This window comes from Rhizobium sp. BG4 (genome assembly GCF_016864575.1).
Taxonomy (GTDB): Bacteria; Pseudomonadota; Alphaproteobacteria; order Rhizobiales; family Rhizobiaceae; genus Rhizobium.
The window spans coordinates 226,659-281,687 of sequence record NZ_CP044127.1 but is presented as its reverse complement, the minus strand read 5'-3'; the positions used below and the strand labels follow the sequence as shown (position 1 = coordinate 281,687).

Annotated in this window: 58 protein-coding genes and 7 pseudogenes (1 of these 65 cut by a window edge); 31 read left to right on the top strand and 34 right to left on the bottom strand. The window is 57.8% G+C overall.

The annotated features are described in order from the left end of the window. The first annotated feature begins 83 nt into the window (after positions 1-83). A complete protein-coding gene (locus F2982_RS29055) occupies positions 84-605 on the top strand; it encodes a GNAT family N-acetyltransferase (RefSeq protein WP_203431555.1) in 522 nt (173 codons plus the stop codon). 120 nt (positions 606-725) lie between these two features. Here F2982_RS29055 and F2982_RS31820 read toward each other — a convergent pair whose 3' ends face one another. The 4 genes from F2982_RS31820 to F2982_RS32130 form a co-directional block, all read right to left on the bottom strand. After that, positions 726-1,172 carry a hypothetical protein gene (locus tag F2982_RS31820; protein ID WP_246777742.1) on the bottom strand — a complete coding sequence of 149 codons (447 nt, stop codon included), beginning with the start codon at positions 1,170-1,172 and terminating at the stop codon, positions 726-728. A 237-nt stretch (positions 1,173-1,409) separates the two neighbouring features. Continuing rightward, the gene (locus F2982_RS29045; protein ID WP_203431554.1) at positions 1,410-1,904 is read right to left on the bottom strand and encodes a GNAT family N-acetyltransferase; all 495 of its coding nucleotides are present in this window, start codon (positions 1,902-1,904) and stop codon (positions 1,410-1,412) included. A gap of 18 nt (positions 1,905-1,922) precedes the next feature. Next, the gene (locus F2982_RS31815; RefSeq protein WP_246777741.1) at positions 1,923-2,372 is read right to left on the bottom strand and encodes a hypothetical protein; all 450 of its coding nucleotides are present in this window, start codon (positions 2,370-2,372) and stop codon (positions 1,923-1,925) included. Positions 2,373-2,432: 60 nt separating this feature from the next. Continuing rightward, positions 2,433-2,555 (bottom strand): hypothetical protein, encoded by a 123-nt coding sequence (locus F2982_RS32130; protein ID WP_281438232.1) that lies wholly within the window; start codon positions 2,553-2,555, stop codon positions 2,433-2,435. Between the two features lie 307 nt (positions 2,556-2,862). On the opposite strand from F2982_RS32130, the pseudogene F2982_RS31810 reads away from it, so the two are divergent. After that, positions 2,863-3,083 (top strand): annotated as a pseudogene (locus F2982_RS31810) (GFA family protein); the annotation flags it as partial. Between the two features lie 66 nt (positions 3,084-3,149). Here the strand turns inward: F2982_RS31810 and F2982_RS29035 are convergent. After that, positions 3,150-3,293 (bottom strand): annotated as a pseudogene (locus F2982_RS29035) (ATP-binding protein); the annotation flags it as partial. A gap of 976 nt (positions 3,294-4,269) precedes the next feature. Between F2982_RS29035 and F2982_RS29030 the strand changes: the two are divergent. Then, the gene (locus F2982_RS29030; RefSeq protein ID WP_203431553.1) at positions 4,270-5,814 is read left to right on the top strand and encodes a Fic family protein; all 1,545 of its coding nucleotides are present in this window, start codon (positions 4,270-4,272) and stop codon (positions 5,812-5,814) included. A 459-nt stretch (positions 5,815-6,273) separates the two neighbouring features. On the opposite strand, the gene F2982_RS29025 is transcribed toward F2982_RS29030, so the two are convergent. After that, positions 6,274-6,672, bottom strand: coding sequence for a type II toxin-antitoxin system VapC family toxin (locus F2982_RS29025; RefSeq protein WP_148194846.1), 399 nt, complete (start codon positions 6,670-6,672; stop codon positions 6,274-6,276). Then, complete coding sequence (locus F2982_RS29020) at positions 6,669-6,920, bottom strand: AbrB/MazE/SpoVT family DNA-binding domain-containing protein (protein WP_130279492.1); 252 nt, start codon at positions 6,918-6,920, stop codon at positions 6,669-6,671. The genes F2982_RS29025 and F2982_RS29020 overlap by 4 nt, the downstream gene beginning before the upstream one ends. A gap of 988 nt (positions 6,921-7,908) precedes the next feature. Here F2982_RS29020 and F2982_RS31805 point away from each other — a divergent pair. Together F2982_RS31805 and F2982_RS31800 are read left to right on the top strand one after the other, a co-directional pair. Then, entirely contained in the window at positions 7,909-8,058 is a 150-nt protein-coding gene (locus tag F2982_RS31805) for a HipA N-terminal domain-containing protein (protein WP_348652545.1), read from the top strand. A 378-nt stretch (positions 8,059-8,436) separates the two neighbouring features. Beyond that, positions 8,437-8,949 (top strand): HipA domain-containing protein, encoded by a 513-nt coding sequence (locus F2982_RS31800; protein WP_246777740.1) that lies wholly within the window; start codon positions 8,437-8,439, stop codon positions 8,947-8,949. Between the two features lie 162 nt (positions 8,950-9,111). Here the strand turns inward: F2982_RS31800 and F2982_RS29005 are convergent. From F2982_RS29005 to F2982_RS28995, 3 genes and pseudogenes are all read right to left on the bottom strand, one after another. Continuing rightward, a pseudogene (locus F2982_RS29005) lies at positions 9,112-9,459 on the bottom strand (VapC toxin family PIN domain ribonuclease); the annotation flags it as partial. A gap of 377 nt (positions 9,460-9,836) precedes the next feature. Continuing rightward, a pseudogene (locus F2982_RS29000) lies at positions 9,837-10,428 on the bottom strand (AAA family ATPase). Between the two features lie 151 nt (positions 10,429-10,579). Then, positions 10,580-10,810, bottom strand: coding sequence for a DUF2934 domain-containing protein (locus tag F2982_RS28995; RefSeq protein WP_130279849.1), 231 nt, complete (start codon positions 10,808-10,810; stop codon positions 10,580-10,582). Positions 10,811-11,109: 299 nt separating this feature from the next. On the opposite strand from F2982_RS28995, the gene F2982_RS28990 reads away from it, so the two are divergent. Further along, positions 11,110-11,355, top strand: coding sequence for a hypothetical protein (locus F2982_RS28990; RefSeq protein WP_203431551.1), 246 nt, complete (start codon positions 11,110-11,112; stop codon positions 11,353-11,355). Positions 11,356-11,502: 147 nt separating this feature from the next. Next, the gene (locus tag F2982_RS28985) at positions 11,503-11,880 is read left to right on the top strand and encodes a DNA mismatch repair protein MutT (RefSeq protein ID WP_246777739.1); all 378 of its coding nucleotides are present in this window, start codon (positions 11,503-11,505) and stop codon (positions 11,878-11,880) included. Positions 11,881-12,422: 542 nt separating this feature from the next. Here F2982_RS28985 and F2982_RS28980 read toward each other — a convergent pair. Then, positions 12,423-12,635 carry an acetyltransferase gene (locus tag F2982_RS28980; protein ID WP_203431550.1) on the bottom strand — a complete coding sequence of 71 codons (213 nt, stop codon included), beginning with the start codon at positions 12,633-12,635 and terminating at the stop codon, positions 12,423-12,425. 110 nt (positions 12,636-12,745) lie between these two features. Between F2982_RS28980 and F2982_RS28975 the strand changes: the two genes are divergently transcribed. After that, positions 12,746-13,090: a low affinity iron permease family protein gene (locus F2982_RS28975; protein ID WP_203431549.1), complete on the top strand. Its 345-nt coding sequence runs from the start codon at positions 12,746-12,748 to the stop codon at positions 13,088-13,090. Between the two features lie 712 nt (positions 13,091-13,802). Then, a complete protein-coding gene (locus F2982_RS28970) occupies positions 13,803-14,141 on the top strand; it encodes a metalloregulator ArsR/SmtB family transcription factor (protein ID WP_203431548.1) in 339 nt (112 codons plus the stop codon). Between the two features lie 1,097 nt (positions 14,142-15,238). Here F2982_RS28970 and F2982_RS28965 read toward each other — a convergent pair. From F2982_RS28965 to F2982_RS28955, 3 genes are all read right to left on the bottom strand, one after another. Next, entirely contained in the window at positions 15,239-16,069 is an 831-nt protein-coding gene (locus F2982_RS28965; RefSeq protein WP_130279486.1) for an inositol monophosphatase, read from the bottom strand. A gap of 859 nt (positions 16,070-16,928) precedes the next feature. After that, complete coding sequence (locus F2982_RS28960) at positions 16,929-17,186, bottom strand: hypothetical protein (RefSeq protein ID WP_246777738.1); 258 nt, start codon at positions 17,184-17,186, stop codon at positions 16,929-16,931. A gap of 334 nt (positions 17,187-17,520) precedes the next feature. Next, positions 17,521-17,823 (bottom strand): hypothetical protein, encoded by a 303-nt coding sequence (locus F2982_RS28955; protein WP_203431547.1) that lies wholly within the window; start codon positions 17,821-17,823, stop codon positions 17,521-17,523. 182 nt (positions 17,824-18,005) lie between these two features. Between F2982_RS28955 and F2982_RS28950 the strand changes: the two genes are divergently transcribed. After that, positions 18,006-19,520, top strand: coding sequence for a cyclic nucleotide-binding domain-containing protein (locus F2982_RS28950; RefSeq protein WP_203431546.1), 1,515 nt, complete (start codon positions 18,006-18,008; stop codon positions 19,518-19,520). A gap of 297 nt (positions 19,521-19,817) precedes the next feature. Here the strand turns inward: F2982_RS28950 and F2982_RS28945 are convergent, their stop codons facing one another. Then, complete coding sequence (locus F2982_RS28945; protein WP_203431545.1) at positions 19,818-20,183, bottom strand: helix-turn-helix transcriptional regulator; 366 nt, start codon at positions 20,181-20,183, stop codon at positions 19,818-19,820. Positions 20,184-20,260: 77 nt separating this feature from the next. Between F2982_RS28945 and F2982_RS28940 the strand changes: the two genes are divergently transcribed. The 4 genes from F2982_RS28940 (at position 20,261) to F2982_RS28925 (ending at position 24,243) form a co-directional block, all read left to right on the top strand. After that, the gene (locus F2982_RS28940) at positions 20,261-21,274 is read left to right on the top strand and encodes an IS110 family transposase (protein ID WP_203431544.1); all 1,014 of its coding nucleotides are present in this window, start codon (positions 20,261-20,263) and stop codon (positions 21,272-21,274) included. Positions 21,275-21,617: 343 nt separating this feature from the next. Next, complete coding sequence (locus F2982_RS28935; protein ID WP_112712723.1) at positions 21,618-22,217, top strand: HupE/UreJ family protein; 600 nt, start codon at positions 21,618-21,620, stop codon at positions 22,215-22,217. A 372-nt stretch (positions 22,218-22,589) separates the two neighbouring features. Beyond that, entirely contained in the window at positions 22,590-22,844 is a 255-nt protein-coding gene (locus F2982_RS28930) for a hypothetical protein (protein WP_203431543.1), read from the top strand. 745 nt (positions 22,845-23,589) lie between these two features. Then, a complete protein-coding gene (locus F2982_RS28925; RefSeq protein WP_203431623.1) occupies positions 23,590-24,243 on the top strand; it encodes a 3'-5' exonuclease in 654 nt (217 codons plus the stop codon). Between the two features lie 231 nt (positions 24,244-24,474). Here the strand turns inward: F2982_RS28925 and F2982_RS28920 are convergent, their stop codons facing one another. The 3 genes and pseudogenes from F2982_RS28920 to F2982_RS28910 form a co-directional block, all read right to left on the bottom strand. Continuing rightward, entirely contained in the window at positions 24,475-27,738 is a 3,264-nt protein-coding gene (locus tag F2982_RS28920; RefSeq protein ID WP_203431542.1) for an error-prone DNA polymerase, read from the bottom strand. Beyond that, complete coding sequence (locus tag F2982_RS28915; protein ID WP_148194865.1) at positions 27,735-29,246, bottom strand: DNA polymerase Y family protein; 1,512 nt, start codon at positions 29,244-29,246, stop codon at positions 27,735-27,737. Before F2982_RS28915 ends, F2982_RS28920 begins: the two co-directional genes overlap by 4 nt. Next, a pseudogene (locus F2982_RS28910) lies at positions 29,167-29,918 on the bottom strand (ImuA family protein). Before F2982_RS28910 ends, F2982_RS28915 begins: the two are co-directional and overlap by 80 nt. A 604-nt stretch (positions 29,919-30,522) precedes the next feature. Here F2982_RS28910 and F2982_RS28905 point away from each other — a divergent pair. From F2982_RS28905 to F2982_RS28885, 5 genes and pseudogenes are all read left to right on the top strand, one after another. Continuing rightward, entirely contained in the window at positions 30,523-31,215 is a 693-nt protein-coding gene (locus F2982_RS28905) for a hypothetical protein (RefSeq protein ID WP_203431541.1), read from the top strand. 86 nt (positions 31,216-31,301) lie between these two features. Beyond that, positions 31,302-31,861, top strand: a pseudogene (locus F2982_RS28900) (GXWXG domain-containing protein). A 149-nt stretch (positions 31,862-32,010) separates the two neighbouring features. Next, complete coding sequence (locus F2982_RS28895; RefSeq protein WP_162708794.1) at positions 32,011-32,181, top strand: hypothetical protein; 171 nt, start codon at positions 32,011-32,013, stop codon at positions 32,179-32,181. Between the two features lie 379 nt (positions 32,182-32,560). Beyond that, on the top strand, positions 32,561-32,755 hold the full coding sequence (locus F2982_RS28890) for a hypothetical protein (RefSeq protein ID WP_148194868.1): 195 nt from the start codon (positions 32,561-32,563) through the stop codon (positions 32,753-32,755). A gap of 414 nt (positions 32,756-33,169) precedes the next feature. Beyond that, positions 33,170-33,709: an acyloxyacyl hydrolase gene (locus F2982_RS28885; protein ID WP_246777760.1), complete on the top strand. Its 540-nt coding sequence runs from the start codon at positions 33,170-33,172 to the stop codon at positions 33,707-33,709. A gap of 213 nt (positions 33,710-33,922) precedes the next feature. On the opposite strand, the gene F2982_RS28880 is transcribed toward F2982_RS28885, so the two are convergent. From F2982_RS28880 to F2982_RS28865, 4 genes are all read right to left on the bottom strand, one after another. Next, the gene (locus tag F2982_RS28880) at positions 33,923-34,219 is read right to left on the bottom strand and encodes a DUF2934 domain-containing protein (RefSeq protein ID WP_203431539.1); all 297 of its coding nucleotides are present in this window, start codon (positions 34,217-34,219) and stop codon (positions 33,923-33,925) included. Between the two features lie 113 nt (positions 34,220-34,332). Further along, positions 34,333-35,523: a low temperature requirement protein A gene (locus tag F2982_RS28875; protein ID WP_246777736.1), complete on the bottom strand. Its 1,191-nt coding sequence runs from the start codon at positions 35,521-35,523 to the stop codon at positions 34,333-34,335. Between the two features lie 14 nt (positions 35,524-35,537). Next, positions 35,538-35,936, bottom strand: a complete 399-nt coding sequence (locus F2982_RS28870) for a TIGR02588 family protein (protein ID WP_203431538.1) — start codon at positions 35,934-35,936, stop codon at positions 35,538-35,540. An 11-nt stretch (positions 35,937-35,947) separates the two neighbouring features. Further along, a complete protein-coding gene (locus F2982_RS28865) occupies positions 35,948-36,814 on the bottom strand; it encodes a TIGR02587 family membrane protein (protein ID WP_148194871.1) in 867 nt (288 codons plus the stop codon). Positions 36,815-37,532: 718 nt separating this feature from the next. Between F2982_RS28865 and F2982_RS28860 the strand changes: the two genes are divergently transcribed. Then, positions 37,533-37,736, top strand: a complete 204-nt coding sequence (locus F2982_RS28860; protein ID WP_130284340.1) for a cold-shock protein — start codon at positions 37,533-37,535, stop codon at positions 37,734-37,736. A 182-nt stretch (positions 37,737-37,918) separates the two neighbouring features. After that, complete coding sequence (locus tag F2982_RS28855) at positions 37,919-38,371, top strand: hypothetical protein (protein ID WP_130284342.1); 453 nt, start codon at positions 37,919-37,921, stop codon at positions 38,369-38,371. A gap of 100 nt (positions 38,372-38,471) precedes the next feature. On the opposite strand, the gene F2982_RS31780 is transcribed toward F2982_RS28855, so the two are convergent. The 9 genes and pseudogenes from F2982_RS31780 to F2982_RS28810 form a co-directional block, all read right to left on the bottom strand. Next, positions 38,472-38,873 carry a hypothetical protein gene (locus F2982_RS31780; protein ID WP_246777735.1) on the bottom strand — a complete coding sequence of 134 codons (402 nt, stop codon included), beginning with the start codon at positions 38,871-38,873 and terminating at the stop codon, positions 38,472-38,474. Between the two features lie 5 nt (positions 38,874-38,878). Beyond that, on the bottom strand, positions 38,879-39,961 hold the full coding sequence (locus tag F2982_RS28845; protein WP_199630015.1) for a YihY/virulence factor BrkB family protein: 1,083 nt from the start codon (positions 39,959-39,961) through the stop codon (positions 38,879-38,881). A gap of 59 nt (positions 39,962-40,020) precedes the next feature. Next, positions 40,021-40,248: a hypothetical protein gene (locus F2982_RS28840; RefSeq protein WP_199629987.1), complete on the bottom strand. Its 228-nt coding sequence runs from the start codon at positions 40,246-40,248 to the stop codon at positions 40,021-40,023. A gap of 177 nt (positions 40,249-40,425) precedes the next feature. Further along, the gene (locus F2982_RS28835; RefSeq protein WP_203431537.1) at positions 40,426-40,746 is read right to left on the bottom strand and encodes a hypothetical protein; all 321 of its coding nucleotides are present in this window, start codon (positions 40,744-40,746) and stop codon (positions 40,426-40,428) included. A gap of 551 nt (positions 40,747-41,297) precedes the next feature. Beyond that, a pseudogene (locus tag F2982_RS31775) lies at positions 41,298-41,471 on the bottom strand (DUF2934 domain-containing protein); the annotation flags it as partial. A gap of 12 nt (positions 41,472-41,483) precedes the next feature. Further along, positions 41,484-41,963, bottom strand: coding sequence for a pyridoxamine 5'-phosphate oxidase family protein (locus F2982_RS28825; protein WP_112720379.1), 480 nt, complete (start codon positions 41,961-41,963; stop codon positions 41,484-41,486). Between the two features lie 73 nt (positions 41,964-42,036). Then, positions 42,037-42,393, bottom strand: a complete 357-nt coding sequence (locus F2982_RS28820) for a hypothetical protein (protein WP_148194873.1) — start codon at positions 42,391-42,393, stop codon at positions 42,037-42,039. A 104-nt stretch (positions 42,394-42,497) separates the two neighbouring features. Continuing rightward, a complete protein-coding gene (locus F2982_RS28815) occupies positions 42,498-43,367 on the bottom strand; it encodes an alpha/beta hydrolase (protein ID WP_203431621.1) in 870 nt (289 codons plus the stop codon). A 4-nt stretch (positions 43,368-43,371) separates the two neighbouring features. Beyond that, the gene (locus F2982_RS28810; protein ID WP_112720376.1) at positions 43,372-43,581 is read right to left on the bottom strand and encodes a hypothetical protein; all 210 of its coding nucleotides are present in this window, start codon (positions 43,579-43,581) and stop codon (positions 43,372-43,374) included. Between the two features lie 141 nt (positions 43,582-43,722). On the opposite strand from F2982_RS28810, the gene F2982_RS28805 reads away from it, so the two are divergent. From F2982_RS28805 to F2982_RS28780, 6 genes are all read left to right on the top strand, one after another. Continuing rightward, positions 43,723-44,163: a pyridoxamine 5'-phosphate oxidase family protein gene (locus F2982_RS28805; RefSeq protein ID WP_112720375.1), complete on the top strand. Its 441-nt coding sequence runs from the start codon at positions 43,723-43,725 to the stop codon at positions 44,161-44,163. Positions 44,164-44,901: 738 nt separating this feature from the next. Further along, positions 44,902-46,392 carry an ATPase domain-containing protein gene (locus F2982_RS28800; RefSeq protein WP_203431535.1) on the top strand — a complete coding sequence of 497 codons (1,491 nt, stop codon included), beginning with the start codon at positions 44,902-44,904 and terminating at the stop codon, positions 46,390-46,392. After that, a complete protein-coding gene (locus F2982_RS28795) occupies positions 46,382-48,505 on the top strand; it encodes an ATP-binding protein (protein WP_203431534.1) in 2,124 nt (707 codons plus the stop codon). The genes F2982_RS28800 and F2982_RS28795 overlap by 11 nt, the downstream gene beginning before the upstream one ends. A gap of 189 nt (positions 48,506-48,694) precedes the next feature. Further along, complete coding sequence (locus tag F2982_RS28790; RefSeq protein WP_203431533.1) at positions 48,695-48,961, top strand: hypothetical protein; 267 nt, start codon at positions 48,695-48,697, stop codon at positions 48,959-48,961. Between the two features lie 449 nt (positions 48,962-49,410). Next, positions 49,411-50,850, top strand: coding sequence for an ATPase domain-containing protein (locus F2982_RS28785; RefSeq protein WP_203431532.1), 1,440 nt, complete (start codon positions 49,411-49,413; stop codon positions 50,848-50,850). Between the two features lie 19 nt (positions 50,851-50,869). Beyond that, positions 50,870-51,232 carry a response regulator gene (locus tag F2982_RS28780; RefSeq protein WP_112720371.1) on the top strand — a complete coding sequence of 121 codons (363 nt, stop codon included), beginning with the start codon at positions 50,870-50,872 and terminating at the stop codon, positions 51,230-51,232. 93 nt (positions 51,233-51,325) lie between these two features. On the opposite strand, the gene F2982_RS28775 is transcribed toward F2982_RS28780, so the two are convergent. Then, positions 51,326-51,712, bottom strand: coding sequence for a response regulator (locus F2982_RS28775; RefSeq protein ID WP_203431531.1), 387 nt, complete (start codon positions 51,710-51,712; stop codon positions 51,326-51,328). A gap of 206 nt (positions 51,713-51,918) precedes the next feature. Between F2982_RS28775 and F2982_RS28770 the strand changes: the two genes are divergently transcribed. The 3 genes from F2982_RS28770 (at position 51,919) to F2982_RS28760 (ending at position 53,174) form a co-directional block, all read left to right on the top strand. Then, the gene (locus F2982_RS28770) at positions 51,919-52,128 is read left to right on the top strand and encodes a hypothetical protein (protein ID WP_203431530.1); all 210 of its coding nucleotides are present in this window, start codon (positions 51,919-51,921) and stop codon (positions 52,126-52,128) included. Then, positions 52,121-52,330: a hypothetical protein gene (locus F2982_RS28765; RefSeq protein WP_112720368.1), complete on the top strand. Its 210-nt coding sequence runs from the start codon at positions 52,121-52,123 to the stop codon at positions 52,328-52,330. Before F2982_RS28770 ends, F2982_RS28765 begins: the two co-directional genes overlap by 8 nt. Positions 52,331-52,673: 343 nt before the next feature. Beyond that, the gene (locus F2982_RS28760; RefSeq protein ID WP_112720367.1) at positions 52,674-53,174 is read left to right on the top strand and encodes a ferritin-like domain-containing protein; all 501 of its coding nucleotides are present in this window, start codon (positions 52,674-52,676) and stop codon (positions 53,172-53,174) included. A gap of 40 nt (positions 53,175-53,214) precedes the next feature. Here the strand turns inward: F2982_RS28760 and F2982_RS28755 are convergent, their stop codons facing one another. Beyond that, positions 53,215-53,505 carry a hypothetical protein gene (locus tag F2982_RS28755; protein ID WP_112720366.1) on the bottom strand — a complete coding sequence of 97 codons (291 nt, stop codon included), beginning with the start codon at positions 53,503-53,505 and terminating at the stop codon, positions 53,215-53,217. Between the two features lie 189 nt (positions 53,506-53,694). Between F2982_RS28755 and F2982_RS28750 the strand changes: the two genes are divergently transcribed. Beyond that, a complete protein-coding gene (locus tag F2982_RS28750) occupies positions 53,695-53,949 on the top strand; it encodes a hypothetical protein (RefSeq protein WP_203431529.1) in 255 nt (84 codons plus the stop codon). Positions 53,950-54,172: 223 nt separating this feature from the next. On the opposite strand, the gene F2982_RS28745 is transcribed toward F2982_RS28750, so the two are convergent. Then, a protein-coding gene (locus F2982_RS28745) for a PAS domain-containing sensor histidine kinase (RefSeq protein ID WP_203431528.1) crosses the window boundary here: on the bottom strand, positions 54,173-55,029 show its 3' portion. Its footprint extends 1,087 nt past the window's final position; the window shows 857 of its 1,944 coding nt (coding positions 1,088-1,944); its start codon lies beyond the right edge, outside the window — the gene reads right to left on this strand; its stop codon occupies positions 54,173-54,175.

Sequence of the window (55,029 nt, the reverse complement as noted above, 5' to 3'; positions counted from 1 at the left end):
CACCGGATTTCGCAGACTGGTTCGGCATGTCCTGGGCCGAAGGCATTCGTCCGGCCTGACCTCGGACGTCTGAGGAGGGCATCATGCCTGATCGCAACGGTATCATTTTCCGAGAGAGCTCGGAAGCTGACGACCACATCGTCGGAGAACTTCTCGTCCGGTTATTCGACTACCAGAATTCCCGCCTTATGCCCGACGTCGTGACGACCGAAGATCGTCGGCGAGATCTGCGAAACCAGCAGGCCAAGCGATCAGTAGCAACCGTTCTGGTCGGGTTGATTGACAAAATGATTGTGGGGACCGTAACTCTGTACCCGCCGGGCGCGGACGGCAACGAAGCATGGCGGCGCGACGCCGTCGACCTCAGATATCTTGCAATCCATCAAAGGTTCATTGGCCAGGGTCTGTCAGCGGCGTTTCTTGACGAAGTTCGTCGGCGGGCAGTTGCCGCTGACGCCCCGGCTATATGTCTCCACATCAGGCGTGGCGCCGCCGGACTCAGCCGTCTTTACCAGCGGCACGGCTTTGTGCGTGACCAGCGTGGCGACATAGACTTGCGTCCAGTCATCTTCCTTGAGGGCTACGTCTTAGAACTGAACCAGTAATTGGGCGAACGAAGTAAGGTCGCGCCCCAGGAATTGTCCGATTGGGCCCAAGCGGCCCAGGTCCAACCGCTACAAAGTGCTCTTCGGCGGTCAGCGGCTGCCGGTCTCGAATTCGTTCGACTAGGCTTTTCCCGGCCGCACCGTGTCCGAGACAGCGGGATCGTCTGCCGGATCGAACTCGACCTGGCAGGAATCCTTGATCGCCTGGCCAGCTTCCATGATCGCGACAACGATCTCGTCCGTCTTCCAACCCGCCCGGTTGGCAGAAGCCACGAGATCGTCCAATGCCAGGCGGACCGCCTTCCTTGCTTCCTTGAAGCGCTCGGCCTCAACTTCGGTCGACGGCGCCGGGAAATCGGATGCGGCCCCTGAACGCGGGCTGGATTCCAGTCCGGCTTTCTCGTTGGCAGCTCCGGTCGACACTGCCTCATTCTCCGGGTGTGAGACCGTCACATCGAGTTCCTCTGGAAGCTTCATCGCCTGTCGGACGTTCATCAGCCCGATCGGTACTTCTTCGCCAGTGCCTGTCACCACCTTCACCTCGACGATCTTCTTCTCATCGGTCATGGCCGTTCTCCTTGATCAGGAAAACCTTACTGGGCGTCTATCGGTTCCGCTCATCGGGGCGCTCTTAACCGAAGAATCCGTCTTCTCACGGTTCCTTGATGACGAGGCCGGTGTCGAATTCGCGGAGCGGGACCAGAGCGCCTACATGGTCCGTGTTTTAAACCTAGTGAAAACCGCAGGCGGCGACAGCTATATTGGCGCACGAGCGCACCGTCGGAACGGACAGCGCTGACCTCGTCATTTCGAGGAGAGCGTCATCTCGATCATGGTCGGCCTGAAGCCCGCCGCATCGAAAAGCGCCTGTCCGGCGACATTTCGGAAGGCTGTCGAGAGTATGACCTGCCCTGCTCCGAGGCGCCGCAGTTCCTCGACTGCGGCGAGCAGGAGCGCTCGCCCCGCGCCGCGTCTTCGACTGGCATGTTCCACGAAGATATCATGGATCACGCCTGCCGCCCCCCGGAGCGCCATGTAGTCCGGCCCCTCCAGTCCAGCGAACACGTAGCCGACGATCTGTCCCGCGGCCTCCGCGACCAGTACGAGCACGCCCTGCCGGTCTATCTGCCTCTTGAGGTAGTCGGCGTACATTGCAGGCGTCTTCTCGCCCGCCGATATGAAGCGCGAGGGATCCCAGTCGTGGTGGAGCGCAACGAGCTGCGCGCCGTAAGCGCCCAGAGTGTCGGCATCGGCCTTGGTCGCAGGTCTAACAATTACACCGATTTGGCTTGAAGTCATGTCGCGCCCATCACCCATTTAAAGCGAGTTCGAGTCATAGCCATGGAATTCTTCAAGGAATTTTCCCGCCTGCCTTTTGTCTGGTGAGGTGACGATGACGAAGCGGCGTCCGTCTCCCTGTCCATCCTGGTTCGCAAGATCGATCAGCCAGATCGTGTTCGCCGAGCCTTCGGTAATCTCGATAAGTCTCTCCATGACGGGATCTGCCTCGTCATCCACGCCGAAAGTCGTTTCGTAGGCTAAGGTCTCCTGTATCGGCGGCCCCTTGATCTGGTCCCGAAACCATTTCCATACATTGTCGAAGTCCACCGGGAACGGAGGAAAATCTGTGTTGACCTGTACAACGTCCCTAGCGAAGATGACCTCCCCATCGAAGAATGCGTGCATTCCCAGAAAGTAATCCGACAGCTCCATGTGGCTGGAGAGAGCGTCGCGCAGCGTCTTGAGGTTCGAGGCGGCCTGAAACATACGAGTGTCCTTGTGCTGGCGTTAAGCGGGTTCCACCACCGCGGAGGTGGAACCGACCACCTATTTCCGGGTGATGTCGTAAGATTTCGGATAGGAAGCCTCGTGACGGGACGGCAGCACGTTCGCAGCAACTACGGCAATCATGAGTACAACGATCGAGGTGACGACTAGCACGATCTTCATCACATTACTCCGCTTCACAAAGGAAACACCGCAGGGCTTTCGGGTTCCCACCGGCATTCTTGTGGGCGTTCATTTACCAGCAGTAGCGACCTTGGGGAGACGAACAGACCCCGGTCGTAGTTCTCACGCCCGGATCGACGGCTTCGATTTAGGTTCGATTTAAAGAGGTGGAGGCAAGCGCATGGACGCGGTTCAACCACCTACCGTAGGGCCGGTGATTGTCTCGGCAGCCCGGCGCCCCAGGAGTGGGATTTGCTACGTGAGCGGTACATTTCGAAATAATCGTGCCTCGCGTAGTCTACAAAGCGAGTTTGAGACGAAAGGTAAGACCCGCGAGTTTCGCGGACGATCTTTCTGCCCGAAGTGTGGATCGCGGCTGTTCTCGGCCGATGAGCAGGAGGCCGAGATCAAGCTCGGAATTTGTCTGAGGCGCCGACTCCGCTAAGGCCGGCATACGAACTCTGGGTGAAGCGCCGTGAAGACTGGCTCGCCCCTATCGACGGGGCTGAGCAGTTCGATCAAGATTGAACGGGACGGTCGTTCATCGCGCACCGGCAAACACTTCCTCCAGACATGACATGGAGGATTTGAACGTTAGAGTTTCGAACGCCCGGTCGGCATCTTGAAGGTAAAGCAGGTTCCAGTTTCATCCGAAAAAACGTCGATCGTGCCGCCGTGAGCCTTCGCAATTTCCAGCGCGATGTAGGGTCCGAGACCCAGCCCCTGCCCGCAGCGGGAGGCCGTGCCAGCTTCCACTCTGGCTGACGCGTCGAAAGTCATGGGCAACTTCGATGCCCTGGCGACTTGCCTTGACGATGCGTCGCCCGCCGGTCCGCCCTACGGCATCCAGCTTAATGCCGGCGGCGGGGCGTTCGGCAATGCCGCCCACTGGCGAGCGGTCAGCTGCTGATCGGCTCAACGGGAAACCCACCGTCGGCTGGACAGTTGCACGCCGGGCCGGGCATCACGATTACCAACAGCGCCGGCGGGATCACGATATCGGCAGCAGGCAGCGGTACCGGGTCCAATGTCGATTGGCTGAACCAATCCGCGCTCGTTAAGCCGGTGGCGTCGAATTTTACGTTAAGGACGTCATCGTTGGTTCCAGCGCGCGCTGCGCTGACGGCAACAAGCAGAGGGATGTTGCTGTCAACGACGGAGAATCCGGTGCCCGAGCCCAAAGACCGAAAAGCGTACGCCCTGCCGGCCTACCCTTCGTTTGAGCATCGATCGCCTGCTTGGCGATCGGCATGGTTCTCGGTACGGTCGTGAAGCCGTCATTGGGTTTTGCGATGCCAAAGGAAGGATCAGTCTTCCGTCTAACCTTTGAGCTGCCTTCTGCAGATACCTGATGTTTTTGCTATCGTGATCACCGGCTTTAGAAAGAGAGTTCTCGTGGTAAGCGCAGGACTTGGGATCTGCGATATGCGCCGTGGAGGTTGCCTTAGACCGGGTCGATAGATGATCGCGGCCCGCATGCGACGACACCGATCGGGGTTGCCGGCGTGTCAGGCCTCTAAGGCAGGGGCGCACTTGCGAAATGTGTTTTGGGTCAACCGTGGATCGAACGCACTGAAAGGCTGATATCATCAATGATCGAATCCCTACGTGAATGTATTTCACGAATTTGGCGAATGGTGATAAGGTTTCGCTGACGGTGAAGGTTTCTCGCAACGGGGCTTTTATCCGGTGATCCAATTTCACGAGACGACCTATGGGTGAATGGCCTGCGCAGGGCGTGATTGACTTTCACGGAAGAACCTTGCCAGAGCGAGGCGTGCCAGCAGGATATGCTGCGATAATAGCGGCATTTAACCTAGTCGTACCCCCGCCGTCGCGGATGGCCGCGATCGCGGAGCGGCATCACCCCGGATCGACCGCCGCGTGGCTCATGCTCACGCCTCGCCATCGTCCGGAGCCGACCCTCGTCTCTCATCTTGTCTTTGCCTTCAAATATGAAGGAACAGACCTTCAGGTACTGGCCGCACTTTTTCGAGCAGTCCACCCTGATGCAATCGAGGCGATTATCCGGATGACGCCAACCGGCGCCTTTGCACGACGGATCTGGTTTCTGTACGAATGGCTGACGGGCAACCAGCTCGATATTCCAGATCCCGGCAAAGTGCGAATGGTCCCAGTTCTCAACGCGGATCAGCAGTATGGTCTCGCGGAGGGCGATCCCTCGCCTCGGCACAAGGTCTTGAACAACCTTCCCGGTACTCCAGATTTCTGTCCGCTCGTTCGAAAGACAGAGACTCTTGCCGCGTTCTCGCAGAAAGCACTTGGCGCGCGGGCGCGCGAAGCAATGGGCCGGATCCGTCCCGATCTGATAGCGCGTGCCGCAGCATTCATCCTGCTCAACGATTCAAAGTCTTCGTTTGCTATTGAAGGTGAGAGGCCGTCAGGGCAAAGAGCGGCGCGTTGGGGGCAGGCCATTTCGCAGGCGGGCGTGAGAGCGCTCAGTGTCGAGGAGCTCGATCGTCTTCAGCGGATCGTCATCGGCGATGCTCGTTTCGTGCGTCTCGGGCTCCGAGATGAGGGCGGTTTCGTCGGGGTTCATGACCGTGACACTATCATGCCCATTCCCGATCATATCAGCGCCAGACATCAGGACCTCGAAAGCTTGATCGGCGGTCTCATCGCATATTCCGATCGCGCGGCACGAGGAGCGATGGATCCGGTCGTGGCTGCAGCTTGCCTGGCGTTTGGCTTCGTCTACATCCACCCGTATGTCGATGGGAACGGCCGCCTTCATCGCTGGCTGATTCATCATGCTCTCGCGACAGCATCCTATAGCCCGCCTGGTTTCGTGTTTCCCGTCAGCGCGGCAATCCTGCGAAACATAGACCAGTATAGGGCTGTGCTGGAATCCCGGTCTGCGCCTTTGTTGCCTTTCATCGAATGGCGACCCACTGCTGCTGGCAACGTTGAAGTGCTGAACGACACCGCTTCGTTCTACCGGTATTTCGACGCGACAGAGCATGCCGCCTTCCTTTACGGCTGCGTAGAACAGACCGTGGAACATGATTTGCCCCAGGAGGTCCGTTTCCTCCAAGCCTTTGATCTTTTCGCGGCCGGTGTTCAGCAGGTCGTCGACATGCCTATGGCCCAAGCCGAGTTGCTGCACAAATTTCTTGACCAGAATGGGGGTCGCTTGTCGCAGAGGGCCCGCACAAAGGAATTCGCTGCACTCAACGATACGGAGGTCGAGCAGATCGAGGCGCTTTACGCCGGCTCATTCGATCAACCTGCCCCATGATGGCTCAAATGCATGGAGCCAGCTGGCGACCCAATCAAGCGATCTGGGCTCTTTCCATCGATGCGCAGATTTTCGCACACTATCGCCATCAGATTCGGTATTGCCATCGCTCTTTGCGCTAGCGGTAGCATCGTCGCTCGAGCTTGCATCCCCGCCATCATCGACAGCATGCTTAGTTCTTTGAAACGGGTTCGACATCTTTGCGAGAGCACGCTGCCGCAGATCTGCGTTCTCGATACATGTTCACATAGATAGTGACATCAAGCGTGACTCCGGCTTCGTTAAGCGCGGCGACTGAGCGTAGGTGCCCCACAGAAAGCGAGAGGACCAAACGCCTCGCATTCAGGCTGACTTCTCTTCTTCGGTTGGAGTTTTGACGTGGCGTTAACGACTACTCCGCCGCTATCGTGCGCAGCTTTGCAGTCGCCTGAATTTTTTCAATAATCATGCAGCATTAGACTACGTGAGCAGCGTAGCCGGCTGGCCCAACAGGCTGACGAGTTCAACCGCCTTCCGGTCGAACGATACAAAGGTCTCTCCTCCCAACCATGCTCCATCATGTGCGATGACGCCGTCTGCGAAGTCGCCACCAGCTTCGAGCACCGCCAGTCCGGCTTCTACTGCAGGTCGGTTCATCGAAACGTTTCCGGCATCCAGCAGGTCGCGGATGGACAGTGCCACATCTTCTTTTGAGAGATTGGCGCCGCGCCGGAGCACCCACACGAATTCGCATAAGGTTGGCAACGAGATTGCGATGAGCGAAGCGCGTTCAAGCAGAGCCGCGGCCGCTTGCCCCTGTTGCGGGTCATCCTGCAAGACCGCCCGAGCCAGAACGTTAGTGTCTGCAATGACTTTCACGGTTCGCCGTTCCAGCCCGCAGCGCCGATCTCGTTCATTTCGTCGATGGAGAGAACCCGTTCGGACTTACCGGCGTGTCTGCCGATGAAGTTTCCGATTTTCCCACTCGCGCGGGCCGCCCTCACGCGAAGCTCGCCACCCGGAAGTTTGTCAAACTCAACACGTTCTCCCGGTTTGACGCCAAGATGGGTCAGCAAGTCTCGCTTGAGAGTGACCTGCCCTTTCATTGATAACGCAATCGAAGACATCGAATAGCTCCTCATCACACGCACTCAATGTAATGGAAAATTCACTTACTTCAAGCTGAGTATGAAGGAATGCGTCGATCTGCACGTTCACAGCAGCTCGGATATATGCACTGCCGTGAGCTTATGAGATGGCGGTGGAAAAGTCGGCCACGGTAGCTGCGGAATAGTCCAGCCGCAGGCGGAGTAAAATCCGGCCACCTATTCCTTTCTGCAACGATCGCAGGAGGGACAGGGATCTACCCCGTGGAACTTTATTTGGCCCGTCTAAATCGACTTCGATTATGACAGGACGCATTAGTATAGAACGGAATAGCGTAAATTTTAAAAAAACTTTACGGAATTCCGATCGAGTTCTTTTTTTCCTGGTCTGTTACGAAATTCCGTGTGGTTTCCTCAAAAGGACGGAATACCGTAATGCGTTATCGTATTTGAGCGGTTGGCTGATCAGATAGCCACCGCGCGCAAAGCGAGGGGCTTGCGTCGGACTGAACTAGCCGCACGTATCGGGCGCAGCCCCGCGCGTCTAACGGAGTTCGAACGAGACTTGACAAGCGGACGTTTGAGCAAGACCGTTTAACACTACTTGTACAGATTTGCCACGCGCTCGATTTGGTGCCCGTAATCGTCCCGCGTCAGCATCTGCATGAGGTTGAAACGCTGCTGGAGACCACTTCAACCTTGCCATCTGTTTCTACACCTCCGAAATCGGTATTCAGCGAGGTGTTCGTGTCACTCAGTGACGAGGATGATGACTGATGGCCAAGACCGCGGCAATTCTCGGCGTCCATCTGCTTCATCAAGGGAAAGCTGTCCGAGTTGGCACGCTCACCCGCAGTGCTGCCGGTGAAACGGCATTTATTGTCGAGGAAGCCTATCTTCGCGGTATGGGCCGTCCGATCCTCAGCCTTTCCTGGTTAGAGCCAGCCAGCGAGCAAGGCACAATGGAACGGCTTGCCTATCGCGGCGACAAAATTGGCATATTGGCACTTTGCCACACTGGTTCGCCGGCCTATTGCCTGAAGGCGCCTTGCACGATCTTTTATTACACGAAATGGGCCCAGGCGATCATGACCAGTTCGATCTCCTCACGCGGCTCCGTGCGGATTTACCAGGCGCGATGTTAATCACCCGAAACTGAGACACCAACATCGGCTGGCCCGCTAAGGCTTGAACAAGTCGCTGGTTTTGACGCCCCCGTCCTCAGGGAACTGTGAAATTTTCCCTTGCCGGGGTTCAACTGAAATTTGCCGGCCGGATGGACGGAGATCGCTTGACCGTGCCGGCACAGGCGGGCGACGCACGGTATCCTGAAGGTCCCGACAGAACGTTTTTCCAATTTACCGGAACTCGAGTTTGCCGGAATGACGCTTGCCCGCTCAGTCGGCGTAACGACTGCCGATTTCCGGCTGCTGTCCGTCGAACACGTAAGGGATATTCGACCTGAATTCCTAAAGGCTGGCCCCAAGCGCTTGTTGTCGATCGTTTCGACCGCGGCGCTGACGGTCTGCGTACCCACATGGAAGACATGGCCCAGATCCTTGGCGCGCTTGGCGAGCGCAAATATACGATGGGCACTGGAGAGACGGTGCTTAACATGATCCGACGGTTCAGCACCGATTGGAGGGCCGATGTCCTAGAAGGGTTTCGTCGCATTGTTGCCGACATATTGATCGGCAACGGCGATAACCATCTCAAGAATTGGTCCTTTCTGTTTCCAAGCCCAGGCGAGATCCGCCTGTCGCCAGCCTACGACATCGTCCCGACCGTGCTCTACATCCCCGACGACCAGATGGCGCTGCAGTTCGTCAACACCAGCAACTTTAACACCGTGACGTTTCGCCGCTTCCGTCGCGCGGCAAAGTTCTTAGGCCTTGAAGAAGATTGGATCGAAGCTGAGATTAGCAGGCAAGTCAAACACGCTGTCGAAGTTTGGCAAACCCTTGTCCCGTCCTTGCTCGACGAGAAGCGCGCAGTTCACTTCCTAGACAGGTTGAGAACGCTTACTCTTGTGCAGGAGGTGATCGGCTGAAACTGTTCAGGTCATGAGGTATTGAGGAGAAGACCGGCCGTGAAACGAGACAATCATGCTAGCCCATGTCGTGGCGGGACGCTGTAAGGCGCCGGGCGAGCCTCCATTTTTTCGCCTGCCCTTATTGGCTTTGCGGGACACCCCTGAGGAAGACGAACTTAGCACAAAGGTCTCTCCGCCCAACCACGCTCCGTCATGTGCAATGACGCTGTCTGCGAAGTCGCGGCCCAGCTTCGAGTACTGCCAATCCAGCCCCAACTGCAGGTCGGTTCATCGAAACGTTTCCGGCATCTAGCAGGTCGCGGATCGACTGTGCCACATCTTCTTTTGAAAGTTGGCACCGCGCCAAAGCACCCACGCAAACTCACATAAGCTTGGCAACGAGAATGCTATGAGCGAAGCGCGTTCAAGCAGAGCCGCAGCCACTTCCCCTGTAGCCTGTAGCGGGTCATCCTGCAAGACCGCGCGAGCCAAAACGTTAGCGTCCGCAATGCGATTCCACGACGTTATCGAGGTCGTAAGCGTTATAAGTCCCCCCGCCCCAAGACCTCCAGAACCCTGTTCTGCCGGTCTTTCATGGGCGTAGAACAGTTGTCCGTTGCCGCCGCCGCAAACCTTGAATCGGCGCATTACACCGCCTCACGCGCAAAGAAGACAACAATCGGTAGCGTAGTCGAACCGTTTGGCCAGCTTGATGCGGGCTCCCAGGCCCCGAAGGAGCTCGGGACTTTGAATTCGCGGCTCTGGTCGTCACCCGTATCATGGAGGCTGCAGCGACGGAATTGCGCAAGATATCAGTAAGGGTCCTGCCGTCCGACATCTTGCCGTCCCATAATTCGATTTGGCATCGCATGTGTTGCACGGGGACGAGATGTCTGTCTCTTCGGCTATAGGTCAAGCAAAAGTCGGACAGCGTCTGGAAGCGACATGGCCGTCACATCGTTGGGGAGGGGAAGGTTTCCTGGCCGGGATAAACGACGATGCGCTTCTGCGGCTGGATCTCTTCGCAGGCAAAATAGAACCCCTTTTCGAGTTTTGGCGAAAGATTTCTCTTGATCTCCACTGCCCAAGGCTTCTCACCTGCAGGGGTCAGGAGGAGATCGATTTCGGCGCCGGCCGACGTGCGACGCCGGATTGCCTGAGAAGATCGATGGAGGCCGATCCGAGAAGCAAAAACTGGCCAGCGCGCCGACCGGCTAGGCGGGTTCGATCGATCAGGCCACGAAGGGTCTGAAACACGCCTGGGAGGCGATGAACTTCATCGAGAATGACCAGCTTGTCGTCATGGCCCGATAGATAAAGCTCTGGTTCCGAAAGCTTGGCCCTGTCAGCCTCCGATTCCAGATCGAGATATATAGACGGCCTGGTTTTTCCGACACCGATTGCCAAGGTTGTCTTGCCGACCTGACGAGGTCCGAGCAAAGCCACGGCAGGACTTTCCTCAAGAAGAGCTAAGAGCTTGGATTCAATTCTACGCAATCATCATCCTTGCATTTATGGATGTAAACTCCACAAATGCAAGGACCAATGTGTGGGTCTAGCTAGAGCTGGAGGCTGTGCCCCGTCAGGTGTCGTCGCCGTCATCCATTGTATGTACCTAGCCTCAACCTCTTTCGACCTTGGCGTCTGATCAGTCCGGGCTGATGGTTGAGGGCGGTCGGATATTCGAGTCCTTTGAGGCGTCGTCATTGAAAGCGCGTTCGGCTTCCTCGTTCGCCCTGATAATCTCTGCCGCCTCTTCTTCGCTGACTTGTTGCGCCTCGCCGGCACGCTTCCAATGATCGTCGTGCTTCCCCTCTGGGCGACCCTCATCCTCCCAGATCTTATAAGCCCGGTCGCGCCTGTCGTTTTCCGTATCCATTCGATGAACTCCTGTTGGGGCTGCCACCATAAGATCTGGAAGGGCCGATCGTTCCATTGGACGGTTCTCAGCCGGTGCAACGAGCCCTGCCCTGGCGAAGCAACAGGTAATGAAGGTACCGTCAATTAGTGACACGCCTATGAAGCTCGGCGAAAGTTCCTACACGACTGCTGGCATAGCATCCCCCGCCCTTGTACCGCCCCCGACTGTCAAGAAACTTTCATAAACAATAACTCGATCAGCAGCCGGGTGTCAGGTAGAAGTCCGGCAGCAGAAGGCACCTGATGAAGGAGAGAGCCATGGCGGAGACAGCTAGCATCGCGAAGACCGTGGCATCGCTCGCCCGGCCAGGCATGAAGCCAAAAGAGCTGATTTCTGCGGTGCGAACAGGACATTCCGAAGCCACGAAAAAGGATATCGCACGCGCTGCGTTCTATGCGGTCATCCTCGCTTCCGAACAAAAGTCGAAACGAGTGGAAGAACTGCACGGTATCGCAATCGAGACTCGTAACAGCAGTGACGACAGCGCGTTGAATGACCACTGAATGTCCTGGGAACTCTCACACCCATCCTCGGTTGGATCAAAAGCTTGGCGGTGATTGGATGGTTGCCACAGATAGTCCGACGGCGCCTGCTGCTGAATATCAGCAGATCGGCGCAATATGCATGCGACTACAGGACACGGCCCCGAAGTGCTGCTGATTACCACACGCGAAACCGGCCGTTGGATGATGCCGAAGGGATGGCCGATCGCCCGCCTCCTCCCGCATGACGTCGCCGAGCGGGAGGCGTGGGAGGAAGCCGGCGTTATCGGAAAGGTCAAGCGCAGGATCTTTGGCGAGTTCAGGTACGCGAAGATCCTCTTGGACGGTAGCAAGGTCGAGCCGCTGGCGTCGGTTTATGTTATCAAGGTCCGTCGTCGTAAGAAGCGTTTTTCCGAACGGGCGAAACGAGACGTCATATTGATGAATCCCACGGACGCTGCTCTAAAGGTGCAAGTACCCGAATTGCGAACTCTGTTGCAAGATTTCGCTCGCAGTTTGACACTGGGCTCTGACAAAATCTGGTGATGCCTTAGCTAAGCTTCTCGCTAAGCGGCGAACAGAAGGCAGCTTGAAAGAGCGTTGCTGACCTTCTTTTTTTGTGATGGACAAGCCTGGCGAGGACACCGCTTCAACGCGCGACAGAATTTCCGGGTAGACCGGGCAGGTGGACATTCCAACGGCCGTCGGAAGACTTTGCGTTGCGTCTTTCCAACGGAACGCCGGATCTACCCGCGCCAACCGAACGGGCAGCGCGTGCCGGAGCCGCTCGTCGTGTCGGTCGACCTCTCTGACATCAAACCGAGCTGACATGGATTGCTGCTCGGCCTGAACCGGGCGGCGCGCAGACGCTCGGTTTCGCCTCGCGGAGCTTCGCTCTTCCGCTAGAGCGTCGCGAGCTATCTTGTTGGTTCCTTCGCGGACCTTGCGGTCGCCTTGATGCGGTCAGCAAGTTTAAGCCGTCATCGTCTGACCGAACGACAGCGGACGAGTTGCTTGACTGCAGCCCGACGAGCGCCCCTTCCTGTAATGACCAGGACCGGGAGGTGCATCGTCGTCGGAGGCCCCGATCAGTCGCGGGAAGTCAATAGTTCGCGAAGACGGTTCTTGTCGGTAACGCCGGCCTGAAACCATCCGAGAAGATCCTTCGCGGCGGCATGCGCCTCGGGACAACCGGAATCGATGGATTTGGCCTCGCAGAATTCTTTCACAAGGCCCTGTACCATCAAGACTTCGTCCGGTCGCAACGGCTGCTTCCCGCCACTGTCAAACGCCTGGAACATCGCACCCTCCTTCGCACGAGCGTCTATGCACGTGAGGGAGCCTACGCCGATCCCACGACATTGCAACGACGTCGCGTGGAACCCACCCGACGTCTGAGCATTTCGGAGGCATGAGACCGTTGTTCCTCGCATTGTCTGAAGCAGTTGTCCGGGTTGCCGGTCACCGTTTCACGGTCGCAGGGGCGTTCGCACTCGCAACGCTGTGGTGCGCGGCTGGCGCGATGTTCGGCCTGCCAACAGAATGGTTCCTGCTTTCAAACATGATCGGCACGAGCGCGGCGCTGTTCGTTCTTTTGATCATGCAGCATTCGCAGAACCGCGACATGGCGGCCTTGCAAGTCAAGGTGGACGAACTCATCCGCTCGAGCGAAGCTGGCAATCACATGATCGGGATCGAGCGGCTTGAGGCCGAGGAGCTTTCCCGACTTGCACGGGACCGTCAGGCAGGTGTCTGACCTCGCGCGACGCTCCTGCAGCACGAGCACGCTGGCGCCCTCACCCTGCACGTCCCAAAGCGTACTGGAACAAAGCTCCGATGACGGGGCTTCCTTTGGTCGAAGGAAAACCTCTCATGTCGCACAACATTGCTATCCCATCCGCCTATGTCCTGCTCATCCTGTTGCCTGCTCTATCTTCGACGAAACCGGCCAGCCGTACACCATGACAAACAAACTGTCTTGACGAGTGAGGACGCCGACGCTTCAGGCGAGTGTTCATCGATAAGCTTTCTTATCGAAATCCTACTTCCCGCTACGCACACCCGGAACAACCGCCCGATTTCGTCCGTGACGAGCTCACCGACAAGTTCGGAGGGCTAGCGACCCAGATCATCGACGAGAGTCTGAAGCAACATTGAGTTCGGGGCCTTCTGAAGCAGACCCGATGGCGATTCATGGACCAACTGGTCCTACGGTAACGAGGCAAACGGCAAGAGCGTGCTCGCTGGCATTCTCGGCCGCTTACGATGACTGCCTATCGTTCTTGTAGGGCTAGTGCTTAAAAAGCGCAGCGCATCGAGATCGTGGCGCTGCCCGCTCCAGTAACTCATAGTGAGGCGCTGCCTTGGCAAGATTGCCTCTCTCCGGACCTGCACGCTTTTAGCCGGATATCCGATTAACCATTTACAATATTCTTCTAGTGCCAGTAGTGTCCAGGGGGAGATAATCTATGGGAAAATCTGACAGTGATGCATTCAATGTGATCTTGCCGTTTGATTTGCAAAAGGCGGACCTACTTTTGCGTACGCTCAGTCACCCGATCCGATACTATATGACGGAACTGATGCTTGAGAGGGAGCGGACCGCCGTCGACTTCCAAGAGATCATCGGCATCACCGAAGGTGCTGCTTTGCAACATCTACGAGTGCTGAAACAGGCCGGCGTCGCCAAAACGCGGCGGAGAGCCCAGACTTTCTATTATTTTTCGCGATCGGTTGAGGCGGCCACGCTGCTTGCTTGTGTCACGGAAATTACCATGCAGTACTCGTCGGCGACTAATTCTCGTTGAGTTACTCGTCACCGACCTCGATGCCGCGGCACCAAAGGGACGCGACAATGGTCGACAAGCAAATTTGCATCACTTAACCTGCCGACGGGGATTCGCTGTATCAATCGTTGCCAGATGAGCGAAAAGCTCCTCGGCGGACATTGCGAAAATCAGGACAATGACCCTCCACGGTGGTCCCGACGCTGAAAGAGGCCGCGAATGGTCATCGCTGCAACTCGTTTCGCCGGGATTGCCGCTGCAGATGCCAAATTTTCCATACCGCATTTGAATGACTAGCTCGCCGCAGATCTTTCGCAGAGTGGAAAGCTGCTAGGCGTCGATGGACCACTTCCCGTGCCCGTCATTAGCGTCCCGCGCTCGCTAAGCTCACGCATAGGCTTGAGCGCAGACTGGCGCTACGAAGTGTCGTCGACGAGGGCGCGAGCGAGCTTAAGCGCGTTTTCACGATAAGTGAACGAATGGCTTCTAAAACGGCGCGAGCGATGGAGAGGTTTGATGTGGTCCCTAGCGTTTATCAGTGTCATTATTTGGACAGTCGTCTCCGCGCTAGGAGGAGGCGCGGTCGGATCGCTGGCACTTGCCTTAGCAGCTTCATTTGGCGCTGGTGTCATTGGAATTTGTCTCAAGTGGGGCGAGCGGAGCCTATGGATCGGCATAACGGCCGGGCCCGCATTGCTGCTGATCATTCTACTCTCGGCGGCCATATCAGACCGTATGGCTCGGCGTCTGCAAAACAGGAAGCGTTCTAAATTTTTCACCTGAAGGTTTATGGATCTTTCAGTTGTTCTCGGCGGACAATCACGACCTCTTGGTCTGCCGATGACGGTCGGAGTTACCGACTTTTTCGATCTAGTGGCCGTCGACATGGCCAATCGACCAGGCCCTTCCTGTTCCGAGCGTTCAGGCTCAACGGGCTTCCGACGAGCGTAGCACGATACCCACTAAACCACCTCACCAGCGTACGTTTCCGCGATCGTCTCCGCGACGCATCAGACGACACAGTGATCCTCTTCAGCATTTCAATTTGGAGGCTTACGGTCGAGGCAAGCCCGTCTCGCATTCACCGATGTCAGTGGACCGCGCAGAATGGCGCTAAATCAACGATAGGATAGTGCTTCGAGGATAGCCTTCCACGACTGGCTGTCCGGCGCCGCTAGGAGGTGACCCTTTGCAACTGATGGTCGATACGGCTGGCCCGTAGTGGTTGCTGCATAACCACCCGCTTCCGCGTGAATCAATATCCCAGCCGCGTGATCCCATGGGTTCATGCCTTCGTTTAAGCAAAAGCTCATGGCACCCGTTGCCAACATCCGGTATTCCCAGGCTGAACAGCGCCAAGATGTGACGCGGCTAAAGTTCAACACGCCCAACGCAACCGAAGCGCGCGTTTGAGCTTCGAATGCGTGAACTGCTGCAAAACCTTGCATTTCATTTACTGAACCTGCCTCCGCGACCGCCAGCCGCGTGGAAGCTCCATCCGCCCCCACATGCCAAGCGCCCCCGCCGGGTCGGGCAATGAGGAAGTCCCCAAGCACCGGATAGTGTATAATGCCGGCGATGGTTCTACCCCGTGATACGATCGCCAGGATACTGCCGAACATCGGCGAACCGTGTGCGAAATGCCACGTGCCGTCTAACGGATCAATGACGGCGGCTAGGTCGGCTCCGGAGAGACGATCCAACAACGATGGATCTTCTGACACCGCTTCCTCGCCGATTATCACGATGTCGGGCAGCCTCGTCCTCAGCTTTTCAGCAATCAGATGCTCGGACGCAATATCCGCATCAGTTACGATATCGTCAAAGCTTGTCTTGGCACGCTTCGAGTCAGAGGAGACAGATCGGAATCGCGGCAGAATTTCCTCGACCGCTGCATCGCGTAGATAGCTCATAAGCTCTTCAAGTAGCTCTTCAGCAACACTTTCCATACTGCAACGTGTCCAGATCGCGTGCGCGCTTGTCCAGCTAAATGTCTATCGTGATTCCCACCGGAGACAGCCAAATGATATCAGTTTCAACACGCCCGCAAGCCCGCTATTTGCCCCACTGCCCCGCCTCCGGTAAACGGCTGTGCTGTTTCACCCAAAAATGATGGTAGACACGGCCACCGCTTCGGTTAACGTGCGTGTAGGCATTGGCTAAGCAGACACCATTGCCAAGAGGTTATCGTTAGACTTAATACAGTCCGGCGATGACCTCACCAAATCCTCTGATTTGGCGGTTGCGGCCCTGTCATAGCGGTCTGCGGATCCCGTTGGAGAATGGCTCTCCTACCCTCACCCCGGTGCGCCGATAGCGCTTTTTGTAGACGCAAAAAGATGCGCCGCACACAGCAGAATACGACGCATCTTCTCGAAGGATCACCGTGGGCTAGCAGGTCGTGTGCACGTCTTAGACAATGCGCCCGCAGTGACCGCATTCGAACTGCTTGTATCAATGAAAGTTTCCAGCCGGCAAAAAAATAACGCCAGTGCAACACTGGCGCTAAGTTGGTCATCCATTGGGAGCGCCTCCCAACGCGGGAAAGGAAAGAAGAATGGCAAGCCAATCTCTCGTCGGGCGACCCCTACTGAACATCGATCGGCAGCTGGAGTTCCCGTCTGCCACCGTACCAACGGCAAATCCTACCGTGGTTGGCACGGCAACAAAAGAAAGCTCACGCGACTGAGACGCGCGCGGCTTATTAGTCGTTTCGTGTTAGAGGATCACAAAACCGTTTGGCCCCTACGGCGGTCGCCAATGAGATACTGATTGGCATCCCGGATTAGGCAGACAGGCCGAGATCACTCAATGGATTGCGGCACCGCCAACCGGTCCTTCGACGACCTTTCGTATGGTGGAAACTAAGCGAGCGGTCGAGGTGATGATTTCCGTTGCAATGTCCTCATCGCCCTCACCTACCTCGACGGCCATCTCGCCGACCGCGGCTGCTGCATTGGCGACCAAAACTGAGAGGGCGACCCTTTCGCGAGGAACTCGGCGGGCGAACGCCTCCAAGGTGGCACTGAAGTTGAGGAGGACCGCCGTCATCTGCTCGGGCGTCATTCCAAGCGGCTTTAGTGTGTCTGGCAAAACAGTGACTCACATAGGGAGAAATCGCGTCGACGATAAGCGGCTGGTTCATTCGAACTCCGGCGCTCATGGAGGTGATTTTAGCAAGCTAGGGCGAAACATCGTCTGTTCAAGGTCGGCCGCGGATGTCCTCGCCTCCAGCGCCCCAAGCCTGTCACGATGATCGCCAGCTGCGGTGTCCTCCCGCCGTCCGTATTAACTGACCTCGTTTGAACACTGCAAGTGTTGCCAGCTGACGAGCTGTAAACGGGATCCTATCCGCATCATCGCGGGGACCGACCGTGAGGAAGCGGCTACGGCCGGCGACCTATTGGCCGAGCCAGTTGTACTCGGCGATGGATGCTTTCCCTGACTTCTTGTCGTAAACGCATATCAGGTTGACCATTTTTTTGGTCTTGGTGTTCCTTTCGCGAAGCAGGATCGCGATTTTTCCCATCGTGTCACCGAAGAGGATCGGTGCCGTCGCTTCCGGGGAAACCATCCGTGACTGCCCGATGCACGTGCCATTGGCCTTTGCAAAGAGAGTGTTCCAAGCTGCGTCACTTGAAGCGTCGGCGATTTGCGCGAAGGAGAGACAGCATGCGATGGCGGCGAGTGGAAATTTTAGCATAAGGGTCCTCTTCTCGAATCTGCCAACATTGGCGCGACTTTTCTTGCGAGGAAAAGTGGCATGATCGCGGCCTCATTTGTTGGAAGTCTATCTCGTAAAGGCTTTTGACATCGTTTCGCTTGACGGACATATGGGCATGGCTTTCAAGTGGCCGCTTGCCAGGCGGTCCAAGGAAGGCGCGAATGGAAGCAGGCCTCGACACTATCGTACACATTGCCGGGGACCCGATCAGCCAATTCGTAACGCTGGTGTTGTTGTTGGTCCTGGCGAGGATAATCGTTCAAGGGAAGGCCACTGACCGTTTCCTTGTTCACATCGGTTTCTTTGTCCTTCTCACAATCCTGCTTGTCGGCCATGACGTCGCACCATGGACGACGGTGATCGACGATGAAGACCTCCCCCTCAGGATGTTCATTGGCATTGCGAAGGCGACCTGGTGGGCAGGCGGAGCGATGGTTATCGCAAGCTCGGTCCGCGTCTACCTTATCATCGAGCGTAAACCGCGTGAAGGTCGCCTCCTGCAAGATCTATTGGTTGCCATCATATACATTGGAGCGGCCCTATCCATAATCGCCTTTGTGTTCGACCTTCCCGTGCGGACGCTCATTGCAACATCGGGGGTATTCGCTATCGTCTTAGGGCTGGCTCTGCAGAGCACGTTGAACGACGTGTTCTCTGGCATAGCGCTGAACCTGGGTCGTCCTTACTCGGTTGGTGACTGGATTGAAGTTGAGGGCGGCGTTCGCGGTCAAGTCGTCGAAACCAACTGGCGCTCCACTCACCTTCTTAACGACGCCAATGATCTTGTCATCGTGCCAAACAGCGCGTTGGCCAAGGCAACGCTGACCAACCTGACTGGCGGCGACGCCATCCATGGCTCAAAAGTGGTAATCCGGGCGCTGCCCTCGAAGTCGCCGGCGCTGATCGAAGAGACCATGAGGACGGTGCTGCTGAGCGCCAATTCGATTTTGAAGTCGCCGCCCCCGTCGGTATCCATTACCGCATTGGACGGTTCCGCGGTTGAAGTCGAGCTCTCGTTCAAGGTGTCGAGCCTTGGGCAAACTGGCGTGGCGAAGAACGAAATCTTCGACCTCGTGTATAGGCACACGAAGGCGGCGGGGATCCAATTGTCCTTGGCGGCGAACGCATCGGCGGTGATGAACCCTGATCCCGGATCGAAACACCCGGGAACGCCGTGGAGGCTGCTGACGTCCATCCCGCTCTTCTCGACGCTTACCGAGGATGAGATGGAGGCTCTGGCCAACAGCATGGAGCGTCTGGCGTTCAAGAAGGGCGTCGTCATCGCTCCACAAGACGCTTCGATGACATCGTTGATGATCGTTCGCAGTGGCGTCGTCACGATCGAACGCGTCAGTGATCATGGAAGAGAAGAACTCACCCGGCTGGCTCCAGGCGACCTCTTCGGTGAGCGCGGCGTGCTGATGGGAGCGCCCGAGCCGGCAACCATGCGCGCCCTGACATTTGTTGTGGTCTACGAGATCTCCAAAGAACACCTGGCCAGCGTGATGCACCAGCGCCCGTCTTTGGCGGAGGAACTCAGTCAACTTCTGGCAAAACGTGTCGAAACAGAAGAACACTTAAAGATCGATGGGCGCTCTGCGGTTGAAGATCATCCGGTATCACTTGCCGCTCGAATACGCCACCTCTTTGGCGTGCAGCAGCGGAGCATCCCTTAAGCAAGGGTTCAGACAACCTCGTCGGCGTCCCGGGGCTGCCATCGTTGATGGCCGGCCGCAAGCGAGATGTGCTTATGAAAAGCAAACAAGGGGAAGACTTGTGTCACCCGGAAAATTTTCTGATTTCGCTCAGTGCGCTTCTACCATAGCCTACAACCACCCCACTGCCCCGGGTCGGCCTCTGCGGGAGCCAGCGTCCTACAGTGACGAAAGTCCCCGCGATTATATCGGTGATCGAGAGTATAGCTCTTGCTGAGATCATAGCGGCATTCGGCGCTGCGTACCATCCCCGGGGCATTACAGTGACTTAAGCTCCACCAGTTCGCGCACTTGGTTGAACACGGAAGCCTCCACCCGTCGTAACCGGCCTATCAGTCTGGCCTCATCGTCGGTCACAAGGACTACCTCGTGTCTTTGCGCTACTTCCCCGCGCACAAAATACTCCATTGGGAGGCCGAACAGCTGGGCAATGTGGTGGAGCGAAGCCGCGGTCACCCGGTTTTCGCCCTGCTCGTATCTCTGGAGCTGCTGGAATGATATTCCTAGCCTCTCCGCAACAATCTTCTGCGATAATCCCGCATTCTTGCGAACTTCCCTTAACCGAATGCCGATCTGCAAATCGATTGCCTTCGTCCCGCTTTTCTTGATCGTTTCCAGTTCCATCAGCGTCCCCCGACGATATATGTGTCGTCTATCTAAGGCATCCTGGCATCGTTTCACAAACCAAAAGGGATGCAGAGATGGCCGTCGCGACAATTGGATTAGATATCGCGAAGAACGTTTTTCAAGTCTACGGGGCGGACGAAGCAGGCGAGCAACTGTTCAACAGGAAGATAGCGCGCACGGCAATCCTGGACTACTTTCGTAAGCTGCCGCCATGCGTTGTCGCGATGGAGTCTTGTGCGACAGCCCACCACTGGGGCCGCTCGATTGCCGCGCTCGGTCATGAGGTCCGCCTGATCCACCCCACATATGTGAAGCCGTTCGTCAACCGTGACAAGACCGATGCGAACGATGCCGAGGCGATCCACGCAGCATCTTCCAGGAAGTCGATGCGCTTCGTACCGGTCAAGTCGGCAGGTCATCAAGCCTCTACGATGCTGTTCAAAACGCGGGCGCTCCTGGTGCGTCAGCGCGTTCAAGCAGTGAATGCGTTGAGAGCCCACCTAGCCGAATTTGGCATCGTTTCTCGTCCGGGAGCTGCCAATGTTCCCACATTGGTTGCAGCGGTCCGCAACCGAACAAACACCATCTTGCCGCCGCAGGCCAGGGCTGCTCTCAGGATCATTGCGAAGCAGATTGACAGGCTCTCTCAAGATATCGCCGGTCTCGAAAAGGCATTAAAGGCTCATGCGAAGGCTGACGACGAAATGAGGAGGCTCATGACGATCCCAGGGGTGGGACCGATGACCGCCACTGCCGTCAAAGCATTCGTACCGGATGCCAAGATCTTCAAGTCTGCGCGTCACTTCGCTTCATGGACGGGCCTTACTCCCCGAACGCTCTCGAGCGGCGGGCGTACCTGGACTGGCGGCATCACCAAAAGGGGCAACTGCGAACTGAGATCGTTGATCGTCGCGGGAGCTATGTCTGTCGTTCGAAACACCAAAGAGGATGCGCGCAGCTGGGTGGCCTCGTTGAAGCGACGACGTCCCTTCAAAGTTGCGGCGGTCGCCCTTGCCAATAAAATTGCAAGGACAATCTGGGCGCTTCTTGTTAACGGTGGCATTTATAATCCGGAACCGCTGGCATAGCCGGCGCGGCTGGTTAACACGGGCCGCTTAGCTTCGGCCGGAATGCCGATCATCGAATGCACAGCAGGCGAGCAACACCGACGAATACCCTGTGCTTGCGAGCACGCTCGAGTGACGGGTGCTTGTCCCGCGTAAGTCGCTGAGGCTCATTGCAAGCCCTTGCATGGAAGCCGTACACTTGGTTGCAGCATAAGATGTGAGGTAGCTGGCCGGGCGGATCGCAATGACCTGCGATCCGCCTCTTAGCTTCCTCTGCTCCTCATGAGAATACGGCATTTACCCCCTTGCCTTGTATGACAAGTTTGGATCAGATGCGGGAAAGCTCAATGTATGGAGAGGTCGTATGACACGCCTACTAATTCGCGCTACTTTGGCTCTGTGTGGTTTCATCATTCCAGCCGCCGCCTACGCTCATACCGGAGCGGGTGCTCCATCCGGGTTCGCGCACGGCTTCGCGCATCCGATATCAGGTATTGATCACACGCTTGCGATGGTGCTGGTCGGTCTACTGGCTTTCCAGCTTGGCGGACGAGCTGTTTGGCTCCTGCCGATGGCATTTACCGGTTTGATGGTTGTTGGAGGGATCCTGGGCATCGCCGGCGTGAACCTGCCCATGGTGGAAACCGGTATTGCCGTCTCGGTGATCATCCTCGGAGCATCGGTCGCGTTCAGGATCAAGACACCGACGGCTGCAGCAATGGGTGTTGTCGGCCTCTTCGCCTTGTTTCATGGGCACGCTCACGGAGCAGAGATGCCTGGAAGTGTGTCCGGCCTCACCTATGCCATCGGCTTTCTCGCTGCGACCGCATCGCTTCATTTGGTGGGGATCGGAACCGCATTGCTGTTTAGCCAGCTTGATCAACGCCGAGGCGCAATCATTACTCAAGTAGCCGGCAGCGTCGCGGCGCTCGCCGGGGTCGGTCTCGTCCTCGGCATCCTCTAATAACCGACAAGCAAGAGAAACGCTCCCAATCGTCGCAGAGCTAGCGCCGAAACGATAGGCAGGCCCCTGTTCGGACGGGAGCCCAGCTGGACTTTCGGAGGGGTGTTCTTAGCCAGCGTATCCGGCTGCATCCTATCAGCGTTGACAGGCCCCATTCTCCAGCGAGGGGCTTTTTTCTCAACTTCTGCTGAACCGCCGCCTAGCGCGCTCCACTGCACGTTTGGGACCCGCGCGAACAAAAACCCTTTGTCCAGACCTGCGCCTGGTTATGAACGCACCGCGATGGTCATCGCCAGGTCACCGTCATCTGCCCAATCTTGGAACTCGACCGACACTCTGGCGTTACACGATTTCACAAAGAGGAGACGTAGCATGTCGACAGAAAATGCGATTGGCCTGCCCATCCCGGTCGGCGTCATAACCCCTGAGGATGGCTACCAGCAGCAAACCGAGGTCATACCGGCAAAGGAGCCTGACGACCTAGCCTCAGCCACTATTCGATCCGTTGACGCGCTGTGGCTCGCGCCGATGAAATTCACGCTCGCAGCCACATTGGCAACTGCAGCCCTCTCGCTCAATCCGTTCTTCGCGTTGAAATTATACCAGCCGGGTAAGCCGTTGGCCTAAGGCGTCGAGAGCGTATTTCAGTCGAACCTGTGACCAAGTCGGCACGAAGGCCTTCGCGGCGTTTGCACCCCGCTCTTCGATTGCGGGCTGCAGGTCTGATTTAGGCCGGGGAACATCCCGGCGCCAAGACTATTTCTGGACAACACCAATGAGGAGGACCAAAAATGTCGAAAGATCTCAGGGTTGGCTTCACTGGCATTCCACGCGAACACGCGACGGGTGTGCGCAAGGTGGCGAAGAACGCTGTGGACACTGTACGGCGCGAAACGAGCGCCGTTGCGGCAGGGGCAGCCGATCACCCACACGGCAACTGGGCTCCTGCTCGGCGTAGGAGCATTGGCGTTTATGGCGGGCTTCGTCTTCGGCCGCGGGGCTGCGGATCACACCTCCACTTGGCGATAGCTGGAAGGCTCGCAACAGCCTGCTCGAATATGGCCGACGTACCCGGGTAAAGCCGAACGGCTGACTTGGGCTGAGGTCGGCTGGCAGGGACAAGCAAATGGTTGCCAACGGCACCAAAAAATTCTTCAGACGGATAAGGTCTTCCGCTTTTGCCAACGCGGCGAAAGGGACGCCAGATTGCTTGTAGGTTAAATAGTCGAGCTCTCCGGTCTGCGCGCGTTGAGCGAATGCCGGAAGCCGAGCTGGGATTGACGTACCGGCAAAGCGCCACATAAACATCCAGATGACATGATGACTATGGGCCTGGTGAAACGGGGTCCAGTCTCTTCAAGGTACCGGTCCTATCTCACAATCGCTTGAAGATTACGCACGTGGCAGCTTCCTGTCTCTCGATATCGAAGGCGACGGTAACAAAGACCAGCGCCCGGTTGAAATCTCCCTGTGCCAGTTCGATGGCGGGCTGTTTACCCGGGAGTGGCACTGGTTGGTCGACCCTGGAAGAGCGATCAGCTACTTTGCGACAAAAAAGCATGGGCTGCGTGACGGCGACGTCAAGGGAGCGCGAGCATTTGCGGAAATCTCACATGAGATTGCCGTGGCCGTGGAAGGACGGGTCTGCGTCGCTCATGATGCGATCGGCGACCTCTTGATGCTTGGCGAAGGCGATGTTCGAACACTGGACCTGCCAAGTCGAATCTTCTGCACCTACCGGATGGCCAAGGCCGCCATCGCTCGCGGCCAGCCGGTCAGCCCCGGGGTGGTGAGCTTGAGCGAATGGCTCGGAATCGGCGAGCCGCCCGAGACGTTGCAGCGGCGCACTGTTCATTCAAGCTCGCTCGACGCGTGGCGGACCGGGCAAATTTTTCTTGCCCTCGCTTTGCAGCTGGCCGGGAACGTCCCGGCAGATCGGCAAGAGATCGACCGCTTCTGTATCGGACAAAAATCTTTGCAGTCCGTCAAAGCAAAACTCGCAAAGCGTCGATCAAAGGCCGTTTGACCGACCGAAAACCGCCCATCGGCGCCAATGCCCCGACGCCGTCACCATGACCTGTCATCGGCGGCCCTGGCATCGCTACACCCGCCAGCTCGAGTGCATGGTTATCAGTTTGCCGGGCCAGGCTCGATGAGGGACTGTCGTCTTGGACATGATCCGGTCGGCGAGCTTTCGTCAACCGGCTCATGTTTTTCGGCTTTCCTCACAGCAAACGGGCGCCGCCCGACCTGGATATCACTGAAAATTCCGGCTCTTTACCTTCAGCGTATCGATATGCAGATCCGGAATAAAGATATCTCTTGGCCTGACGGACGGCCTGCGATCCCGTGAATCCGGACTTCCAGGAGATCCGTGGGCGAACTCATCACCCCTGCCCGTCGGCAGCTTGAAGTCGAGATCGCGGTCAGCAAGCCCTGTCAGATCGTCGGAGAGATCGAATAGTTGCTGGGCGACAAGATGGACGACGTCACCTTCGCGCTGAATCCTGCCGTTGATCGCCATCATCGACGATCCCAGCACCACCCGACGCCGCTTCTCGAATAGCGACGGCCAGACGACGACATTGGCAGGGCCGGTTTCGTCTTCGATAGTGATGAACATGACGCCCTTTGCGCTGCCCGGCTTCTGGCGGACAAGAACAAGGCCGGCGGTCATCAGCCATTGACCGTCGCGGGCGCTCATGGCGTCTGAACAGGTGACGATGTTTCGCCTCGCGAGATCGGCCCTCAGGAAGGAGATCGGGTGGTCACGGAGTGTCAGGCCGACATGGCCGTAGTCCTGGATGACATTATGCCCTTCAGTCATTTGGCGCAGATGGACTTCCGGTTCCTGTTGTTCGGCTATCACCGTTGCCTCGCGCTCGGCTGCTGCGGCAAACAACGGCAAGGGCTCGTCGCGTAGCGCCTTAATCGCCCAGAGAGCGTCGCGACGTTCAAGCTCCATTGACGGCAGGAAGGCGTCCGCCTCAGCAAGTTGTTCAAGGGCTTCCGTTGGAACGTTCGAACGTCGCCACAAGTCATCGACACTTTCGAATACCCGGTTCATGCGGGCAGCAACAATGCGTGCCGCGTCGGCGACGGCCAACCCCTTGACCATTCGCATGCCAAGTCTGACCGCATGCCGGCCCGTATTGTTTTCGAGCTCCTCAAGCGTGCAGTCCCAGCGTGAGCGATTGATACAGACGGGCCTGACTTCCACGTTGTGATTTCGGGCGTCTCCGACGATTTGCGCAGGCGCGTAGAAGCCCATGGGCTGGGAGTTCAATAGCGCTGCACAGAAGATATCAGGGAAATGACACTTCACGTAGTTGGAAGCATAAGCGATCAGCGCGAACGACGCCGCGTGGCTTTCAGGGAAGCCATAGCTGCCGAAGCCTTCAAGCTGACTAAAGGTTTTCTCTGCGAATTCAGCTGAGTATCCGTTCTTGATCATGCCTGACACGAGCTTGTCCTTGAAGCGTGAGACGCCGCCCGTAAACTTGAAGGTCGCCATGGATTTTCGAAGCTGGTCGGCCTCGCCACCGGTGAAGCCGGCACAGACCATGGCGACCTTCATTGCCGACTCTTGAAACAGCGGGACGCCCAGCGTCTTGCCGAGGACGGCCTCCAGTTCCGGTGTCGGGTACTCGACCTTTTCCTTGCCTTCTCTCCTGCGGAGGTAAGGATGGACCATATTGCCCTGAATCGGGCCTGGCCGAACGATCGCTACCTGGACGACGAGGTCGTAGAAGGTCCTCGGCTTCATACGCGGCAACATCGCCATTTGCGCGCGGCTCTCAATCTGGAAAGTCCCAAGCGTATCCGCCTCGCGTATCATTGCGTAGGTCGCGGCGTCCTCCTGCGGTATAGAAGCAAGATCCAGGGGTTGGTGTTTATGGTCGCGAATGAGATCGAAGGCCTTCTGCATGCAGGTGAGCATGCCGAGCGCCAGGACGTCGACTTTCATGAACCTCAAGGCTTCAACGTCGTCCTTATCCCATTCGATAATCTGACGATCGGCCATGCTTGCCGGTTCTATGGGAACGAGCTCGTCCAGGCGATCATGGGTGAGGACGAAACCGCCCGGGTGCTGGCCAAGATGACGCGGCGCTCCCATCAACTGTTGGGCGAGCTTGAGGGTCAAAGCCAGCCGGCGGTCCGCGGGATTGAGGTTCAGCTCCCGGATATTGCGATCGGGCACTTCCTCTGACCATGACCACATGCCCGAGGACAACGCCTTGATGACGTCTTCCGGCAAGCCCAGCGCCTTGCCCACATCACGGATCGCGCCTTTGGCCCGGTAGCGCGTGACCGTTGAGCAGAGCGCCGCCTTTTCCTTGCCGTAGGTCTTGTAGATCCACTGGATGACTTGTTCACGCCGCTCATGCTCGAAGTCGACATCGATATCGGGTGGCTCGTCGCGCTCCTTGGATACGAAGCGTTCGAAGAGGAGATCGTTGGTTTCAGGATCGATGCTTGTGACCCCGAGGATGTAGCAGATCGCCGAATTGGCGGCTGATCCCCGGCCCTGACACAGGATGCCCTGGCTCCGCGCGAATTTGACGATGCTGAACACCGTCAGGAAGTACGGCGCATAGCGCATCTCCTTGACGAGATCGAGTTCATGTCGGACGGCTCTAAGAACCTTTTGGGGCAAACCTTCCGGATATCGTTGGGGGATGCACTCCCTGACATAATGCTCTAACGACTGCTGGGCATCCATGCCGGGAACAATGGCCTCCTGCGGGTACTGGTACGTGAGCTCTTCCAGTGAGAACCTGCAGCGCTCGGCAATCTCCGTGGTCCTGGCCAAAGCTTCCGCATAGCGCGGAAAGAGGCGCTCCATTTCGTGTGGCGGCTTAAGGTATCGGTCGGCATGGCGTTCACGCTCGAAACCGAGCTCGTCAATGGTCGTGTTGTTCCGTATACAGGTGACCACGTCCTGCAATTGACGCCGCCCCGGTTTGTGAAACAGCACATCGTTTGTGACGACAGTGCGAACACGGTGCTTGGCCGCCATGTTGGCAATCTCGTGGAGCCGCATCTGGTCGTTCGGCCGACGTCGCAAGGTGAGCGAAACATAGGCTCGGTCGCCGAAGATTTCGGACATCTTCCTAAGGTGGAGCGCGCAAAGCTCGTCCGGCAGATCAGGAACCAAAATGGCGATGAGGCCATCGCTGTAGAGAGCGAGGTCGTCAAGTTGCAGGATACAATTGTCCTTGCCTCCCCTACCCTTGCCGAACGTGATCAGCCGGGTCAGCCGAGAGTAGGCCGCCCTGTCGGTCGGATAGACGAGAATGGACATTGCCTCTTGCAGGTCAAGACGACAGCCGACCACCAGGCGAACACCCGTGGCCCGCGACGCCTCGAGCGCCCGGACGATGCCGGCCAGGGAGTTTCGATCGACAACGCCAAGCGCTTCGATGCCCAACTCCTTTGCCGTCGCAAACAATTCGTCGGCAGAAGAAGCGCCGCGCAGGAACGAGAAATGGGTGGTGACCTGGAGCTCGGCATATCTCATCCGAATATCCCATGCATGAACCATTTGCGATCTCCCGTCTCCGGATCGACACCGTCACCGCTGCGGAATATCCAATATCGCTCTCCCATCTCGTTCTCCACCACGTAGTAATCCCGCACGGCCTCAAGCTCGCTCTCGCAGGTCCACCATTCGCCGAAGACACGCTCGGGACCGTCTGCCTTGCGCACATTATGCTGACGTCCCCTCCAGGTGATGCTGCGCGGTGGATAATCCGGCATGAGGGAAAGCGCCTTGATCTCGTCAGGCTGGTGAAGCAGCCGTATCGGCCGTCGCCAGTGGCCGTCCCAGGTCCCTCGGATATCATCCCCAGCAGGCGCAATCCGTCTGACGCTGCGCTCCGGAACATCCGAGGCGACCGGAGCGATACGGTAAACGCGCTGACCGCGATTGCCCAGGATGTCGATCAAAGGCGCAATGTCTGCCGCCGCCTCCTCTACAAGCGACGACGTCTTCTGTTGCTCTTGGAGTGGTTCGGTCACGACCGCGATGAGCGTCAGCTTCTCGATACCGAAACCTGGCTCGATTTTCTCGGTGCGGTCCTTGAACAATTTCGTCAGCCAGGCCTCGTCGCGAGCGGGCTTGGCAGTTCCTGCCCTTATCGCCTGGAGGGTGCCGTCGGTCTTTTCGACGATCAGGTCTATTTTGCGAGCCCCCAGACCGCGACGTTGGAGCTCGCCGATCAGTTGCTGGATGAGCCGACCCACATACTTGTTGATCGTTTCGGCGGCTGCGATGGGTTCAGCGAAAGCGCGTGATACGTCGATCCGGTCGGCTTCGCGGATTGGTTCGATCGGTTCGGAGATCCGGCCGAACATCTGGTCGAGGCGCCGGCCGACTTCCGGGCCGAACCGCAGCGCGAGCGGCGCTCTGGCCGTCGCCGACAACTCGCCGATGGTCCGGAACCCGAGCGTCCCGAGATCGGCGACGATCTTGGGGGCAAGCCTTAGCAATGCAACAGGAAGCCTCGCCACCGCATGGAACAGTTCACCGCGGCCAACGATGACCGTTTCACGCCTGATCGATCGAGCACAGGCATGAGCAGCGCCCCAGGTGTCGGCGATTGCCACCCGTGCGTTAAGACCCTTGGCTTTGAACTGGCTTGCGACACGGCTGAGCATTTTCTGCTCGCCGCCTTGCAGATGATCGGCACCCTCGGTGTTCATGACGATACCGTCGTTGCCATCCACGGCGACGACGGGCGAGTAGATGGAAAGCGCCCATAACGCAATCCGTTTGAGAGCTAACTGGTCGCCAACAGGGTCGGCATCCACCAACTTCAGGTCGCGAAAGATCGCCTGCGCTTTGGCAGCCGGCATTCCAGGGGTTACTCCGGCCCTGCGCGCCGCGTCATCGGCGGCAGACACCCAACGTCTGGAACCCGACTTCGCGATAACCGCGATGGCCTGATCAAGCGGAATAGAGGGATCGGCTCTCCGAATCCGATCGGTCGCCAGATCGGGGAAGAATATCGATACGACCCTTGTCATCGCAGGCTCCGATTTCGAACTCAGCACACTCGCCCGCACGCGATCTCATTAATTCCAACAACCACCTTGGCCTGCCGACGCCCTGAACCGGGAGATCAACGCTTGGCAGGACGCTGATCCTCCAGCGCGTCGTTGCCGCTGTTGGCTGACCAAAGTCGTTGGCTTCGATCTGTCGTCGCCACCGCCTTACGGCCAGGGCAATCGTACCCTTTCGTTCTGCAGCCAACTGAAGCCGCCTTGAGGCAGTCATGGGAAGTCGAACGAGTTCGCCTACTACCGCTCCGAGACCACCATAGGCCAGGCATTCCTCCATACTGGCAAGGACATCTTCCTCCTTGTCTCCTTCGACAAAGACAACCCGGCCGGGATGCAGACCGGATTGTGCCAGAGCAGGCATGAACAGGTCCGGGCGGGTTAGGCACCATACCACCTGACCGGTGGTTCTAGCTGCGATACCAGCGGCGAACAAAGCTGCCGCCGCCCCGTCGACGGTCCCTGCCCCCCACCCGCGAATTCATGCAGCGCGCCGCGCGCCAGACCACCGCCTGGCAAGGTCGCGTCGATCTCGGCTACACCGAACGGCAGCGAACCGGCACGTCTTGCGATCCCGCCTTCAAGGGCGGAAATGCGCTCTCGCAGGTCGGCGAGAACGTGCTCGCGGGCAACAGTCATCTGTCACGAATCCTTTCGAAATCGCGTTAAAACATCCGGCTTCATGCCGTGAAAAGTTGATTGTTCCCTTTTTGTTCCTTATCTTGACCGCCGTCAAGATCGCCGATTCCAGGAATCTATTCCTCGAACTGGGCGATAGAAAAGATAAGCGAGGTGAATCAATTCCATAGTGGAAGCTTTCAGCTTAAATGCCGTTATCGAAAAAATTCGCCGTCGGTGCCTTGCCTGTTGAAAACCATGCGGCTAGCTAGCTGCCGCGCGATGAGATGCCCTGCGCCTGGAGAAGAGATGGCCAGAAGACACCACAACCTGGCCGGTGGCGATGGCCCCAGGCTAAAGGACTTCCGTGACGCAGTTATCGTGCTGGAATGTAGGTTCTGTCATCGCAGCGATGGCTTCGAGCGAAAGAGTCTCGTCGCACAATTTGGCGCAGACGCATGTCTGGCAAAGCTGCGCCGTCGACTGGCGATGGGCTGCGAGCGAATGGTCGGTTCCGAAGGCGATCGCTGCCAGACACGGTTTGCAAATCTTGAGCCGTAGACCGCTGGAACATTCACCTTCGTTGCCCGTTGGCTCCCCTAGCAACCAACGGAGGAGCATTTCCATGACCAACGTCTATAACGAAGGCGCGCCGAGCTTCGCAAGCGGTCTAGCCAAGAGCACCCTGACTGCATTCTTCGACAGCCGCAGCGACGCCGAAACCGCCGTCGAAAAGTTGAGGTCTAAAGGCGTCGCAGACGTGCGGCTTATGCCGGGCTACGAAGCCGACGGCGAAGGAGCATCGTCTGCCGCGGAAAGTTCCGGCTTCTGGTCAAGGCTCGGGGACTGGTTCTTCCCGGACGAAGACCGCGACGTCTATGCCGAGGGGTTGCGCCGCGGCGGTTTTCTTGTCTCCGCTTCCGTCGATCAGTCGAATTACGACACGGCGCATGACATTCTCGACGACGCGGGTTCCATAGACCTCGATGAACGCGCCGACCTTTGGCGCACCGAAGGCTGGACGGCAGGCACTGGTTCCCAACAGGCAGCAGCGTCCAAGGAAGACGTCTTCCAGGCGGACGCGGCTGCAGGAAGCGCATCAGGACCTGGCCGTTACACGCGAAGCACCCAAGCGACATCACCGCGAGTGCGGGGATACGACCTGACAGAACTGTCCCCCGACGTGGTCGACGACGTCATCCCGACGGGTCATCAGCGCGACGTCTCCGAAGGGGATCGACCTGCCGGAGATCGGCCATCGCAGGATCAGTCTATTGACGACGTCCGGCAAAGCCAGATGCTTCCCGGCAGCCGCTGATCGACCGGCAATCACGGAAGCCGCGTATGATGCGCGGTTTCACCATGGTTGCCGGAATGAACCGCTTGCATTTGTCCGGAGCAAGGATGACCAACGATCAGCAATTGAAGACGATCGCCTGGTTCGGCTCGCTGCCGCCAGTATTGCCGACGGAGATGGTCGGCCTTTGGCAGGGCGAAGGCATTTCTTCCGGTCATCCCTCGACGGCGTGCTCGAAAATCTGCAATGGTTCGGCAAAAGGTTTCATGCGGATTTTAAAGCCGACGCCCTCCTGTTCCAGTGGCAGACAGGCCGGCTTATTGCCCTGGAGCCGTCTTTTCTGCCTATCAAACTTGCCCTGCGCTTGGCGGCCGTCGGCCGGACATCTATCGCCCGGAACTGGTTTTCGTACGTGCAAAAGGCATGCCGCGCGCGGGGCACGACGGCGATGGTCGAACTGCGGAAACTCGATGGCGCGCAGACAGCGGCTATGGTCTACGACAGCCAGCCGATCGCCGACTACTTCAAACGGATCTGTGACGACCAGATCGCTGGAATGATGGCCGTCGAGGGCGACGCGCGCCGATACTTCTTCCGTCTCTGGCGCGTGGAGCCCCGAATTATCAGCGGCGGTGACCACAGTAAGGGTAGCCCGCGAAACGACTGAGCGCCTTTGTGTGGCTGCAGCACGAGCCTGGCGCCGGACGCTCGCTCCTGCCACGAGCGCCCAACCGCTCCTTTCCCGCATCATCCGAAAAGACAGCTGCCATATGGCCTAAGACCGTGAAATGATGCCGGGCGAACCGGAGGATGACGATGCTGGCGTTGACGATCTGCCTGCCGATTGCTTTTGCGATCGTGCTCCTCGCTGCTGTTGTTTTGCGGCTCATTCCAGCTGGGGGAGAGGTCGAGGGCAGACGCGCCAGCAGCTATTCCCGTCGCATCGAAAAAAGTGGTTTGAAAGATAGTGATGTGCAGCGCTCTTGAACGCTGTGGCAGCATCAGGGCGACCTGATGACGGCAAGGCAGGGTCCGCGAAGCCGCCCGATCTCAAGGCCCTCGCTCTGCTCATGCTGCAGGAGAGATCTCCTTCATCATATCGCCGTCGATTGCAGCAAGATGCAGATATTTCAGGGCGAGGAAAATTTTTCAAGATTGCGCCGTTGCCTGTCCCGCGTCTGATCGCAGGCGACCCAAGGTGCCCCAACCGGAACGCCGCTCGATCCTGCTTTACCAGTTATTGCGAACCGACTTCGAAGACGAACGGCGCCGCTGAGCGTTCGAGGCCGGACAGACGATTGCAAGGACCACCACCAATCTGTATGTCGTAACCGCCTTTCGGATCCTGGGATGATGGGGGAGTTCCATGACGCTCCAAAATGATGACGACAGCGTCTACGAGGCGAGGGCGCGGAAAGCAGCCCGACGTATCGTACGCGATGAAGCGGTTCAGTTTGCGGCGTCTGCGGTTAACGGAGACGAGGCTGGCCTGGAAAACAACGCGCATGCTCTCGAGCAGGCAATCGTCGCGGCAATCATGGAAGGCGTCGGGAGGCGCTAGGTTTTTGCAACTTCGCACTAAGCCTTCAGTCTGAGGCGACGAACGGGCTGGAGCGCATCGGATGTTTCCGATCTGAGGCAGAAGCACCAGAATAATGGCCAGCGCCTGAAGTTACCAGCAACCTGCATCTTTCGTCGCAGGAAGTGAAGCCCGATGTTGTTGAGACAAGGGTGAACGCCGCGGAGCGTTTTGACAAGCGATGGCTGCAACGAGGCACACAAGAAAAGCCCCGGCATTGACCGGGGCTGAAGTGAGGTTGCCGACTGAGGAACGTGCCAGCGCAGCTATAATGCAACGGTGGCGTTGCGGGTTCCACGATTGATGCCGATTGTCATCTTTCGTACAAAGTCGGAATGCCCTTTACGCCGTTGATTGAGGGCTGGCATGATCGACGTCGACGATTCGGGGCGCCCAATGAAAATTCTACACGCTGCAATAATGGCGACACTTGCTGCGGGCACACCGGCGCTTGCAGATGATGGTGTTTTTGACGAGTTACGATTCGGCGCATCTGCGTCCATCCAGGGCGGCGGCGAACATGAAGACGGAATTTTTCCCGAATTTACGCTGTTCTTCGACCCCTTTGACCATGATCAATCGACGGGTCTGCAAAAGCTTGCTCGCCCTCGAATCCATCTGGGAACCTCCATCGGGACGTCAGGATCTGCAAGTCAGGTCTTCACCGGCTTTTCGTGGACAGCCGATTTTTCCGATAAACTGTTTGCAGAGGCGGGCTTCGGCGGCGTCATCCATACAGGCGACCTCGACAGCAACGACAACGGCCCAGCCCTTGGTTGCCGCCTGCTCTTCCATGAATACATAGGCGCGGGCTTCCGGTTCGACAGTCACTGGAATGTAATGGCACAGGTCGCCCATTCTTCTCACGCCAACCTCTGTGATGGCCCCAACAACGGAATGACACGCGCGGGACTTCAGCTTGGCTACAAGTTCTGAGGTCCTTGTGACCGCGCATAAGCAGCGTTAGCAAAGCAGCTCTTTGAAAACCTTCGTGATGACAGAGCAACTCGCTGGACGGCAGGACCTGGCCGCCCTTCTTCGCCTGCGTGTTTCCAAGATCGTAGCCTCATAGCGCAACCCATCAATAAGCTTAGTGGCCGACAGGCACCCCTGGGTACGCTGGCTAGAATTGAACCGAGACCAACTGCCTCAGTGCGTCGTGACGCCCCGAGCCGGTTTGGCGCCGCCAGACACCACAGGCTGCGATGACGCAGCGCTTGCTGATGACTTTTCCTTTTTAATCTTCCCGGTCGTCGCCTTTTTGGCATCTGGCGAAGAGGTCGTCATTTTAGTGGCCCGAGCAGGCTTGAGGGTGCTGGGCTGCGCGTTCTCTGCAATTTCCTGGAAGGCCTGCATCCAATGCTTCAGATCGTCCCCGTGCGGACGGCCTTCACGCTCCCATATCTCATAGGCGCGCTGGCGAATCTGGTCTTCGTGCGTAGACATCGTTTAGTCCCTGTTGTGGTGTGCTGAGCCGTAAGATGGGCCCAATCGAACGAATGGCGATAGCCGGTTCCAGATGGCTATAACCAGGAGATCACATGCCGTCAGACATGAGGCTATCGCTCGGGGCGATGCGACTGCGGCCGGCGACGCGCGGCATATTCGAATATGGCGGCGCAAAGCAATGCTGCCGTTGCTGCGATATTCAGAAGATAAAGCGGCACCAGCAGTGCAACGATACTGATTGCCGAGAGGCCAGCGAGACCAGCAAGGTGAGAAAAGGGAAACCGCTGGGCGGCTGCGAGCTTCAGCCAGATGTTCCCGCACAGAAAGAGCACGGGGCCCCCGATGATCGCGCAGGCACTTTTCCAGTCCCCCTGTTCCTCTGGATGCGAAAGCGCAAAGTCTTCGCCAACTGCTGTCAGGATTATGCCTGCGACGATCGGAAGGTGTCCGTAAGTGAACAAACTATGCGCGACCGCCTCAGGCTCGTTGGTTTCCTCCGCCTTCTCTGCCGCCTCCTCCTGGCCGCGGTGGAAGTAAATCCACCACATAGCGACGGTGCTTAGGAATGCGCCGCAGAAAACCAGGAACGTCAGATCTGGCCCCATATGCTCGACGGCATTGCGACCCGTGGTCAGGATCGTCTCTCCGAGACAAATGATGACAAAGAGTGCGCAGCGCTCAGCCAGATGTTCTCCGTTGAGGTTCAAGGTCTCTTTGTCGGCTCTGCCAAGCCCCGGAAAAGGAAAGCGCAGGAGCGGCACGCCATATTCGATCGCAAGGGCCAAGCCCCAGACTGCCAGACGCCACTCTGTGGATGCAAATGCGCCAGCCACCCAGAGCGTGCCGGCTATGCAGGCCCAGAACGTGATCCGACCGAAGGTCGAGGCCGATTTCGGATCGTGACTGCCAAACGCAACCCAGGCAAACAGCGATCGTCCGACCTGCATCAAGGCGTAGATGGCAGCAAAGGGCAGCGCATGATCGCCAAAAGCTTCGGGAAGCGCGATCGCCATTAGGATGGCTGCGAACATCAGGGCAAAAAGGAGATAGCGGACAGGCTCACTATCGGTGTTGAGGAGATTGGTCACCCAGGTCGTGTTGATCCAGAGCCACCAGATCGCCAAGATGAGCAGCAGGGCCTCACCAACAGCGGTGGACGTAAAATCCTCTGCAAGCGTATGAGAAAGCTGGATCAGGCCGAAGACAAAGACGAGATCAAAAAAAAGCTCCGGAAAGCTGGCTTTCGACTTTTTCGCCTCCCTGTCACGCAGCCAGCGCATCGGTTGCTTCTTCTTGCTCATCGGCACTCCATTGCTCATGGGTCTGCATAGCCGGCCGCGCGGACCGACAGGTCGCCGGCAGCAGGATCGGCGGAGAAAATCAGCGCCCCCTCGCCCGACGAGTTTGCCGGGACATAGTCGAGCGTCGTTTCGGCCGTCTCTGTTATTCCATCAGGCCGGCGCCATTCGCCACGCACGAGCACGGCCGCAGCTGTGGTATCGGCGATGTTTGTGATTTTGAACCGCACCTGTCCCTTGGGGATAGCGTCAGTGGGCGCAAGTCGGGAGACCACAAAGTCCGGTGGGGATCTGGAGTTCGTTGCCGCTTCATAGCCAACGATGGCGATAAGAATTGCAACGAGAAGGCCGCTGGCAACGCCGAGCGCCCATTCAACCGGGTGCGGTTTCGCTGAAGGTGTTTTCTTTCGTGCCACTTTTCGTCGTCCTACAAAATCAGGCGTGCGGCCGCTGCACCGATGGAGCACGGGAGGCCAAGGACCACCACGGCCGGGAGAATCGCCGATGCAGATGTTCCGCTGAAGCGTTCGAATATCCAGAGGCAAAAGGCGCTGACCAGCAGCGCGATGACATATCCCGGCAATGTGAACCGAACCACGATGTGCCAGGCGGGCACCTTGTCGCCGATCTCATGGCCCCCCTTGAACGAGACAGCGTAGACAAAACCGTGCATGACCGCCAGTGAGATGACAATGACGCAAAGAACATGCCATGGGCTCATTTTGAAGGACAGGAGGATCATTTCCTCGGTCGGAGCGACATTCAGGCCGAGAAACAAGGCCCCGAGCGCCATCAAGAACATCTCGCCGCTATAGTCGGCGGGGCCTTCCTGCACCGGATCACCTTCATCGCCTTTGGCACTCTCGTCGCCATTGAGCTGACTTCGGCCCAACAGAGCGCCGATACTGGCTGGTACCGCCTGGAGGGCGATCTTTCCGACAATCTCGTAGACAGGCTGGCCAGCCTTAAGCACGCCGACAGCGAGAAGGATCGCCACCGACGACACGATACCAATGGCAAAAGCGATCGCTGCATCACGGCTCGCATCGCGCCACGTCGACGTCTGTTCGAACCCGACGCGGTCCGAAAGGAGGATAAGAAGCGGGACGTTCACAATCAGAAGGAGCAGCAGACGCCAGCGATCCATGTAGAACCCCAGTTCCCACATCTCCATGGTCATGAACATCGGCAGAGCAAAGATCAATGCCCCGGCAAAACCTCGTCCGAGGCCTGCGGTAAACGCCTTGCCATCCCATTCACCGCTTGTTTGCGCTTCCGTCTTCGCTACCGCCATTTTCCTAGAGGTAGGAGGCCAATCGATTTTGGCGAGGAGCAAACCTTAACTCTTCGCATGTATTGACTGCAGGATTGTCATCGCCCTCGCTCCAATTCGCAAGACGCAACCGACGAGCTCAGCGATCTGATCCAAGTCTTGGCCGTCGTCTCGGCCCGGATCTGGGCCACCCCTCGGTCGAACCGTGCCCGACGCTCTTCAGAGATAGCTTCGATGCCCCGTGACACCGCGTCTCTTGAGCCTCGACTCGGCCGCACTGTACAGGCGAGTGAGAGGCCATGCGCGCATTCCGATGGTGAGAAATAAACACTGCCCTGTAGAGGGTCCCGCCTATGGTAATTGAACCAGACAATGTTGTTCTCTGGGACATCGGTGGGTGTCCGCAGAGCATTGCACCCAATACTCAGTCACGCTGAACCCTAGATCGCCGAAGTTCGGTTCATTGGAAAAGCTCGGGGCATCTGAAGCATCTTCAGCGCTGGCCCAAATCACAGATAGTGCGATCTACCCGGGAAGGCACGGCCTGCATCAAGATCGAAACTCGTCGTTTGCTTCCCCTCTCACCACGCGTGCCCGCTCTTCGTCCAACCGATCAAGCCAGCTAAGACACAATTGGGTTCCTTCCTCTTTCATTGTGTCACTTGCAAAAAGGCCGTTGTGCCCACCCGGTTGCCTGCCTAAAGTGAACACGTCTGGACCGACATATTCCGAGGAAGAAATGGCAACAGGAACAGTGAAGTTTTTTAACCAGGACAAGGGCTTCGGCTTCATCACGCCGGACGCTGGCGGACCGGATGTCTTTGTCCATGTCAGCGGGCTCAGCGGTCAGGGATCGATCAAGGATGGCGACAAAGTCACTTACGACGTCGGCCAGGACCGTAAGACCGGCAAATCCAAGGCCGAAAATGTCAGACTGGGCTGACTGCTCCTGCCCCGGCCGCGCAGGTGGCCGGGGATCGACGGCTGCATCGTAAGCGGCCCTCGTTCGGCGAAAGGTAGATGGCATCCCAGCCCGTAGACAATTTCTTCGATCGGAGCGCCGTATGGCGGAACCGCCGACCTTCGCGGTCGTTAGATTAACGCGAAAACGGAGGTTCCTACATCATGTCGAACGTCTCGAGGACCGGCAATACCGAAGAGATCAACACCGCGACCAGCCAGGTCGAGTTTGGAAGCTCTGTCGAGAGCAAGGCTCAGATCGAGGACGCGACCGCTGCCGGCGCCGATCTGAGCGCGGAACCTCTTTCCATCTATCGCCTGGAGCCGATTGCGGGTCCAGGCGATCCGAGATGGGCGAACGCACCGGGTCATGGTGTGGTTGTTGTGGCAGCGCGCACCTCCGGTGACGCGCGGATCGTCGCCGCCAGCCGCGAACTTGATTACATGGAGATCGATTCTGCGCCTGCAGAAGACGTCACGACAGCAAATGCCAGCTCCTTCCGCGACGATAAGCTCTACACCGTGATTGAGATCGCTCACGGCCGCACCGACGTGAAGCGCGGTGTTCTGGACGGCCAGATCAGCGTCGACACCATTCGACCAACGCAACGCGACTGATTACGAGGATGCTTTTTACGGCCTTGCACTGTCGTTGAACGGCAGGCCCCGCATGCGCCACTCGTCGCGCAAGACCCTCTCAAGATCATCGAGCGCGAACTCATCGAAATTTACCCATAACTGCACCTGCGGCGGCATCGGCGAGGGCGTCGACTGCAGGGTTCAGGTCCAAATTTCCGTTCATAGCGCCGCAGCGGAAACAGGATCGACGAGCGCGCACGCGTTCATCTCTTCGTTCCGCTGGCTGTACAGCGGCAGGGGCAATCGAGCTGCTATCAGCCTGCTCCTGCGCTTCGACGAAACGTGAGACATCGCCCAGGCGGCGCTCCTTCTTGCTTGCCTTGCTATCGGTTTCTAACATCACTGCTCCTTCGCATAACGAACGCCAGTTTCCTTGCGGAACGTCGCTAAAGATTCTGAAGATCCGGCCCAGGGTCGAAACGACGCTGTTCGCACGCTCCGCGGCGATCTTGAGGCCGTGTCGATCGCCCAGCTTAACCATGAAGCTTAGCCGGACTGACCAGAGGTCTTTCCGAGGCTGTCGGCGACGAAGGCACCGCGCACTCCCATTGGAAGCGGAGCGCCAGTTGTCGTGTCTCTCGCCGTCTGATGTTCGAGCTCGGCATTAAGCTCGGCGCCAACGATCAGAATCGTGACAGAAAGCCAGGTCCAGACCAGCAGGCCGATTAGCGCGCCAAGCGCCCCGTATGTCGCCTTGTAGTCTGCGAACCGGTCGAGATAGAGGGAAAAGCAGAGCGACATTGCCACGCAGGCGATCGTCGTCATCGCAGCACCCCAGGTCATCCAGCGCACCTTGGCGGGTTCACGGCTTGGGCCAAAGCGGTAAAGGGCCATGATGCCGCAAAAGAAGATCGCAAGCAGAACCGGCCAGCGTATCATCAGCACGATCTCTTCGGGCACCTCCCCCAGCCACACGTAGGAGAGGACGATCGGCAATCCCGCGACTAACCCGATCATTGCAATGACCACGATCGTAGCGCCAAGCGTAAACGCGAGGCCGGTCAGGTTGCGCCACAAGAAGGTCCGTTTTTCGTCTTCCTCATAGGCGACGTTCATCGCATCAAAAAGCGCTAACGTTCCATTGTGGGCGCTCCACAAAGCGATCGCGAAGCCCGCAAAGAAGGCAATGCCGAGCGATCCGTTCGGCTTTTTCGAAAGCTCCTGGATCTGGTCTGCGACAATGTCGAAGGCACCTGGCGGGAGAAGAACGGCGAGCTCCCGGATATGTTGGGCCATCGTCGCTCGATCCGCCGCAAGCCCGTAAAGTGCGACGACCGCGCCAAGGGCGGGAAAGAGTGCCAAAAACAGATAAAAAGTGACGCCGGCGGCGATCAGACTAACCCTGTCCCTCAAGACTTCTTCGTAGACGCGCCAGAAAACATCGACTAATCCCCGGGCGGGTATCGCCTCAGGCCGTTCGGCATCCCTTCCATGAGGATCTTCGGTCGCGATATTGCGACAGGGATCACCCCGGCTGCTGAGGCGAACTACGAGCCGCGTCGCGGCTAAGGCCATCATCGCGCCGGCGAGAGGGACAAGATATCGTTTGATCGACAGGCCCAAGTTGATCGGCTCCGTATTCTTTCGCGAAGGAACGCTTGCTGGTCTTCAGCGCAACTTTACGAACGTTAGCCCGGCGCTGCCTCGCCACTTTTTTGAAGCTTGGCGAGGCCAATCTCCAATACCTGATCCATCTCGCGTTTCAGCGGACCGTCCGTTGTGTCGTATCGATCGATTCCCGGCGATGACATAACAACGAGATGCTGCAAGGGCGTTATTCGCTCATCGACGACAGCTGCTATCCCGGCGGACCAGGCTTCAGAAAAGAGTTCCGGTGTCCATTGATCACTACTCATCCAGGCCTCCAGGCGACGGGCGGGTTCCTTGTCTCCTCACAAACATTTGTAAAGCCAATCGGTTCCGGCTGGCGTTGCCGAACCCGCAAAGAGTGGACCTCCGGCAAAACATTCAATGCTGTGCAAACGGAAAAAGGCCGGAGATGATCCGGCCTCCCTGTCGTCAGTTACAATCTGTCAGTTGTTGTTTTCGCCGCAGGCCTGATCCTGTGGCGTCGCATCACCCTTGCCGGCCTGGGTCTGGAGAGCGCCCTTGGCGTTCGAGCCGTCCTTACACTTGGTCTGTTCGGTCGTGCTGTTGGTCATCGTCGAGTCTGTGCCCATCGGCTTCATGGTCTTGGTGCCGGAAGAATCGCTGCTTCCAGCGCCGCCGCCGGCATCCTCGTTGGCGTTCTTATCGGTTGCCATGTGATTGGGAACCGGGTTGGACTGCGCGTAGGATACAGACGTTGCCATAGCGTGTGCGACGACGGATGCCGCAATAAGTTTGATACGCATTGGGAATTTCCTCCGTGGGAGTTTTCTGAGTTGGTAACCATTGCCAAACCTACGCAACGATGCCTGGTTCCACCGGCAGCAACAATAAATTCCCAAGTCCTACGGCAGTTGCCTCACTTCCGCCTTGTACTGGTTATCGTCAGAAGTTCTATCGCCGGCTCAGGCTGAGCAAGCGAAACCAAAGGTGTCATGACGCGTTGGTGATCCTTGCTTGGCGAGATCGAAATTGGCTGCCGGGTGGCTTAATCGCGGCCGGCCGTCAGCGATGAGCGGACATGATCTGCGAGCACAGTGTCGGTTGCGAGATGACGCTGAAAATCAGCCTCCTCCATCCGGCCCGACTGATAGGCGTTCAGCACTTCCTGCTGATCACCGGTCAGGGTTGTCAGCCCATCCCGCTCCGGAGGCAGAACGCCCAATTCCGTCAACAAACCATTGAGGCCGTCGCTGTTTTGTTTCGCCATGAGATGCGTCTCCTTTTGAGCGTGGCCGGCTGGCCCCGCCTCGAACGAGTGACTTTTAGCTGTCGCAGACTCGCCAAATGCGAGGTCATCGTCATGATCGTCCTCATCGAGCAGTTCCTGCATTGTTTCGTGATCATCATCGCCGAAGAGCTCGTCCTCCGCCTGCAGCCAATGTCGCTGGTCGGCACCGTCCGGACGTCCCTCGTCCTCCCATATTTCGAAGGCGCGCCGGCGGATTATTTCCTGTCTGTCGACACCCATGACCGCCTCGACCTACATTTGTACCTTGGCATTCTCGCCCATATCCGGCTTGGCGCTGGATACAGCAGCGGCAGCCATCTTGATGTAGCTGACGATGGTGCCTGGACTATCCCAATATTCGGCGAAGTTCGGCGTTACCTTGAGGATGCGGATCGAGGGATCTTCGGGACTATCCCACCATGCCTTGGCGGGGGTCGCCCAGAGGTCCCGGATCTTCTCCCGGTCGTTCTGGACCTCCGCGATGCCCGATATCGAGACGTATTTCTGCCCCTTGCTGTCTGCGAAGGCGAGGCAGACGGCAGGGTTACGCTCGATTTCGTCATCCTTGTGGCTGTCGATATCGGTAAGGAAGTAGAAGGCGTTGTCGACCCTCTCGGCATATGCCGACATCGGACGGGCGCGTAGATCGCTTCCCGACTGTGTGGTCAGCATGCAGAAGCCAATTTTCTCTGAAAGGTCCCATACCTTGTGCAGTTCGTCATGCTCCGTCATTTAAAAGCCTCCTGACTGTTTTCATTGAACAAAGTGCGGGGGCAGACTATGCCGCCGGCGTCCGAACATGACCTCATTGAACCTTCTCGGTGCCCGACGGTGTGGTGACCTGCGTCGGACCGCCGCCGTTGCCGCTCGGCGAAGGCGAACGATCTGTCTGCTCCGGCGGGGGCACGCTGCCATCGGCGGCATTATTGTCGAAGGTTCCTTCCCCTGAGGGCTGGGCATTGATGGGGTCATTCGCAGTTGCGGCCGTCGAGGTTTTGTCGGTGTCTATGCTCTCGCCCCACATATCGACACCTATCCAGACGATCATAGCAAGGACCAGGCCACCGATAAGGACCAGGAACACCGGCCTGCCCCATCGGCCCTGCCTTGCCTCAGTCGCCGTTTCGGTCACTCTTTCACTGCTGCGGTGGTTGTTATTCATAGTCTTTCCTTTCGCGGTCGCTTGACGCGGGTAGCAGGCGCGGATCCGAGATCACGAGCTACAAATATGACGCGCCATAAAAGTTCCATGCAAACCGACGCCTCTCAATCCTCAGTGAGGAGAAATGTCTTGATTGCGGCAGCCAGATCTCTTGGATTTTCTTCTGCGACATGATGCCCACTGTCGACCCCGAAGCCGTTGACGTCCCTGGCCCAGTTGCGCCATATCGCGACGGGATCGGTGTAGATTTGTTGCATGTCGTCGCGAAGTGACCAAAGACAAAGCATTGGGCAGGAAACCTTGCGGCCCGCCTCCCGGTCCTGCTTGTCATGGATATGATCGACGCGGATCCCGGCTCGATAATCCTCGATCATCCCGTGGATCACGGCTGGGTCATGGATGGCCTCACGAATGTCGGCATAGGCCTCCGCCCCCATTACGTCGGGCGACAGCTTGTCGTACCAAGCTTGGGGATCTGCGGAGATGACCCGCTCGGGCTTTCCGGGCTGGGCAAAGAAGAACCAGTGATACCAGTCGCGGGCGAACCGCCAATCGGCGCGTTCGAGATGTTCGAGCACAGGCAGGCCATCGATGATCACGAGCTTTCGCACAATGTCGGGACACATCATGGCCAGCCGGAACGCCGTCAGGCTCCCTCTGTCATGCCCGGCGAGAAAGAAGGACGGAAGACCAAGCTTATCCATCAGCTGGCGAAGCGATCTGGCCTTTTCCATCTTTGACGAATGGATCGAATCGGGCGCGTCCTGCGGTATGTAGGATTTGCCGAAACCAGGCAGATCGGGACAGACGACGGTGAAAAACGGCGCGAGGATTTCGGCGACGGTGCCCCATGTCATGTGCGTGCGGGGATGGCCGTGCAACAGAAGCAAGGGCGGCCCGCTTCCACCAATTCTGAGGCGGATGGCACCGGCATCGACATCTACCGTTTTGAGTTCGAAATTGGAAAACGGCATATCGTCAGCGTTCGCTGATTGACGGCAGATGGAGCTCGACTTCCCGACGTTTTTCTTCATCGAGAGGAGCAACATGCTCCTGCCAGAACCTTTCCGCCTCGGGAGTATCCTCATCCCATGCCCGCGTACTGACGATGTTATCGTCAACCTTGGCGAGCCTGCGGCCACCGAGCCGGCGGTACTCCTCTGCAAGCTGTTTCGATTGGGTCATCATGGTTGTGCTCCTTTCCTGCGAAAACACCGAGAAATGATCCAGGTTCCGGCGGACCTGCCATTTTCAGCGTGTTTCGCTTTCGCCGGAACATTCCGGAGCCTTTGATACTTATAGGATCTCAGTCACGCCCAGGAGGACATCATGCCGTCAATGACACTTGAGGACCTGTCCTCGCACTTGAGGAAAATCGACTTTTGCATGCTCTGCACCAACGCCGGCGCCGGCAGGATTGCCACCCGGCCGATGAGTAACAACGGCGACGTCGAGTATGACGGAGACTCGTGGTTTTTCTCCTACGAAGACACCCGCAAGGTCAGCGAGATCGAGGGGATAAATGACGTTTTGCTGACCTTCACCGCTCCCCCAAGCCTGCTGGGCAAACCGGGGATCTTCATCGCGGTTGAGGGAAGCGCTTCCGTCATCCGCGACAAGGCGATGTTCGAGGATCACTGGTCCTCCGGTCTAGAGCGTTGGTTTCCGGAAGGGACCGAGACGCCAGGCCTGGTTCTCATAAAGGTTTCGGCTGCATCTATCCGTTATTGGGACGGTGAAGAAAACGGCGATGTCATACTGTCTTCCTAGCCGTAGCAACGGCGCGGGATAAGAACTAGCCACACTTCGGGAGGACAGTCAGGTTTCGCCGCCGCCGTTCGATAGCGAGCTTTTGGCGGCCGAATAGTGGAGAACGGCACAGCTTAGAGCGGGGTCGAAACGAAGCACAATCGTTTTGCGAAACGAGACCGCCGAGAGGGGATCCTAAGATGGACCTCACGGACGATTAAGACCGCAACATGCCAACGGTTGCAGCGATGTCCAAAGCCGACCGACTCTGAACGGTCCAGCTTGCGACAAGAAAATTGCTTCGGCGTTGATCACCGATGGATTGGGACATGACCTCGTCCGGACGATTGATGCTCCGTCCGCGAGGAAGGCAGTGTTCCGCTATCGCCTGGAGTGAGATTTCTTTTTTGAACAGCGGGAACAATGGTAGCGCTGACACGTTTGGGTCTAGCCGCCGGGCGAAGTGACGCGGATCTAACGAGACCCCGGCTTTTTCGATGCAACCCGGCGGTCCTTGCTCTGTTTTCAGCACGTTCAATTTCCCCGATGACTGACGTCGTCGGGGATTTTTATTAGTCCTCTAGGTCATGCGCTGGTTTCGCGAGCGTGCGAGGCTGCCCGTCTTAACGAACCTGGTCACAGTGGATGCAGGTGCCAATCAGCGACAGATTTCCGCCCGAGACGAGCGAACGGGCTTGCCGGATTGTGGATCGATCATATTTCTTGAAAAAAACCAATTGATATCTAGGACCCGTAACGTTGCCTGACACTATTTCGACCGGAAATGCAGGTCTTGACATCATCCTCAAAGGCGGCCTGTCGCCACGACGACTTTATCTTCTGGAAGGCGCGCCTGGCTCCGGCAAAACGACGCTGGCCTTGCAATTTCTTCGCGAAGGAGTGCGGCGCGGCGAAAAGGCCCTTTACATAACTCTGTCAGAAACGGCTGAAGAGCTTGCGGCCGTTGCTGCATCGCATGGATGGGACAGTGGCGAGTTCGACGTGTTCGAGTTCGACTCCGCAGCCGAAATTTTTGGTGAGGGCCGTGATCAGTCGATCCTACACCCCTGGGAGATGGAGCTCGGCGAGACGATCAGGCTCATCCAAGAAGAGGTGGAGCGGGTTAAGCCTAAGCGCGTTGTGTTCGATAGCCTATCGGAAATGCGCCTGCTCGCACAGGATCCGCTACGGTATCGCCGGCAAGTGCTCGCTCTCAAGCAGTTCTTCTCGGGACGCGACACAACGGTGATCCTAGTTGATGACATGACCGGCAAAGCCGATGGCCGCGACGCTCATCTGCATAGTCTCTGCCATGGCGTTATAACCCTTGAGCGGCTGACGCTCGACTTCGGCGCCGCGCGGCGGCGACTGCAGGTCCAGAAGCTTCGCGGCATTGATTTCATCGCCGGCTATCACGATTTCACGATCAGGACAGGCGGGCTGCAGATCTATCCAAGACTGATTGCGGCTACTCACCACGGTGAATTTGCCGACGAGGTCACGCCGAGCGGCATACAGGGGCTCGACAACCTGCTTGGCGGCGGACCTCTTCGCGGCACGAGCACGCTTCTGACCGGCCCCGCTGGCAGCGGCAAGACGACGATCGCGCTGCAATATCTGCATGCGGCCTGCGAGCGGGGTGAACCCTCCACCGTCTATGAGTTCGACGAGCGGATAGGAACATTGATGGCTCGCGCCAAAGCCTTCGGTTTCGATCTGGAGAAGCATATTGCGAATGGCACGCTTTGCGTCGAACAGATCGACCCCGCGGAGATTTCGCCCGGTGAATTTGCATTTCGGGTGCGACGTGAGGTCGAGGAGCGCAAGGCCCGGATGATCGTCATCGACAGCCTGAACGGATATGTCGCTGCCATGCCTCAGGAGCAGCATCTCATCCTGCAGATGCATGAGCTCCTGTCCTACCTCAGTCAGAAAGGCGTTGTGACGCTGCTGATCGATCCTCAAACCGGTCTCGTCGGTGCGATGACGACGAGCCTCAACATATCCTATGTTGCAGATGCAGTCGTCTTACTGCGGTTTTTCGAAGCCGAGGGGCGGGTGCGCAAGGCAATCTCGGTCCTCAAGAACCGTGGAGGCGCGCACGAGGATACGATCCGTGAATTGAGGGTCGGTGCGGGCGGGATCCGCGTGGGCGAACCCCTGTCCCAGTTCAGGGGCATTCTGACCGGTACGCCCGAATATCTCGGTATACGGGATCCCTTGATGGAAGATCGAGATCGTGAGCGATAGGTCAGAGACGTCCGAAGGCCGGCGTATCCTGATCTGCGCGCCCTTCGGCAGGGATGCGGATGCGGTCTCATCGATCCTGACGCATAAAGGCTACGAGGCGGTCATCTGCCGCGATCTCGAAGATGTCGCAGGCATGATGAGCGAACAGATCGGCGCGATCCTGCTGACGGAAGAAGCGCTGGCAAGAAATGCCGACACCTTGAAGTCAGCGCTTCAGGCTCAACCCTCCTGGTCTGACGTGCCATTCGTGCTTTTGGCCGCGCCTCGCGCGGCGCGCATGCCCAGCGAACACTTGTCGCAACTGGCGCTCTTCGATTTGTCGAGCAACAGCGTTGTGCTCGAACGGCCACTCGGAAGCGCCTCTCTTTTCAGTGCGATCGCATCGGCGATGCGGCTGAGGCAGAAACAGTTCCAGATGCGCGATCGCCTGAGGGACCTCGATGAGAGCGAGACGCGGTTACGTCTAGCAACGAGTGCGGCGGGAATCGGGACCTGGGATTATAACCCTGCGACGGGGGCCTTGCGTTGGGACGAGCGCTGCAGGGCGATGTTTGGATTGACGTCTGATCGGCAAATTTCCTACGAAGGCACCTTTCTCGCTGGACTTCACCCACAGGACAAGGAGCGCGCCGACAACGCCGTCAAAGCTGCCTTGGAGCCCACAGGGCGCGGCGAATTCGAAGTCGAATACCGCACCATCGGCATTGACGACGGCAAGGAGCGTTGGATCGCTGCAAAGGGAGGCGCAATATTTTCTGGTGCGAGCGCGGTGCGCTTCATCGGAACCGTGATCGATATTACTGAAAGAAAGCGAACTGAAAGCGCTCTTGCGGCATCGGAGGCGGCGCTGCGTGTGGAGCGTGAGGCGCTCGACACCCTGAACCGAACGCTTGAACAGCGGGTTGCCGAGCGCACAGCCGCTCTGGAAAACGAAATGGCGGCTCGCAATCTTGCCGAGGAAGCCCTCCGCCAGTCCCAGAAAATGGAAGCGGTCGGTCAACTGACCGGCGGGATCGCACATGATTTCAACAATATGCTCACCGGTATCATTGGGGGCATCAATATCGCAAAACGCCGCATCGCAAGCGGACGGCTCGAAGACGTCGACAGATTCATGGACGCCGCCGTGGATTCGGCAAATAGGGCGGCAGCTCTGATTGCACGGCTGTTGGCCTTTTCTCGCCGCCAGACGCTGGACTCCAAACCAGTCGAGATCGCGCCGCAGTTGGAAGCAGCCAGGGAACTCCTGGAAAGGACATTGCCGGAGAACATACGCGTAGAGATCGACGTCGAGGCCGGGACCGGGGCAGCCTTGGCCGATGTCAACCAGTTGGAAAGCGCATTGCTCAATCTCGCAGTCAACGCGCGCGATGCTATGCCAGACGGCGGTCGGTTGAGAGTTGCCGCCAGGCGCTGCGTTGTCGAGGCCTGCGAGCGGAGTTTAGACTTGAAGCCGGGCACCTATGTATTGCTAGCCGTTAGCGATACCGGTATCGGCATGCCGGCCGATGTTGTGAACAAGGTGTTCGAACCGTTCTTCACGACAAAGCCGATCGGCCAGGGCACCGGCCTCGGCCTGTCGATGATTTACGGTTTTGTTCGTCAATCCGGTGGCCAGGTCCGCATTGATAGCAGGCCGGGACAAGGGACATCGATCGAGCTCTATCTCCCGGCGGCTGACGGGCCAAGCGATGATGAAGGACCGATGGTTCCAGAAGCGGCACCGGAGGGACGGGGGCAGAGCGTCCTTGTGGTCGAAGATGACGACGCAGTGCGCCTCCTGATCTGCGACGTGCTCGGTGAACTGTCCTATCTCGCCTTCGAGGCGGCCAACGCGGAAGCCGCCATCGGTATTCTCGCCTCTGAAAAAACGGTCGACCTCATGGTTTCGGATGTCGGCCTTCCTGGGATGAACGGCCGACAGTTGGCGGAAATTGCCCGGCAATATCGGCCGGATCTTCCGATCTTGTTCGTGACAGGCTATGCGGAAAACGCTGCCACAAAGGCAAGTTTTCTTGGGCCCAACATGGCGATGATCGGCAAGCCTTTCGCCGTCGATGATCTTGCCGCAAAGATCAATGAGATGATGCTGGCCAACAATCCCGGCCGATAGCTTGATCGGCAGAACAGACTAAAGCTCCAAGGACCGCCGCTGTGCGTGCTGCAGCTCCTGCGTGAGCGCGAGTGGACCGCACCTTCGACAGCAGTTCGAGCATGGGGTCGGACCACGCCTCACGGAAATCCCTGCAAGCGGATGGAACCGCGAGCGCTTCCTTCTGTTCTAATCAGAAAGGAGCCTATCATGATCTACGTCGCCTCCCCGCGTTTCAGTCAGGACCCGGCTGCCCGTGCGGCAAACCTCAAGGAATGTCTTGAGACGGCAAGCAAACATCTTGATGAGACATCTCGATCGTCATCTGCGGAGAAAATGGTCGCTCTGATCGAATCGGCAGTGCGGGCGGGATGGGAGGAAAATGAGGTCCGTGCCGCGCTATCGGCATCGCCTCAGCCCGGCGACGAAGCTGCGGACACGCCCTCACCGAACGTGGTGATGTCGTCGTCGATGTAAGTCTGCCCCTATCGGCGGCAATTCAAATGCCTGTGCGGCCGTTCGCGCGCAGCAGGGCGAACACCAACCCACTCGGCCTGAGCCGGAACCCGATCGATGAAGGGTCGGCCGCCCGAGACAACTGCCCTTGCCATCCTTGCTCAGCGAATCGATCATATTTAAGGGCATTGCAAGCGACCGCTGATCGACCGCAAATGTCTTTCCCCTGCCCTCGCCTCGACGGAGATACGAGGTATCGTGCGGCAAATTCGGCGATCGCGGCCTTTATAGGAAGCGTCGCCCGGTGTCCTTCTTATTTTTCATTAATCCAGAGAAAGCTTCGGCCTGCAGCAGAGGCCTAGGGATCGTCGACCGAACCGGCCGCTTCGCCAACGGCCTCATCATAAGGTGTTCCCAAATGGCGCCAAGCCTTCTAGGGTGCGGCAGGGGTAGTTGACGGAACCAGAATTGTGACACAGGCACTAGCAAGACTTCAAACGGGCGTTCCCGGCCTAGACGCCGTCCTTGGCGGAGGGCTCGTCGTCGGCGCATCATACATCCTGCAAGGCCACCCTGGCGCAGGAAAGACGATCTTCGCCAATCAGATCGCCTTCAAGACAGCCGAGAAGGGCAGCAAGGCGCTCTACGTCACGCTCCTTGCAGAGACGCACGAGCGGCTCTTTCAGGCGCTTGGCACTCTTGAGTTTTTCGACAGTTCACGTCTCGGTATCGACGTCACCTATGTCAGCGTGTTCCAGACCCTGCGTGATGAGGGTCTGTCGGCGGTCGTAAAGCTGATCCGGCAGGAGATCGCCCGTCAGGGGGCCACCCTGCTGGTGTTCGACGGGCTCCTGAATGCGCGTGATCGGGCCGATACGCAGCTTGACGTCAAAACCTTCGTCGCCGAGGTTCAGAGCCAAGCCGCCTTCGTCGGTTGCACTGTTTTATTCCTGACCAGCAGCCGGATCGCCGAAGAAAGCCCGGAGCATACAATGGTCGATGGGGTGATCGATCTTCATAACGAGTTGAGCGGTGTGCGCGCTGTTCGCCGCCTCCAGGTCAAGAAGTCCAGAGGAACCGCAGCACTTGGCGGGCACCATCAGTTCGAGATCACGTCTGATGGCGTGGCGGTATTTCCCCGAGTCGAGGCGCTTCTCGCTCATACGAGCGTGCCTGATCATGCGCCGACTGGATCAGTTTCGTCCGGGACGGGCGGTTTCGACGCATTGGTCGGAGGCGGCTTGCCTGAAGGTTCGGTATCACTCGTCTTCGGACCGTCAGGAAGCGGAAAAACCTCGCTCGGGATCAATTTCCTGTCGCTTGCGACGCAAGAGCAGCCGGCGCTTCATTTCGGCTTCTATGAGACGCCTGCCCGCCTGCGCGGCAAGGCAGCCGCGCTGGGTGTCGATTTCGAAGGGCTGATCAAAAATGGCGCTCTCGAAATGATCTGGAATCCGATGACCGAAAATCTCTTGGACAAGCTCGGACATCGTCTTCTCGACGCCGTGCGTGAGCGCGGCGTGAAAAGGCTGCTGATCGACGGCCTTGGCGGTTTCGAGCGTGGGGCGGTTCATCAACCGCGTATGGTCGAATTTTTCGCAGCTCTGACGAACGAACTGCGTGCGCTCAACGTTACTACAATCACGACCTGGGAACTGCGAGATCTCTTCGGACCCACGGTGACGGCGCCAGGATCGGAGATCTCCAGTCTCCTGGATAATCTGGTAATGCTGCGCCATGTAGAGATCGGATCGCGTTACAAGCGCACTGTTTCGGTCCTGAAGGTCCGTGACCGGGCGTTTGAACCGATCATCCATGAGATCGGATTCGGGCCGGGTGGGATGGAGGTTCGAGCGGCACTTGAACCGGTCGCGGGGGCCGCCACCGGATTGGCGCAGGGGCCGGCTTGACAACAGGGAACTGCCAGGGATGCCGCTGATCGTCATAGCCGAGGATGAATTCCTGCTCGCAGATGTCCTTACAATGATGCTGGAGGACGCGGGCTATGAGGTGGCCTCCGCATCACATGGAAAGGCCGCGCTGACGCTGGTCAAGCAAAAGCTGCCGGCGCTCGTCATAACGGATTTCATGATGCCGCTCATGACCGGTTTGGAGCTCGCTCAAGCTATGCGAGCTGATGCCACTCTTTCGTCCATTCCAATCGTGCTGGTAAGCGGCGCACAGGGAAGCATTGGGCGGGCGCACCCTGAGGTCTTCGATGCCGTCCTTGACAAGCCTTATCGGGAAAAAACGCTGATCGCGACCGTTGCCGGTCTGATCGGCAACAGGTGATAAAAGATCCACCAAACGTTTTCGGAAGAGGCAGAGAGCTCTGCTCGTCGTCTAGCCTAGTTATTATGAGCGTCCCGAAGTTTTGAAATGCCGTCATTGGGCTTTTGATGAGTTCGGCTCGGTATGCTCTGGACTAGCCCGAATGGCTGCGGCCAGTCGTATGGCGTGTCGCACAGCCTCGCGCGTCACCGGCTTTGCCGCGCCGCCCATCGCGTCGCTGGAACCCTTCGGCGCGTCCTGACCGTTCGTCAAATAAACAACCCCAATCCCAAAACCATTGACCAGGCTTTTGGCAATCTCCGGGCCGGTCATTCCGTTGCCAAGACGGATGTCGATGAGGGCGACGTCTGCGAGAGGCGCAAGTTCGAGCGCTTCGGCCAGCGTCGTGGCAATCCCGATCACTTCCCCGCCCTCCTGCAGGATGACCTCCTCGATTTCAAGAAACATCTGAGGCTCGTCTTCAATAACCAGGACGCGCATACCCACTCTCCCTCATGAAAGACGCCTCTAAACCAGAATAGCACGGGAGCGCCGGAGCGCAGACGATAAGTCAATGCCGGACTGCCATTGTCCGAAACCGGACATTTTTGAAAGAAGGCCGCGGCCGTGGGGTATCGAGGGAACATGACGGTCATCCCCGGGTTAGACTTCTAGACCGTTTCGAACAACGACCAAGGAGAAGCAAAATGGGAATGAATTCTCCCAAAGACGGGATGCCCGGCACGACGGACCAGTCGCCGCGCTGGGAAGGACCGAAATCGAACACGCCGCGCGGCTACATGCCAGCCAAGGACGATCCGGATCTCGACCGTGACGCCATGGGCGAGAACAATCGCGACCCAGAGACCAGAAAGATCTCCGACGCACTGAAGACAAAGGAGAACAGTGATGAGTAACGTCGAAAAGGATGCACGCGGACAGTTTGCGAAATCACAAGGTGACCGCAAGGCGTCCGGCGTCCACAGCGCCAAGCCCACTGTCGTGACCGGCTCAGAGGATGCGACAGCTCACAAGCGTCCTCCAGGTTCCAAAAAGCCGGAAAAGGACTGGGACATCAACTATGACCCGTCAGAAATGAACGAGGGACGCTCTCACTGACCCAATCCGGGGCTCCGCTGTATCAGGAAGCTTGAAGACGGTGATCAAGGTCAGGAAATCAGCGTTCGTTGGACAAGCCGCGTCGCCTTCGAAGATCCACGCGGCGAAAAACGTATGCGAACGTTTATGACGCGATGTGCCAGTGTTCGCCGGAGCATGGCTGATGCACTCTCCTCCGAGCGACTTCAAGTTCTCGATCTCGTAGCAGTTAGTGCCGTCATCGTGATGATGCCGCTGGTTGTGGTTCACGCGAGTTCGTCACCGCTTCTAGCGGGAACACCAGTTTTGGAACAAAGGACGCCGCTGTTTGTTGGACGCGTGCAAACCTAAAAAGGAGAACGACATGGCCACAGCAAAGACCCTCGACGACCTGTTTCTCGACACTCTCAAGGACATCTATTATGCCGAAAAGCAGATTTTGCGTGCACTACCGAAAATGGCCCGGGCTGCACAGTCTGAAGATGGCAAGGAAGGTTTTCTGAAGCATCGCGACGAAACTCAAGGCCAGATCGAGCGCCTGGAACAGGTATTCGAGATCATTGGGAAGCCGGCCCGAGGCAAGACCTGCGAGGCGATCCAGGGGATCATTGCAGAAGCAAACGAAATCATCGAGGAATTCGACGGAAGCATTGCTCTCGATGCTGGCCTGATCTCGTCAGCGCAGGCTGTAGAGCATTATGAAATTGCGCGCTACGGCACGCTGATTGCGTGGGCCAAGCAGCTCGGGCACAAGCAGGCAGTCACCCTTCTCCAGCAGAACCTTGCGGAGGAGGAGGCAACCGACAAGAAACTGACAGAACTTGCACTGTCAGCGGCGAACGCCAAGGGCACCAAGGCAGCTTGACATCTTGAAGCGCTGCGGCACGGTCGCAGCGCTTCACACCTCAGGCATTGTCAAGTATCGGCCAGTAGCAGTCGTTCCGGAAATCCGCTGGAATTGGGTCGAGGCGTGATAAGGCGCCTACCACAAATTCAATTTGCATTCGAAAGTGATCAACAGAACGCGGCACCGCAATACCGGTAATGCGCCGCCGTGCCTCCAGCCGATCATAGCCCGAATCTCGCAGCCGACGCGCGCCCTCTCTTCTGACCTGCGCTACATCAACCTGAGCGGCATTGTCTCCATTCACCCACCCATTGGCCGCGAGGCCACCCTCGATCACCCTGAATGCCATCTTCGTTCCACCGTCACCCCGACCCTAACTGGGATCAGAATCCGATTCGACGCAACGGCATCGATAGCGGGGCGGACGATGGTCGATTGATTCTAGCGGCGGTCATTGCTGATTTGCAACAGCTGGCCACAGGTGGGCAGGAACAACTTTCCGCCTGGTTCGATTGAGCAACTATTCAAGGGGCTGCAAATGACGAACTACCTGACATTGGAGGCCGGATGCGAGCGCAAGGGTGACTTAATCGTCAAACTTACCGTTCAAGTCACCAAATCCGCGGATTCATTCGAAACATCAAGGTTCGGAAGACGAGGACATGGTCTTTCTGGCGAGGAGACGGAACCGCCCGTTGTCCTGAGATCGCCGGTAATCATCTCGGCGATGCCAATATTGATCGAGCTTACGGAAGGTGTCGAGTGGGACGAAAGATGGGATCAACGCGCATGAAGCTTGTAAACCGGTTTGCACGGCAACATCAAAGCTTGCACACTGAGCCAAAAGATTCCGGATGCCAAAAGATAACAACCCGCTCGAGCGGATCCCTTGTCGGGCAGGCAGGCTCTCGTCACTGGGTTCCACCGCATCTTCGCGCAGCGGCTGGCAGATCAGTACGGAGTGACCGGTCAAAAGAGCGACAAATAGAATGTACGCAAACGGGGCTGAAGAACCTTCATTCTCCAATTCGATCAAGCAGGGCGGCAGGTCTGGCAGCTGCCAGCGCGACACTCAGCTGTGCCTGCGTGAATGGTTTCGAGAGCTTCACGACGTGTGGCGCCGTGCCGTCGGGCAGCTCCGCATAGCCTGTGGCAAGAACCAGCGCCACGGACGGGTGCGAAAGGCCGACTGTTCGGATCAGCTCCGCCCCTGTCATATTTGGCATGGCATGATCGGTCAGGATGACGTCCGGAATGAACCCTTCCTTGAGCAACTCGAGCACCTGCCCCGCTGATTCTGCCTGTATGGCCTCGTGGCCCAGATCTTCCAGCATCAGAATAGTGTTCATCAAGACGAGAGCATCGTCATCGACGGCAAGAACAGTCAATTGCGACGGTGATTGGACAAGCGGTTCGCTTGGCAGATGGGACGCCGGCTCGGTCAGATCAGCCGCGACTGGCAACCACAGTTGCGCCGTGCAACCAAGGCCCGGCGCCGACTTCAGATGAAGGGCCCCGCCTGCCTGGGCCATAAGGCCCTGGACCATGGGCAAACCCAGTCCAGTACCTTTGCCAATTCCCTTGGTTGTGAAAAAGGGCGTCGTGGCAAGCTCCAGGGTCTCGTCATCCATGCCGCCTCCTTGATCGGCGACCGAAAGACAGACATAGTGTCCCGATGGCAGTCCCTGGCTGTTGGTACCTGTGAGGCTTTGGCTCCCGGCGCTAATCGTGATCGTGCCACCATCGGGCATGGCATCACGCGCATTGACGACCAGATTCAGGAGAGCGTTTTCAAGCTGATTTGCATCCGACAGAACTGCCGGCAGGTCAGGCTCAAATCGGCTCACGATCTCGATCGCCGGACCGATCGAGC

Bases quoted from the DNA above. Each gene is read 5' to 3' on its own strand.
- F2982_RS29055 (WP_203431555.1), top strand. From the start codon at position 84: ATGCCTGATCGCAACGGTATCATTTTCCGAGAGAGCTCGGAAGCTGAC.
- F2982_RS31820 (WP_246777742.1), bottom strand. From the start codon at position 1,172: ATGACCGATGAGAAGAAGATCGTCGAGGTGAAGGTGGTGACAGGCACT.
- F2982_RS29045 (WP_203431554.1), bottom strand. From the start codon at position 1,904: ATGACTTCAAGCCAAATCGGTGTAATTGTTAGACCTGCGACCAAGGCC.
- F2982_RS31815 (WP_246777741.1), bottom strand. From the start codon at position 2,372: ATGTTTCAGGCCGCCTCGAACCTCAAGACGCTGCGCGACGCTCTCTCC.
- F2982_RS32130 (WP_281438232.1), bottom strand. From the start codon at position 2,555: ATGAAGATCGTGCTAGTCGTCACCTCGATCGTTGTACTCATGATTGCC.
- F2982_RS29030 (WP_203431553.1), top strand. From the start codon at position 4,270: ATGGGTGAATGGCCTGCGCAGGGCGTGATTGACTTTCACGGAAGAACC.
- F2982_RS29020 (WP_130279492.1), bottom strand. From the start codon at position 6,920: ATGTCTTCGATTGCGTTATCAATGAAAGGGCAGGTCACTCTCAAGCGA.
- F2982_RS31800 (WP_246777740.1), top strand. From the start codon at position 8,437: ATGGAAGACATGGCCCAGATCCTTGGCGCGCTTGGCGAGCGCAAATAT.
- F2982_RS28995 (WP_130279849.1), bottom strand. From the start codon at position 10,810: ATGGATACGGAAAACGACAGGCGCGACCGGGCTTATAAGATCTGGGAG.
- F2982_RS28990 (WP_203431551.1), top strand. From the start codon at position 11,110: ATGGCGGAGACAGCTAGCATCGCGAAGACCGTGGCATCGCTCGCCCGG.
- F2982_RS28980 (WP_203431550.1), bottom strand. From the start codon at position 12,635: ATGTTCCAGGCGTTTGACAGTGGCGGGAAGCAGCCGTTGCGACCGGAC.
- F2982_RS28975 (WP_203431549.1), top strand. From the start codon at position 12,746: ATGAGACCGTTGTTCCTCGCATTGTCTGAAGCAGTTGTCCGGGTTGCC.
- F2982_RS28970 (WP_203431548.1), top strand. From the start codon at position 13,803: ATGGGAAAATCTGACAGTGATGCATTCAATGTGATCTTGCCGTTTGAT.
- F2982_RS28965 (WP_130279486.1), bottom strand. From the start codon at position 16,069: ATGGAAAGTGTTGCTGAAGAGCTACTTGAAGAGCTTATGAGCTATCTA.
- F2982_RS28960 (WP_246777738.1), bottom strand. From the start codon at position 17,186: ATGACGCCCGAGCAGATGACGGCGGTCCTCCTCAACTTCAGTGCCACC.
- F2982_RS28955 (WP_203431547.1), bottom strand. From the start codon at position 17,823: ATGCTAAAATTTCCACTCGCCGCCATCGCATGCTGTCTCTCCTTCGCG.
- F2982_RS28950 (WP_203431546.1), top strand. From the start codon at position 18,006: ATGGAAGCAGGCCTCGACACTATCGTACACATTGCCGGGGACCCGATC.
- F2982_RS28945 (WP_203431545.1), bottom strand. From the start codon at position 20,183: ATGGAACTGGAAACGATCAAGAAAAGCGGGACGAAGGCAATCGATTTG.
- F2982_RS28940 (WP_203431544.1), top strand. From the start codon at position 20,261: ATGGCCGTCGCGACAATTGGATTAGATATCGCGAAGAACGTTTTTCAA.
- F2982_RS28935 (WP_112712723.1), top strand. From the start codon at position 21,618: ATGACACGCCTACTAATTCGCGCTACTTTGGCTCTGTGTGGTTTCATC.
- F2982_RS28930 (WP_203431543.1), top strand. From the start codon at position 22,590: ATGTCGACAGAAAATGCGATTGGCCTGCCCATCCCGGTCGGCGTCATA.
- F2982_RS28920 (WP_203431542.1), bottom strand. From the start codon at position 27,738: ATGAGATATGCCGAGCTCCAGGTCACCACCCATTTCTCGTTCCTGCGC.
- F2982_RS28915 (WP_148194865.1), bottom strand. From the start codon at position 29,246: ATGACAAGGGTCGTATCGATATTCTTCCCCGATCTGGCGACCGATCGG.
- F2982_RS28905 (WP_203431541.1), top strand. From the start codon at position 30,523: ATGACCAACGTCTATAACGAAGGCGCGCCGAGCTTCGCAAGCGGTCTA.
- F2982_RS28895 (WP_162708794.1), top strand. From the start codon at position 32,011: ATGCTGGCGTTGACGATCTGCCTGCCGATTGCTTTTGCGATCGTGCTC.
- F2982_RS28890 (WP_148194868.1), top strand. From the start codon at position 32,561: ATGACGCTCCAAAATGATGACGACAGCGTCTACGAGGCGAGGGCGCGG.
- F2982_RS28885 (WP_246777760.1), top strand. From the start codon at position 33,170: ATGAAAATTCTACACGCTGCAATAATGGCGACACTTGCTGCGGGCACA.
- F2982_RS28880 (WP_203431539.1), bottom strand. From the start codon at position 34,219: ATGTCTACGCACGAAGACCAGATTCGCCAGCGCGCCTATGAGATATGG.
- F2982_RS28875 (WP_246777736.1), bottom strand. From the start codon at position 35,523: ATGAGCAAGAAGAAGCAACCGATGCGCTGGCTGCGTGACAGGGAGGCG.
- F2982_RS28865 (WP_148194871.1), bottom strand. From the start codon at position 36,814: ATGGCGGTAGCGAAGACGGAAGCGCAAACAAGCGGTGAATGGGATGGC.
- F2982_RS28860 (WP_130284340.1), top strand. From the start codon at position 37,533: ATGGCAACAGGAACAGTGAAGTTTTTTAACCAGGACAAGGGCTTCGGC.
- F2982_RS28855 (WP_130284342.1), top strand. From the start codon at position 37,919: ATGTCGAACGTCTCGAGGACCGGCAATACCGAAGAGATCAACACCGCG.
- F2982_RS31780 (WP_246777735.1), bottom strand. From the start codon at position 38,873: ATGGTTAAGCTGGGCGATCGACACGGCCTCAAGATCGCCGCGGAGCGT.
- F2982_RS28840 (WP_199629987.1), bottom strand. From the start codon at position 40,248: ATGAGTAGTGATCAATGGACACCGGAACTCTTTTCTGAAGCCTGGTCC.
- F2982_RS28835 (WP_203431537.1), bottom strand. From the start codon at position 40,746: ATGCGTATCAAACTTATTGCGGCATCCGTCGTCGCACACGCTATGGCA.
- F2982_RS28825 (WP_112720379.1), bottom strand. From the start codon at position 41,963: ATGACGGAGCATGACGAACTGCACAAGGTATGGGACCTTTCAGAGAAA.
- F2982_RS28820 (WP_148194873.1), bottom strand. From the start codon at position 42,393: ATGAATAACAACCACCGCAGCAGTGAAAGAGTGACCGAAACGGCGACT.
- F2982_RS28815 (WP_203431621.1), bottom strand. From the start codon at position 43,367: ATGCCGTTTTCCAATTTCGAACTCAAAACGGTAGATGTCGATGCCGGT.
- F2982_RS28810 (WP_112720376.1), bottom strand. From the start codon at position 43,581: ATGATGACCCAATCGAAACAGCTTGCAGAGGAGTACCGCCGGCTCGGT.
- F2982_RS28805 (WP_112720375.1), top strand. From the start codon at position 43,723: ATGCCGTCAATGACACTTGAGGACCTGTCCTCGCACTTGAGGAAAATC.
- F2982_RS28790 (WP_203431533.1), top strand. From the start codon at position 48,695: ATGATCTACGTCGCCTCCCCGCGTTTCAGTCAGGACCCGGCTGCCCGT.
- F2982_RS28780 (WP_112720371.1), top strand. From the start codon at position 50,870: ATGCCGCTGATCGTCATAGCCGAGGATGAATTCCTGCTCGCAGATGTC.
- F2982_RS28775 (WP_203431531.1), bottom strand. From the start codon at position 51,712: ATGCGCGTCCTGGTTATTGAAGACGAGCCTCAGATGTTTCTTGAAATC.
- F2982_RS28770 (WP_203431530.1), top strand. From the start codon at position 51,919: ATGGGAATGAATTCTCCCAAAGACGGGATGCCCGGCACGACGGACCAG.
- F2982_RS28765 (WP_112720368.1), top strand. From the start codon at position 52,121: ATGAGTAACGTCGAAAAGGATGCACGCGGACAGTTTGCGAAATCACAA.
- F2982_RS28760 (WP_112720367.1), top strand. From the start codon at position 52,674: ATGGCCACAGCAAAGACCCTCGACGACCTGTTTCTCGACACTCTCAAG.
- F2982_RS28755 (WP_112720366.1), bottom strand. From the start codon at position 53,505: ATGGCATTCAGGGTGATCGAGGGTGGCCTCGCGGCCAATGGGTGGGTG.
- F2982_RS28750 (WP_203431529.1), top strand. From the start codon at position 53,695: ATGACGAACTACCTGACATTGGAGGCCGGATGCGAGCGCAAGGGTGAC.